The following is a 57671-nucleotide window of genomic DNA, read 5'->3' on the forward strand; positions in this document are numbered from 1 at the left end:
TAAGGCACCCGCACAGAAAAATGTCAAGCTTCTATTAGCTGCCGCCAGAATTTACCCAAGAGAATACGCCTCAATTAGCACCTTCTTACAGAAAAGTTACTTCGGTAAAGAACTCAGGATACTCCCGATAAATGTAAATACACCACTAAGAAGGTACAACATAAGCGCCGTGGCAATACCACCAATTATGGCTTGCAGTAACCAATCAATTCGATCTATATCAGAACGGTAGAAATATACATTGGGAAACAATCTATGCACCCAGGATAAAACTATAGAGTTGACGTAACCCCATGCATTTGAAAACACTAACAGAGCGAAGAAAAACGTTATAATAAATGCATTTTCAATAGCTAAACTTGGTGAAATTTTTAGCGCCGCCCACAAACTAAGTGCAAAACCCGTAATTAAGCCCAATAGCTGAATTATTAAAGTGCTCCAGCCTGAGCGAGCCCATCCATTTTTTGTTTTATTTTTATTAACAACCTCTAATACAGAAGAATAAGATGCTTCAACCCAATCTGAATCATCGGCAGTTACTGATAGATAGCACAGCTTATCGTCCATCCTGTCAAATCTTACCTCTAAGTGCTCGCCAAGCCCCCTTCCACTCTGCAAACTCTCACCAGTTTCAATAGTAATAATAACTCGCTCGACGCTCTTAGCTCTCCTAAAATGGAGCAATAAATCACCCAAGCTGAACACTCGGTAACCTTTCTCATCAAAGCGGATCACAGAAAACACAATAGGTTTTTTGTCTTCCCTTCCTTGCTGGTCAGCAGACTCTATTAATGGCTGGGCTCGATTTACGAACACCTCATACAATTGAGTTAAAACATCCTCTGTAACTTTAACGTTAGAAAGGTGAATATCTCGCAAGAAAAGCGCCATTTCTTACCCCCAAAATTTCAATAAAGGCTACCGAACATCGTCGTTTCAGAGCAGCATCAACTACTAAACTTGATAGCGCCATACACAAAATTAAAAAGTCCAAAGTAGCCGAACAGAACAAATATGTGCTTACACCAAAAAAGCGAAATTGATGGCCAATTCAAGTAAACAGGAACTTTCAATATTTCATCTTCAGGAGTTCCCTGCCTTTCTTTCACTCGATGAAATAATCCCCAAATCGCCGAACCTGCAATATATTGCAGCAAATCACACGCCAAACAAGCTATAAGAAAAAGTGTTGGCCACAAGAGTGGCTCAGGCAGGGTAACATTACTGCCAGATTTATTATTGAATATCCAGACTAAAGCGATACCCGCAAAGGCCACCTGCCGCGTTACCGAACTCGAAATTCCGGAAATATCATAGTAAGTCTGTCTGTAGTCACTCAGCCTCATGATCCATTTCTATCATTCCGCGGCCCTCTGGGACCAGTACTCAAAGTCGTCTCGTTATTGCCTCGGACTTTATCACCCGGACGGCTATCCTTGCCTTTATCAATATTTCTTGAACCACCCTTGCCTATACCTGTGTTAGGTTTATTAGGACCTGATCCACCCTTCATTACACGTGCCATCATTACGCTCCAATGATCGTCCAATTACAAAAAATTGCGCACTAAAAATTCTCTAAATATCTACCGGTGCTATTTCATCCCTCCATGCGCCTACCCTCTCACAAGCGTCTTACCTTTCGGCAGCAGCACTGGCACACTAAATTTTATTCTCGTCACTGACGATAGCGCTTCCTCAGACATTCCTTTAGCACCCAAATTAATACTACCCAAGAGCACTCCTATACCAGCAGTAGTCCCTTCCTTTTCAGAACTTGTCAGAGCAACATCAAAATCTACCACTTCAGCAATCCCATCTTCGAAGCTCCAAGTACGGCCACCAACCTGCTTCTGATCAAAATAGCCTCCCACAGGGTTAACCGTTGCGCCCTTCTGATCTAGCTCACGCTCGGCCTCTATGACGCCATCAACGATTTGAACTAATGTATTTTTTACGAATTCTTTTAATTCCACTTATCAATCCTATCTGGCGATTGCCTAATGCTAAAAACCCGTATTGATGCGTAGCCGGAAAACTATCATGAAGGCCCTGAGATGCTTGCTAATGTTGCTACCTACAGCTACCCGTATCATCATCTTGAGAATCTTTTTGTACATTTACTACAAAATCACTCAAATTATCCGGACGTCGAAAATCAACATAGAAAGCACTGCTGACAAAACCATGGCAACTTCTTGCCTGCCCCCAGCGCCCCCCATTATTATTCCAGTAATGCTCTCCCTCTACCCATCCCGATCGAACAACTTCTAATTCTGGATTGTATCGAATAGAGACTTTCTTAAACTCTTCAAGTAACTCTTTAGCATTTGAATCGGCCACGTCTCGATCCGAGCAAGAGCGTACGCCGTAAAAATGTTTCACAAACCTTTCTCTAACTCGATAAAGAGGCGGAAGGTCATGGTGGGAGTATCCAGCTTCGTACTCCACATATGGGACCAAACGCTTACTGGTTAGAATACCCTTATCCGTTGCTTCCCAAATATCTTCCAAGTCACTCATTGTCTTTAATTCTCCTTTAACTGCCATGTATTTAGTTTTATCAAACGAACTGAATCAGTACACGCAGTTGACCGTCCAATTAAAAAAAATCGATTAATTCTTATGGATAAGCTCCGCGGAAACAAGGGGTTATAAATTACAAGCTATTTCGCTAAGACGGATATAGATATTGGCCCAGTCCGTAGCAATTTACAGTATAGATAACCGAAATCTGAAAGATCTTTATAAATCAACCACTTAGCTATAAGCTTGGCACATTAGCGAGAATGGTCCAACTAAATCCTATGTGTTAGCCAGACAAATAGTGGTTATTAATCAACCAATCAATTCAATTAGAGAAGAGTTAAGGGAATCAGCATCACCTTGGTTCTCACCGATTTCGGACTGTTGATCAGGCGGCGCTCCATTCACAGCGTGGCTATGGCTTTTCAGCGTTCCAGCCAATGACGACACCACGGATATCAGATCCGACAGCACTTGCAGCACGTTTACCGTTTCACTGCCCAGCCACAGGGTGCCTCCATCCTCCACCTCCACCTTCACCTCTTGCCGCGGTTTCGCCAAGGAATCGCGCACATTGCCCACACGCTCTTTCAAATCCCGTCCGGCAGTACTGTTGATATCGGACGCCGTTGTCAGGTTCAAATTATCCAGGGCCGACACGTTCAGAGTGCCACCGCTTAACAAACGCAGCGCGCCCAGGGCTTCGATGATCTTTGCCCCGGCGATTTCTTCCACGGAATGTTCGCGCACCTGTTTATGTTCGGTGCCGTAGGCTTCCAGGTTTTCCGCCGCCGATAGAATGCGGCGCAGAGAATCTTCCTGGATATCGCCGAGGGTTTCGCGTAGCCAATGGCCGCCGGCATCGATTTTTTGCCGCACCGCTTCGCTTTGTTGCCACAACTGTTCATCGCGATCGATCGCGGGCACGCCCACACCGCGACTCAATACAGTGCGGATAAATGGCTGATTAGGCTGGCCAAAAGCAAAGGCCAATTCAACCACTGTGCCAGATTCTGGAAAGGCCAGCGCGTCGCGCTCGGTGCCGGCGTTCGCCAGTGGCAGCGGCACACTGCGAAAAATCTGCAGGCCGGCAATCCTCTACCTAAGGGTAGATTTAGAATTGGCAGTCCGAGTTCCTGAAGTTCTGGCGGCGAGCCGGCCTCAAACAGGAAAAGAGCCGTAGCGACTACTGGCAGTACCTCGGCAAGTTGAAGCGCATTTTCTTAACAGGCAATCTCTCACAAGGTGGCGATGGTGAGCGCATCGAGGCGACGACACTGACCGCGCTATCGCTTACCCACGACCAAATAGCCAAACGAATACCAAACTCTTTGGCCAATAAGCGACAGGTAAGGACCCGCCCCCAGCCCAACAGCCACGGCGCATGGAGGCGGTTCCAGCTACGGGACCTGAAAACTACGGTATTACGGTGATAAGGGAAGCCCTTCTCCCCTTATCTATACCGATAAGCCACCAAAGGAGCAGACCAGCGAAGAGTGGCTAGTTCGCTATGAAAAGCGCGACCGGGAACTTGAGGGGCTGGAAAGTCCCAGCAGGGGCAAAGTCGCCTAAAGCTATACATGGGGCCAATGGCCCCTTTTTTGTACGAAGGCTAATTTCGTCACCAATATGCGCATGAGCGGGTTTTGCGACCAATACGCGCGGAAGGAAAGCAAGGCTTTCTGCCAGTCAGATACCAGGGTTTTGTGACTAGTACGCGCACGAAGGTTTATGCGCAGTCACTACGCGAGGGAAGATTTTCTGGAAGTCAGTAGCGGGCCAGTTTTCGGAAACCAAAAAAGGGGCAACATTACGGCAAGAAGGCAACGGTTTCAGGTCGCACTGTATTTTCATACAGATATAGAAGCAGTAGGTAGGCATGGCCGAAGCGAAGAAACGCGCTCAGAATGAATTACAGGCCGCCTCAGCGCTAACCACGGCCAGCATCCGCCGTTATTGGAGCCCTAAAAGCGATCCACACCCCGTCGACCGCCAAACATCCTCGAACGCCCAACCTTACAAGACCTGACACTGGGCTCAGCATTCCTAGACAGCTCACCGCTATTTTCGGACCAGTACGCGCACGGGTCCTTTCTGGCGTGCCCTCCTTAAAGAACTTGATCGCCTTTCACCTGCCGACTTATCGCGTCTTTTGCCTTAGAGGCGACAAGGAAGTTCTTTCGCATCTCGTCCAAGGTGGCGGATGATCCAGAGAGCGAAAAACGAACAACACTAAAGGCCCCTCCTTCCATAGCCATAGCAAACCCGACCTTATTGGATTTTCGAACTATCTGATCAATCCGGTCAAAATCCGCTAAGTTATAGAAACCACCCAGTGAGGTTGAGTTGTGGCAAACCATGTCGATGGTGAAAGCCGCTGTATCGGAATTGACCAAGGCCGAATAAGAGCTTCCTGTTTCACAGGATGCCGGGAAGTTCACACTGTAGATACATTCCCCAGTATTGAAGTAGCAAACCTGAGTAAGCGCCTTCCCTGAATCACTCGCCGTCAATGCAAAAGTGCCAGAATTGTCATCAAAGTAGGCCCATTTCCAAGAGCCGTAACCGTCAGCTGCGAGGGATAAACCAGAAGCTAGTGTGAGCCCTAAAGTGAGGAGTAGGTAATTTATCGTTTTCAATTCGCGTCTCCCTTTTTCTTTTTTTGCCTTCCGCGTGTCTTCGATTCTCTCCAGTACTGTGAACTACGTCAACCACGCCAATTTACAGCCATTTTCATGAGTAGGAGCCTGCAAGATGCGTGTAACTATGCGCTTTCCTATTGGGCCAAGCCTATTTCTAGCTTAGAGTCTATATGCTTGTCTGTATTCTTTCATTCTGCAGGTTACAACCTACAAAACACTTTTACATATCAATAACTTACATAATGTTCGAGTCCGTTCTCTGGTACCAAATACAAAAAAGCATTAGCTTTTTTGGTTAGTCCGGCCGAGTAAAAGACGCCGCGCCGTCCGCGATTCCCCCCCTTATCTCTGATTCCGCAATAGGCAATAAAGCTACTCGACGCCGCGCCGCTCCCCCGCATATTCCGTTGACGTTGCACGCACTACCGGCCGAACCTGCAATGCGCTGTCCGCGTACTCGATATGGGGATGCAGGTACGGCTCAAACTGCTTCGTATCCTCACCACCCTGCAGCCAGCTTTCAACAAAAACCGTGTCGGCGGGGGCAACCATCGGCAACGATTTTTCGTGGTATTGCTTTGTCGCCGGGTGCGCGTCCAGGGTGATGATGGAACAGCTAAGCACATCGCCCCAAGTCTTGTAGAGGCCGCAGAAAAAAAGCGGCGCACCGTAACTGAACTCGACCGGGTTCTTGCCGTGCTGGCTCTCCACCCAGGCCGTGGCGGGAATCAGGCAACGGGATTTGCGGTATTCGGGGCGCTGCCCCAGTTTTTTCCAGTTGCTGTTGATGGACCAGTATTTACGATGGGGTTTCCAGCCATCGCCGGCGCGCTCCAGGTAGAGGTGCCAGATGGCATTTTCCACCTCCGGCGCGCCATGGCGGGCCGTCACAATGGATACCTGCTGGGTCGGTCGCCGGCGGCGCCCGAAGATCATCCGCTGCGGGTGATGCACGCCGTAAATTTCCAGAAAGCGCTCGATTCCCGCGTGATCATCCACATCGAAAACACTGCACATGGCGCACTCCCGATTGATCCAATATCCGCCTACCGTGCCGCCGCCAGCTGTGCCGGAGCGCGCAGCGTCAGCAGCGACAATCCGAGCGCCAGCAGGGCGCACACGGCGATACTCGCCACCAGCGGCAGGGGCGTGCCATCGAAAACCTGGCTGACGATGACGATGGCAACCGCGCCCTGCAACATCTGCAGTGCGCCGCCCAGTGCGGCGGCGGTGCCGGCAATGGGACCGTGATTGTCGAGGGAGAGCACCATCGTGGTGGGCACTACCAGCCCAAGGAATGCATTGGTGACAATCAGCATCGCCACCAGCAGCGCGAAGCTGTCGATGCCCGCGGCAAACAGGGCGCACATCAACGATGCACTGCCGGCGAAACCCGCAACACCCCAGCGCACGACATTGGCGGAACCAAAGCGCTCGCCCAGATTCGCGGCAAACTGACTGGCGGTAAAAAATCCCAGCGCATTGAGCGCGAAGGCCAGGCTGAACTGGGTCGACGTCAACCCGTAGTGGCCCGTGTAGAGAAACGACGCGGTGGATAGAAACACGAAGAAGCTCGACATGCCCAGGCCACCGATCAGCGTCAGTCCCATATAGGCGGGATCGCGCAGCAGCGTGGCAAAGGCGCTCCGCATGGCGCCGAACTCGAAGGGCACCCGGTCGGCCGGTGCCAGGGATTCCGGCAGCTTAAATCCAGCCAGCAACAAGCTGACCACCGTTGCCGCAGCCACGGCGATAAATACCGAGGGCCAGCCAAAGGGGCCGATCAGTGCGCTGCCGGCCAGGGGCGCGAGCATTGGCGAGATGGAAATCACCAGCATGACCGTCGTCATCAGCCGCGTGGCCTCGGTGCCGGTATAGCGGTCGCGGATAATCGCGCGCGGAATCGACATCACCGCTGCCGCGCCGATGCCCTGTACAAAGCGCAGCGCGATCAGCCACTCGATGGTCGGGGCAAAGGCACAGCCCAGTGATGCCAGCGCGAACAGGATCAGACCGAAATAGAGGGGCGGCTTGCGCCCAAACATGTCGGCGGCTGGACCATAAAACAGCTGGCAAACCCCGAACGCCACAAAAAATGACATCAGGGTGTACTGGGTGGCTTCCACCGGCGCGCCAAAACTGTCGGCAATCACCGGCAGCGCCGGCAGGTACATATCGATGGCAAAGGGACCGACACAGCTCAACAGCCCAAGGATGATCGCCATGCCCCAAAATTCACGCTTCATAGGTTACCCACCGCCACCCGGCTTACTGTCTGATTTCCGCACCGGGACTCCCCCGCATCGCCCTACAGTCTAACAGGGCGCCGCCATCAGGCTAGCCCGCAAGTGACCGCTTGCGCTTGTCTCCACCGGTGGATTGACCTAAGACTAAATAGGCACCTTCAAATCGAGGCCGATTATGTATTCACCCGCAGCTATACGCGGCCCGTTGTGGCTAGTTACCCTGCTGTCGATACTGCTCGTCAGCGCCTGCCAGCAAAAAACCAGCCCGCCGAGTGCCGAGGCAAGCCTGATCACCATCTCCGGCAGCCTGGTCTATCCCCAACGCATCGCCCTGCCCCGCGAGGCTGTGGCCACCATCCGTCTGCAGGATGTTTCCCGCGCCGATGCGCCTGCAAAGATTATCGCGATGGAACTCATCGAGCTGCATGGCCAGCAGGTGCCTATCTCGTTTGCCGTGCGGGCGCCAAAAAGTAGCTTCCAGCCCGGACACCGGTATTCCATCGCCGCGCGTATCGAGAACGGCGACGGCAAACTGCTGTGGATTACCGATAGCCATAATGCCGTAGAGCCGACACAGGAACGCATCGATCTGGGTGAGGTGAACCTGGTTCAGGCGGGAAAGGGAAATAAACCGCAGTAGCGATTGGCGGCACGCGGCAACAGCGACGCGGCTTATCCTCCGGTGTAGCGCCAGTAGCGCTGCATCTTCAGGAACATGAACGACGCGGTCCAGGTGATCATCATCAGTCCCGCCAGCGCTTCCAGACCGGCCGTAAAGCGCAGGTGGCCCAGGGGTTCGATGTCGCCAAAACCCAGCGACGTATAGGTCGTAAAGGAAAAATAGGCGCAGTCGATCAGGCTGCCATCAAAATTGCCTTCCAGCGTCTGGAAGTGATCCGAGTGGACCATATAGAAATAGCCGAGGGCAAACAGCCAGATTTCCACAACGTGCGCCATCAGGGCGCCGAGCACACCGATCAGCACCGCCATATTGCGCCGCACCGACCACTTCTGCCCGACCAAAAACAGGAAGTTCAGCGCCTCGTGGTGAATGACGACAACCGCAGCCACCAATAAGCTGTTCAGTATGAACGCGACGACCATCAGTCGCCGCTCCGGCGGGCGCGAAAAAATTCGCGCACCAGCGCTGCGGCTTCGTCGGCCATCACGCCGCTCTCCACAGCAATCCGGTGATTGAAGAAATCCGCTTCACCCAGTTGCAGGCGGCTTTCCACAACGCCGGCCCGCGGCTCGCTGGCGCCGTACACCAGGCGCGCCACCCGCGCGTGCACCATGGCGCCGAAGCACATGGTGCAGGGTTCGATGGTTACATAGAGCGTAGTATCCGGCAGGCGGTAGTTTTGTTCCTGTTCCGCCGCGCGGCGCAGCGCAACGATTTCCGCGTGGGCACTCGGATCGCAGTTACCGATCGGGCGGTTACTGCCCTCGCCGATCACCTGGCCATTGCGCACCAGTACTGCACCGACCGGCACTTCACCGCGCTCGGCGGCAATTTCCGCGAGTTCCAGCGCGCGCCGCATAAATCCGTAATCCCGGGGCGTTGCCATTGTCCCTTTCCGTTACTTCCTGCAGACCAGACGGCGCACCACGAAGTCCGCCTCCAATTTCAGGGAATCTTTCTGTTCCAGCTCCCGCCGCACATCGCTGTGGCCTTTCCAGGCAAATGGGGTCATGGCGAGAAAGCCCGCAATCGCTTCCTGCCCTTCCAGTTGGAAGGGGAAACAGCAGCGCATTTCCACATCCGGCGCAAATCCTTCCACCGCTTTCGGTGGTGCGTGTTCTCGCGGCTCGCTGTACAGCGCCTGTTTCAGGGACCACAGGTGTTCGGGCCCTGGCGCCACATCCAGCAGCGATCCACCCGGATTTACCACCCGGCACATTTCATCGTCTGCGGCCGGGGCAAAGACACGCAACAGGTGATCGACACTGTCCGTCACCACGGGCAAGCCGTAACTGCCGGCCACAACAAACTGGGCACCCGGCTGGCGCTTGGCCGCCATCCGCACTCCGGCCTTGGCAATATCGACACCCGCAATATCGTGCGCCGGCCAGCCCGCGGCCTCCAGCTGGCGCGTGTAATAACCTTCGCCACAACCGATATCCAACAGCTGCCGGCCGGGCGCATAGGGCAGTAACGCCACAATGGCGTCCACTAATGGACGATAGTGTCCAGCCTCGAGAAAATGCCGACGTGCTTGCAGCATGTCGGCGGAATCTCCAGGTTCCTTGCTGCGCTTACGGCTCACCGGCAGCAGGTTGACATAGCCCTCCCGGGCACAGTCAAAGCTGTGGCGATTGTCACAGTGCCAGTTGCTGTCGCTGAATTTCAGCGGCAGCTGGCAGAGGGGGCATTGCCAGATCATTCTGTTGTTAAGGTCTCCGCTGGAGGGGTCGCTACTGGTGATTTGCGCAGAATCATATCCGCGGCTTTTTCGGCGATGGCGATCGTCGGCGCATTGGTGTTGCCGCTGATCAGGGTCGGCATTATGGAGGCGTCCACCACGCGCAGTCCATCCACCCCGCGTACTTTCAGCTCCGCATCCACCACCGCTAATTCGTCGCTGCCCATTTTACAGGTGCCAACAGGGTGATAAATGCTTTCCGCATGACTGCGGATAAAAGCTTCGATGGCGCGGCGGTTGGTCAATTTCTTTTCCGGGCTCCAATAGCGCTTCCGATAACGCTTGATCGCCTCCTGCTCGAGAATGTCCCGGGCCATTTCAAACCCCTCCCGCAGTACCAGCATATCCTCGCGCTCGCTCAGGTAATTGGGTTGGATCCGGGGCAATGCACGTGGATCCGCACTGGCGAGGGATATTTCGCCACGGCTTTTCGGCCGCAGTGCACAGGCGTGCAGGGAGTAGCCGTACCCTCCCGGCTTTTTCAACCCGTGCTCGAATAGCGGGGCCGCACAAAAGTGGAACTGAATATCCGGGTGTGCACCAGCAATACTGGAGCTTGCGAAACCTCCCGCCTCCGCCACGTTACTTGTGAGCGGACCGGTGCTGGTCAACATGAATTCCGGCAGGCGCAGCGCAGTTTTGAGTTTCGGCCAGAATGCGTCGTTAAAGGTGATCGGCGCTGATGCTTCCGCCACCTGGATGATATCCAGGTGGTCCTGCAGGTTTTTGCCCACGCCTGGCAGGTGCATCTGCGGCAGGATACCCAGTTGTTTCAATTCATTTTCGGCGCCGATGCCCGACAGCATCAGCAGCTGTGGCGACTGCAGCGCACCGGCAGAGAGAATCACCTCCCGGTTGGCGATCACCTGCTTGCCGTTGATCAACTCCACGCCGGTAACACGATCGCCGCGAAACAGCAGCCGCGCAACCGGGCTGTGTGTCAGGACGCTGAGGTTGGGACGGCTCTCAGCCGGTCGCAGGTAAGCCATCGCGGAGGAACAGCGATGGCCGCATCGCTGAGTCACCTGATAGAACCCCACACCACCCTGCTGGCTGCCGTTGAAGTCGTTGTTAAGACGGTGGCCCGCGGATTGCGCAGCGCGCACGAAGGCGCGCCCGGCCGGAGATTTCCAGCGCAGGTCCGATACGGCCAGGGGTCCGTAGCCGCTGTGATGGGCATCGCTGCCGCGTGCATTACCCTCCGCCAGCAAAAAGTATGGCAACAGGTCGCGCCAGCCCCAGCCCGCATTACCGGCCTCTTCCCAGGCGTCGTAGTCGGCGCCATTGCCGCGAATATAGATCATCGCATTGATGGAGCTGCTGCCCCCGAGCGTGCGTCCCCGCGGCCAGAATAATTTGCGCCCTTTCAGGTAAGTCTGCGGCTCGGTGTAGTGGTGCAGGTTATGCCGTTTGCCCGGCACCAGATAAGCGACCCCGGCAGGGATATGAATCAGGGGACTGCGGTCACCGGGGCCGGCCTCCAGCAGTGCCACACGGTGCTGCTCTTCGGCACTCAGCCGGTTGGCGAGCACGCAGCCGGCTGAACCACCACCGACAATAACGTAATCAAAGACCATTTGACGGGGCATATTGTTTTCTCTCTTATCCCTTGCTGCCTGCCGACGGTACACTTCCCGGCAGACATTTCACAGGGGCCGCGACGAGAACCCATGAGCGATTCCGAATTCAGCGACAAAAAGATCCTGCACAGCTGGCGGAAAAATGCCGCACCGTGGATTCGCGCCATCGACGGCACCACCATCGCCAGCCGTAAACTCGTTACCGACGCTGCAATTGTAGCTGCCGTCACGGCGCTGAAACCCGCCTCGGTACTGGATATCGGCTGTGGTGAAGGCTGGCTGGCGCGGAAATTGACATCGCACGAAATCGACGTCTGCGGAATCGATGCCGTCGCGGAACTGGTAGCGGCCGCCCGCCGCCAATCCGGTCCGCGGGAGATTTACCGGCAGCTCAGTTATGCCGAACTATCCGGCGGCGCGCTACCCCTGCGATTCGATGTACTGGTCTGCAATTTTTCCCTGCTGGGCCGGGAATCTGTCAATGCGCTGTTTGCCGCCACCCGCGGATTGCTGAATCCCGGCGGCCACCTGGTCGTGCAGACGCTGCACCCGCTGGAGACCTGCGGCGAAGCCACCTATCGGGACGGATGGCGCGCCGGCAGCTGGGCGGGTTTCAGTGAGGATTTCAGTGATCCGGCCCCGTGGTATTTCCGCACGGTGGGCAGCTGGGTGACGCTGCTTACAGAAAACGGTATGCAGCTGGCGGCTTTGCGCGAACCGCTCCATCCCGAGACCGGACGGCCGGCTTCACTGATTCTGTCCGGAACGGTGGGCGGGTGAGGGAGTGGTCCAGAATGACAAATCGCGGCCGGTGGCCGCGATTTGTTGAGATCTGATAGTGGGTCGGATAACTAGCGCTGCGCCGTTTCCGCCGGCGGCGGGTCCAGCGGCACCGCCCGGCCAGCGCGCGCCCCGTCGGCACTGCGGGCGCGCAAGGCTCGGACAGCTTCCGCCGGCGTGCCTTCCACCAGCGACTGCCAGCCCTTGCCGTCGAAGTACTCGAGCGGCAGGCCCGGATAGGGCAACGCCGCCCGCACCCTATTGTCATTCACCACTGCGCCGGGCACCGGCACGCGGTAACCGACACCGCCGAGATCCAGTTTATGCAGCTCTTTATGGCCGAGCGCCGCGGCAAAACCTGCCCAGTCATTACCCAGCGCCTGCCGATCCACGGCGTTGGTGTCGGCTGAAAACTCCTGCCCTTCTGATAATGGTAGTTCCCAGTCGGCCTTGTGCCATGCGCGTTCGGCCAGGGCCAGTAGGCGCGGATAGACCTTGTATTCCACCTCGGTATCGGTGCGCACGGTTTCACTCCACAACTGCCCCTGCATACCGCGAACATGCTCGGCAAATTCCGCGCGCGGTGTTTTTGCCGACCAGCCGTTGCCGTCGCGGTCGGTGGAGACTTCGGCGAGTTGCGCCGTGTTCAGCGGCGCGTAACTGAAGACCTTGCGGGTATCGGTAGCGCGCGAGGCCCAGTAGTAGCCGTGCTCCTTGGGATCTACTTCGTAAGGCATGTCGAAGTAGAGGAAATCCGAATGGGACTGCACCACATCGAAACCAGTCTCCGCCAGGTGCAGGCTCTCATTCCCGCCCCCCCAGAACAGCGGTGCCCAGGAGTTAACGAAGTTCTGCTCGGTGGCAAGCTCGCTGTCGGCATCGGCGATGCGCTTTACGCCGTCGTTCCAGGCTGCCATGGCGGGAATTCCGGCATCCGCCACCAGTTTGCTCACGCGTGCGGCATAGTACTCACCCACTTCGTCGAGGGATTTCACTTCGCCACTGGCGATCAACTTCTGGCACTGGGGCGAGTGGCTCCAGGGCTTGTCGCGCATATCTGCCGCTATGTCGCCCTTGTCCGGATTCTTGCCGGGTGCCGGTTCGAAGGCACCACCGGCAAGGATGTTAACAGCCTCATCGCCACCGAAATGCCAACTCAGCAAGGGGACGCCGGCCGCATCGTGCATCGCCTTCACCTCGGTCATCACTTTACTGACAAAGCGGTAGGTGGAGTCGCTGCACGGATTGATGTAACTGTCATCGTAATACTGGACCGACAGGTAGCGGGTATCGTCCTCCGGGTCGATCAGGCGGTACTCGGCCGCCTTCTCCGGTGCCGCATCTTTCAGCTTGCGGTAGCGCGCCTCCATGGACACCACGGCCGCGCGGGCGTGGGCGGGCATATCGAATTCGGGAATCACTTCAATATGGCGAGCCGCGGCGTAGCGCAGAATTTCTGCGTAGTCGTCAACAGTGAAGTAACCGCTGCCGTTATTGTCGGTGTTCGGCCCCGAGCCCAGCTGCGGCAGCAGGCAACGCTCTTCCTTCAGGTCGAAGCAGCGGCGGCTGCCCACGTCGGTGAGTTCCGGCAGGCCCGGAATCTGCAGGCGCCAGCCCTCGTCGTCGGAAAGGTGAAAATGGAAGCGATTCAATTTATAGGCCGCCATCTGGTCGAGCAATCTCAACACCACCGCCTTGGTATGAAAGTTGCGTCCTACATCCAGGAACATACCGCGATACTGGAAGCGCGGTGCGTCCTGCACGTCGACCTGTGCCAGGGTGCGGCTGTCGACATCGACCAGAGCCAACAGTGACTGCAGTCCATAGAAAGCACCGGCCTGATCGAAGCCCACAATACTGGCACCCTTCTCCCCCACACTCAGCTTGTAGGCTCCGGAAGTTTTGTCGGCAAAACTCGTGTGGTCGATATCCACGCGCACCGGGTAGGCGCCGGGACCCGAAGGCGCCAGCTGCAGTTGTTCCAGGCGCTGGCGGAAGGCATGCAGGCTGCGGCTATCCAGCGGACCTGCATCGACGGCGATGCCGGTGGGCAGCGCCACGGGCTGGCCGGTCACGGTGCTGTGCAGTGGCTGTGGGATGATACGCGCGCGCCAGTCATCGCTATTGTCTGACGGACGACTGTTGAACCGGGTATAGCGGCTGGAAGCGGTGGCCAGCACATTGTTGTCTACCGCTGTACGCTTCCAGTTATCCGGATTGTTGGTGTTGATGGGTTTGACGAAACCGGTGATGTCATCGCTATCGGTAGACGCAATCACATGCGCCTTGCCACCGGCGTCCACAACGAACAGCCGCGGCATGAAATCAGACTCAAACTGGAACCAGTTCTCCGCCAGCAAATCCAGCTGCAGGGTCTCACCGGCGGCGATGCCCTTGAAGTGCTCATTGGGCGTCAGCCGGTGCAGGTCTCCACTCACATGCTCCAATTCAAAGTCGTCACGATTAAGGAGACTGAAGCTCCGCCGCACGCTGTGGAAGTACAGTGTCCAGTCGCGCTCACCGGCGCCGATAGCCGGGCCATTGTTGACCAGTGAGATCCGGTAGGTAGAGCAGATGGCGCCGCTACCGCCAGCGCGCTTGCAGTCGGCGCGCAGCGCATCGTCGACACCCTGGAAATTGGTGAGGACTTCCTCGGTCACGGCAAAGTTCTGTGCAATCCGCGCGGCGGGAGGGGCAGCTTCGGCACTTTCCGAAGCCCATTTGCCACAGCCGGTAAAACCGGTGGTCAGGAGAGCGCCGAGGGCGACGGCGGCCAGTGGGGAGACACGGGTCATGACTCTTCTCTTATTCTTTGTCAGTGATAGCCACCATAGCGAAAAAGACAGCGCTGTCAACAAAATCAACTTCCGGATCGGGGGAGGATCAACCAACCAAAAGGAATGTTTTTTGAAGCGTGAAGTCGCCTAAGGAATGAGGAGTTGGCGCAGACTTCTTTCACCTAGCGTCCCAGTCCCCCGAGTCACTAGATTAAATAATTATTACCGCGTGATGCACGTCGCAAACTTCGACATAAAAAACTTTGGCGCTGTGCTCCGCACCCACCTGTTCACATCGTCAACAATATCAAAGCCCAGCGCTGATGCGGCCTGCAGGAAATTGACCGCCATTTGGCGCCCTGTCCACAAATTGACGTTGCAATAGGCGACCGAGTTATGAGATACATCAAGGCTATAGAAGGTGAACCATAATAAATTCAACGGTTGTTAAGCACCGTTTGGCAAAGAAATAGACACCTCGGGGTAGATCCAATGGAACTCTGCAGTTTTCGTTTCCGTCCCAGCAAGCACCTGCCTGTTGTGTTTAGCCTGCTCATCTTACCCGCATCCAGCGCCTGCCTCTCCGACGAATTGTTCATCCCCGACTCCAGCAGTGCCCTGAACCTGCAGGCGGACAATGCCTTCTTTATCGACAGCGCCTTTGGCATGGACAACGCTGCCCTCTACGAGGCTGCCGAAAACCTGCGCAACAACTCCATGAGTACAGTCCAGCGCCGGCTGAACTACCAGTGGTTGCAGGTGTACACAAACCCGGAAGAACACAAAGCCACCACCGGTGGCAAAGCGCTGAACGAAATCCTGAAAATGGGCTGGGATACTTATCGGGAACAGCACAGGCGCAAAAACAGCAGTGGTATCTGGCGCTATACAAGCGGCCACGGCAAGTTCGGCCAGTCACTGGACTACGACCTGCGGCTGTCCGACGACAAGTTCAACTTCTCGTTCGAATACGAGTTCTGAATCTCCGCTCTCCTGCCAGCCCCACCCTTTGTTAGAATCTCCGCCAATTGACCTTTGGCGGAGATTACCGTGAGTGGATCCACCCCCACACTGACCTTTTCCGAGTTACCCCCGGCGGGTGTCGGCCGACGCATCGCTGCGCTGCTCTACGACACGCTGATTATCATGGGCCTGCTGATGGTTTATGGCTTTATCGCCATGATGGTCGCGTCAGCCGTAGTGGGGCTGAACTGCCACCCGGAGACCCACGACTACAATCCCTGCGTCAGTGGACCTGTGTTCCAACTGGGGATGGTTGCGGTTATCGCTGCATATTTCATCTGGTCCTGGCGTGCTGCCGGCCAGACCATCGGCATGCGCGCCTGGCGGCTGCTACTGGCCAGTCCCGACGGGGTCCAGCTAAGCTGGCGCCAGTGCTTCTTGCGCGCCCTGGTTGCGCCGATCTCGCTGGCCTGCTTCGGTGCCGGATTTTTCTGGGCCTGGACCCGCGCCGATCGCGCTACCTGGCAGGACATCTATTCCAACTCCCAGGTTCGGGTACTGCCGAAGAAGAAAAAGTAGAGGGCGCCGCCCGAACGGGCGGCAGTGATAACAAGATTCTTAGCGGGCGCGCTTCAGCAGCAACCAGCCCAGTGCGAAGCACAGCAGTATTGGCATCAGCACCGCGACAAATGGCGGGAAGCCGAATACCACGGAGGACGGCCCGAGCATGTCCTGTAGCGTCTGGAAGACAATGCCAACGATGACCCCGGTAAATACGCGCAGGCCGGTGGTCACCTCGCGCAAGGGGCCGAATATGAAGGAAATTGCCACCAGGACCAGGCTGGCAATAGTCAGCGGTTGCAGGACCTTTTTCCAGAACTGCAGCCAGTAGCGACTGGAATCCTGCCCCTTGCGGTCGAGGAACTTCGCGTAGGACCACAGACTCCGCGGCGCCAGATCCGATGGCATCGGCACAATCAGCTCAAACAGGTCCGGAGAGAGATCGGTTTTCCATTTACTGGAGGTCTCCACCTCACTGTTGGCGCGGTCCGCGGTAAACGTCGTGGCGCGGCTGTTTTCCAGTACCCAGTGATCCCCGGTAAAGTGGCCGCGCTCGGAAAATTCAACGCGTCTCAGCGCACGCTGGTCGTCAAAGCGGTAGCGGGTTATACCGAACAACTCCCCACTCGGCAGTGCGGCATTGAAGTGCAAAAATTCACCGCCATCCTTCAGCCACAACCCCTGATCCAGCCCGCGCCCCTTCAGTTCGCCGAGGGCCACAGCTTTGCTGCTTTCCGCGTGCTGATTGGTCATCGGGATCACGAATTCCGCCAGCGCCAGGCCGATCACAATCAATAGCAGCACCGGTTTCATCACCGCCCAGGCGATACGGCCAATGGATATACCCGCCGCGCGCATCACAGTCAGCTCGCTCGTACCCGCCAGCGTGCCGAGCCCCACCATGCACCCCACCAGCGCCGAAAAGCCGAGCTGATCGTAAACCCGCGACGGCATGGTCCAGAGCACATACTGGACCACCTGGGCAAACTGGTAGCCATCCTTGCGCTCCTCGAGCTGATCGATAAACGCAAAAATCACATCCAGTCCCAGCAGGACCAGCAACACCGCACCCACCGAAACAGCGACGGTGCGGCCGACATAGACATCCAGCTTACGCATGAGCCACCTCCTCCTGGGGTTCCTGTGGCGGCCGCTTCGGGCGCTTGCCCAGCTTGCCACCGCGCAACAGCAACAACCCGAGAATCAGGAACGGCGGATGCACCAGCCAGATAGCGGCGGGATTCGCGATTTTGCCGTCCTCGACGGCACCGCGCACCCGCAGCAAAACAATCAGGTAAACGAGATACAGCAGCACCGCCGGGATCATCTTCGCGTAGCGCCCCTGGCGGGGATTGGTGCGGCTCAATGGCACTGCCAGTACCGCCACTACGAGAACCAGCACCGGCAGGCTAAAGCGCCAGTGCAGGTAGGCGCGCTCCGGCGCGCTGTCGCTCCGCCACAGCTGCAGTGTCGACGCGGACTCCACCTGATCTTCCCAGCGATTGCGCAGCTGTGGGATATCGAGCAGCTGCTCATAGCTGGAAAATTTCATCAGCCGGTAGTCCTTCTGCCCCGGCACCCCCTCGTAGCGATATCCATCCCGCAGCACCAGATAGCGCAGCCCGGTGTCCGGGTCTACCTGCTGCACCCCTTCCCGCGCGATCGTCACGATCTGATGGTCCGTCTCTGTTTCCGCCCGCGAAGAACCCAGTTCGGCGAGGAAAACATCGTGCATCGTGGACTTGTCTTTGCTCAGGGAGTCCGCGTAATACACCGAGCGATTGCCTTTCGTGGAAATAAATTTCCTCGGCACCAGGTTATCGAATTCGTTGCGCGACTTGTCTGCGGTGAGCAGGCCGGAGGTACGCTCCCAGCCGGTGGGTGTCAGGTACAGGCTCATTGCCCCAACCAGCATCGCCACCAGTAACGCCGGCACCATGGTGTAGGCCAGCAGCCGACGCTCGCTGAAACCGCAGGCGTGCAGCACGGTCATTTCACTTTCTATATAGAGGCGGCCATAAGCGAGCAGGATGCCGACGAAAAAACCGAGAGGCAGCACCAGTTCGAGAAATCCGGGCAGGCGGTAGCCCATCACGGAAAAGAGGATATTGGCGGACATGTCACCAGCGGCCGCCTCCGCCAGGTATTTTACGAAGCGGCCGCTCATCACCATCAGCAACAAAACAGCGCTGACTGCCAGCGTGGCGTAAAGCAGCTCGCGGCAGAGATAGCGGAAAATAATCACAGGACGAACGGATTCCTTGGCGACAGCAGTGGCGGTGATAATGAAGTCTGGCTCAAAAAATGAGCAAATTCCGAACAATTGCCCGGCCCCGAAAGCAATCCGGTAGCTTGCGGGTTAAACTTGTGCGGCGCATTATCACCAAAATTGTCGGCGATGTCTCGGTCGCGGGGCATCGAATTAGTGTTAACCGAAAGGGAAAAGAGTTATGCAGTTTACTGCCAAGGTCTCCGATATCAGCAAACAGCGCAGCGCCTGCGCCATTATTGCCGTCGACGCCAAGAATCGCCTCACCAGCTGTGGCGAAGCGCTGGACAAGGCCAGTGGTGGCGCGATTGCCAAGATCCTGAAGCGCGGCGACCTCGGCGCCAAACTCGCCTCTACCCTGTTGCTCAGCCTGCTGGAAGGCCCGGCAGATCGCGTGTTGCTCGTGCGCAGTAACGACGGCGTGCTGAGCCAGGCGAACTTCCGCAAGATGGCCAAGGCCAGCGCCACTGCCGTGACAAGCCTGAAAGATGCCTGCAGCTACCTGACGGAGTTGGAAGTCACCGACGCCGACAGCGCCTGGCAAGCACAGCAGCTCGCTCTCGCCGCGGGGCTAGCCACCTACAAGTTCACTCGCTGCCTGAGCAGTGTTGAAGGCTACCCGCTGAAAAAATTTACCGTGCATGTACCCGACCGCAAACAGCTGAAGGCCATGGATGCCGCTGTAGAGATCGGTACCGCCCAGGCCATCGGTAGCAATGTAGCGCGGGAGCTCGGCAACCTGCCCGGCAATATCTGCACCCCCAGCTACCTGGCCACCCAGGCTCGCGACCTGGCGAAAAAACATACAAAACTTACCACCAGCGTACTCGATACCAAAAAAATGCAGTCGCTCGGCATGGGCGCATTCCTCAGTGTCGCCAAGGGCAGCGAAGAACCCCCGGCACTGATCGCCATGCAATATAAAGGCGGCAAGGCCAGCGACAAGCCGGTGGTGCTGGTCGGCAAAGGCATCACCTTTGACAGCGGCGGCATCAGTATCAAGCCCGGTATGGCCATGGACGAAATGAAATTCGACATGTGCGGCGCCGCCAGCGTCTTCGGCGTGATGAATGCACTGCTGGAACTGCAACCGGCGATCAACGTGGTGGGCCTGGTGGCCGCGGCGGAAAACATGCCCAGCGGTTGCGCCAGCAAGCCCGGCGATGTTGTGACCTCTATGTCCGGCAAGACCATCGAGATCCTCAACACAGACGCCGAGGGCCGCCTGGTGCTGTGCGACACCCTCACTTACGCTGCCAAGTACAAGCCCAAGGCCGTTATCGACATCGCCACCCTGACCGGCGCCTGCGTCATCGCCCTCGGCAACCACGCCACCGGTCTCTACGCCAATCAGCAGGATCTGGCCGACAAGCTGCTTGCCGCCGGCGAGCGCACCGGCGACCGCGCCTGGCAGATGCCCCTGTGGGACGAGTACCAGTCTTCACTGGATTCCAACTTCGCCGACATGCAGAATATCGGTGGTCGCGAGGCAGGCTCCGTAACCGCGGCCTGCTTCCTGTCGCGCTTTGCCGAGGACTACACCTGGGCGCACCTGGATATTGCCGGCAGCGCCTGGAACTCCGGCGCCAACAAGGGTGCCACCGGCCGCCCGGTGCCCCTGCTGATGGAATACCTGCTGGGTAAATAAGCGGATTTCGGTCTCATTCAGGGTGCGCCACGCGCCCCCTGGCAACCCGACTTCGCAAGAAAATCGAAGCCCAAAGCGAAGGCGCTGCTGCCGGGGACGTTTGTGAAACGATTGCCGATTAGGCTGTTGAACAAAAGACTCCCCGTAGCAGCGCCGCCCCGAAACCCGCTAACAGACATCCACTGAGTTAATGACCAGAATCGATTTCTACGTACTCTCCTCCAACCAGCTCGCGGAGGGCGATCTCTTTGCCTGCCGCTTGGCGGAAAAGGCGCACCGCGCCGGCATGCGCGTACTGGTCGCCGTGGACGATCGCGAGCGGGCGGAACAGCTGGACGAGCTGCTGTGGACGTTTCGCGAGGACAGTTTCCTGCCCCACGCGCCGCAGGGCGCGGAACAGCAGGCGGCCGTAGAAATCAACTGCGGTGAAGAACCCGGTGTGCACCACGGGCTGCTGATCAACCTGTGTAGTGAGGTACCCGGCTGGTTCAGCCGTTTCGAGCGCCTGGCCGAGGTCGTGATCCAGCAATCCGAAGCGCTGGCGCGCTCACGATCGCGCTTTGGCCACTTTCGCGATCGCGGATATCCGTTACAATCCCATCAAATAGGCAAATAACCTCAGGCGCAACACGCTTCATGTCCGGTCGAAAGAACAAGAACAAGCATCGCGGCCCCCAGCGCGCGCCCTCGACCGATCTGCTCGACGAGCTGAATTCCATTCGCGACCTGCTCGGCAGTGACGAACTCGGCGATATTCCCCTGCTCGATCAGGTCGCCGCACCGGCGACATCGGAGCCTCCCAAGATGACTGCGCCGGCACCGCAGCGCCAGCCGGTTCAGGAGCCGCTCGACGAAAGCGAGCTGCCAATCCTGTTCTCCCCCGTGGACGAGGAGCTTCCGGAAGATTACCGGGCCGAATTGAATGAATCCGAACTCGCCCTGTTGCGCCCGCTACAGAACCTGCCCGCAAAACAGGCAACAGCCGCACCGAGCAAACCCAAGCCCGAGGAGCAGCAACAGGAACTGTTCGGCGAGTCCGCTGCGTCCGAGGAAAACCCTTTCCTGCCGGCCCACATCCGCGCGCGCCTGACCGGCGGTCGCGTCCCCCGGGACGAACCCGAAGTCGCCGCCGCCCCGGCCGAACCGCCCGCGCAACGCGATACCGCGCCCCCCGCCGGGGATCCCGAGCCCGCAACTGAAGCCCCAGCGGAGCTTGAGACAGAGACGGAGATTCTGGCCGAGCCCCCTCCCGAAGAGAATGCGGAACTGCCCCAGGACACGCCCCATCGCCGACGCGAAAGCCAGCGTCAGCAGCTGGTCGACCGCCTGGTGGCCAAGCAACTGCCGGAGCTGGAGCGGCAGCTGCGCGCGCGCATTGAGCGGATGATCGACGAACTGGAGGCCAACCGCTAACCACCAACCCGTCGATCCGACACATTCCCAGCCGCTTGCAGCCGGCAATCCCCTCACTGATCCCTTTTGCCGCCCCCTGCGGCAGCGGTATAATTCCCGCCTTTTTGGCGCGGCCCGAGCGCCGGGCGCACTATTCTGTGCCCACTGTGCTCGCGAGACCGGCGCCCGAAGTCAGTCAACACAAGGTTTCCCCACCCGCATGGACAAGACATACCAGCCCAACGCCATCGAACAGCAGTGGTACAAGACCTGGGAAGAGCGCGGCTACTTCAAGCCGTCCGGCGACACCGCCGCCGATCCCTACTGCATCATGATCCCGCCGCCGAACGTCACCGGCAGCCTGCATATGGGCCACGGTTTCCAGGAATCCATCATGGATGCGCTGATCCGCTATCACCGCATGCAGGGGGACAACACCCTGTGGCAGGTGGGCACGGACCACGCCGGCATCGCCACCCAGATGGTGGTCGAGCGACTGCTGGCCGCCGAAGGCAAGAATCGCCACGAGCTGGGCCGCGACAAGTTCATCGAGAAGGTGTGGGAGTGGAAGGAACAGTCCGGCGGCAATATCACCCGCCAGCTGCGCCGCCTGGGTGCCAGCCCGGACTGGTCCCGCGAGCGCTTCACCATGGACGACGGCTTCTACAAGGCAGTGCAGGAAGTCTTCATTCGCCTGTATGAGGATGACCTGATCTACCGCGGCAAGCGCCTGGTGAACTGGGACCCGAAACTGCACACCGCCATTTCCGACCTGGAAGTACTGAACGAGGAAGAACAGGGACACCTGTGGCACTTCCGCTATCCGCTGGCGGATGGCTCTGGTCACCTCGTCGTCGCCACCACCCGCCCGGAAACCATGCTCGGCGATACCGCTGTGGCGGTACACCCGGAAGACGAGCGCTACCAGCACCTGATCGGCAAAACCATCAAGCTGCCACTCACGGATCGCGAAATCCCGATCATCGGTGACGACTATGTCGACCGCGAATTCGGCACCGGCTGCGTGAAGATCACCCCGGCGCACGATTTCAACGACTACGAGATGGGCCAGCGCCACAATCTCGAGATGATCAACATTCTCGACGCGGACGCCAACCTGAACGACAACGTGCCGGAAAAATACCGCGGCATGGAGCGCTTCGCTGCGCGTCAGCAGATCGTCGACGACCTCGATGCCCTGGGCCTGCTGGAAAAAGTCGAACCGCACACATTGAAAGTCCCACGCGGCGATCGTTCCGGTGTCGTGATCGAGCCCTGGCTCACTGACCAGTGGTATGTAAGAACCCAGCCGCTGGCCGAAGAGGCGATCAAAGTGGTCGAGGACGGCCGCGTTGAATTCGTGCCGAAAAACTACGAGAACATGTATTTCTCCTGGATGCGCGATATCCAGGATTGGTGCATTTCCCGCCAGCTGTGGTGGGGCCACCGCATTCCTGCGTGGTATGACGCGGAAGGGAAGGTCTACGTCGGTCGCTCCGAACAGGAAGTGCGCGAAAAGCACGGCCTCGGCGGCGACGTCAGCCTGCAACAGGACGACGATGTGCTCGACACCTGGTTCTCTTCCGGGCTGTGGACTTTCGGCACCCTCGGCTGGCCGGAAGAAACTCCGGAGCTGGCCACCTTCCACCCCACCTCTGTGCTGGTCACCGGCTTCGACATCATCTTCTTCTGGGTCGCCCGCATGATGATGCTGACCCTGTATTTCAAGAAGGAAGTGCCCTTCCACACCGTGTATGTACACGGCCTGGTGCGCGACAGCCACGGGCAGAAAATGTCCAAGTCCAAGGGCAACGTGCTCGACCCCATCGACCTGATCGACGGTATCGACCTGGAAACCCTGGTACAGAAGCGCACCACCGGCATGATGCAGCCGCACCTGCGCGAAAAAATCGAAAAGCAGACGCGCAAGGAATTCCCCGAGGGCATCGCCGCTTACGGCACCGATGCGCTGCGCTACACCTATTACTCGCTCGCCTCCACCGGCCGCGATATCAAGTTCGATGTCGGCCGTATCGAGGGCTTCCGCAATTTCTGCAACAAAATCTGGAACGCGTCCCGCTACGTGTTGCAGAACTGCGACGGCCACGATTGCGGCCAGGACGGCAGCGGCGATTTCGAACTCTCCCTCGCCGATCGCTGGATCATCTCCCAGCTGCAGCGCACTGAAATCACCATTCGCGAAGCGATGGACAGCTACCGCTTCGACCTGGCTTCCCAGGCCCTGTACGATTTCACCTGGGGTGAATACTGCAGCTGGTACCTCGAGCTTTCGAAACCGGTGCTGTGGGACGAAAACGCTTCCGACGCGGTGAAAAAAGGCACCCGCCGCACCCTGATCCGCGTGCTGGAAACCGTATTGCGTCTGGCACATCCGATGATGCCGTACATCACCGAAGAGATCTGGCAGCGGGTCAAGACACTGGCTGGTGCCAGCGGCGACACCATCATGTTGCAGCCCTATCCGGAGGCCAACGAGAACCGGATCGACAGCGAAGCAGAAGCTGCCATCGCCTGGCTGAAGCAGGTCATTGAAGGCGTGCGCAATATTCGCGGTGAAATGAATATCTCACCGGCGAAGAAAATTCCGCTGCTGCTGCGCGGCGGCTCCGCGCGTGACAAGGAACTGCTGGAAGTCTCTCGCAGCTTGCTGGTCAAGCTGGCCAGTCTCGAGACCATTACCTGGCTCGAGAGCGGAGAGAGTGCACCGGCGTCCGCGACCGCACTGGCGGGCGATCAGGAACTGCTGGTGCCCATGGCCGGCCTGATCGATGTACAGGCAGAAAGTGCACGCCTGCAGAAGGAAATCGACAAACTTGCCAAAGAGCTCAGCCGTATCGAAGGCAAGCTCAACAACCCCAAGTTTGTCGACAAGGCGCCGGAAGCCGTCGTTGCAAAAGAGCGGGACAAGCTTACGGAAATGCAAAGTGCCCACCAGCGCCTGCAGCAGCAGCTGCAGGAGATTAGTCAGCTCAGCTAACACCCCGCAAACAGCGAGTACCGGATCGGGGGAACCACCCTCGATCCGGTCCATGGACGCGCCAGCCCTCTCAAAGCCCCGCCCTCTCAATCACTCCTCTGCCAACTCGCTGCCCAATACTCCCCGCCCCGCGGGCATTCAGATCCACTAGCGTCGCGACAGCCCATAAAGTCCATGGTCTATCCTGAAGTCAATTCCGGACAATGGACGCCCCGCATGCACAAGCCGAAAGCCTCGGAAGAGACCTCCAAAGCCAGTCCCGATGAGGCTCAACTGAAAAAGGCGGTATTTTACAGCTCGGTAATCGGAATCGTCCTTTTCTCCCTCTGGGCCATGGTTTTTACCGAGCAGGCGAACAACGTGATTTTCGCCGTTCTCGCATGGATCTCCGGTAGCTTTGGCTGGTTTTATTTTCTCGCCGTGGTCGCCTATCTGGCGTTCGTCGTCATCATTGCCATGTCCAAATACGGCGACATCAAGCTGGGACCGGATCACGCGGAGCCGGAATTCAACGTGATTACCTGGGCCGCCATGCTGTTTGCTGCCGGCATCGGTATCGACCTGATTTTCTACTGCATCGTGGAACCCATCACCCAGTTTGTCGCTCCCCCGCAAGGCGACGGCGGCACAGTGGAAGCGGCCCGAAAGGCGATGGCGTTCACTCTCCTGCACTGGGGTCTATCAGGCTGGGGTGTCTATACATTAGTTGGCATGGCGCTGGCGTTTTTCAGCTACCGCCACGGGCTGCCACTGACAATCCGCTCGTCACTCTATCCCCTGTTCGGCAAACGCATCTACGGTCCATTCGGCACCGCCGTTGATATCGCCGCGGTGCTGGGGACTGTCTTCGGCGTCGCTACCAGCCTCGGCATCGGGATTATCCAGCTGAACTTCGGCCTCAAATATATGTTCGGCGTCCCCGAAGGGACGCTTACTCAATCGATATTGGCGGTCATGATCGTGGTGTTCGCAGCCATCTCGGCAGCTACCGGTGTGGAGCGCGGTATCCGCAGGCTGTCAGAGTTCAATATGCTGCTCGCGATTGTGCTGATGCTGTTCGTGCTTTTCAGCCACAAGACCCGGTTCCTGCTGGACGCCTTCGTCACCAATCTCGGGGACTATGTCCAGCACTTCGTCGAACTCTCGTTCAACACCTTTGCGTTCGACCCGCCACAGGACTGGCTCAATGCCTGGACGATCTTCTTCTGGGCCTGGTGGATCGCCTGGGGGCCCTTTGTCGGCTTGTTCCTGGCCCGTATCTCCCGAGGCCGCACTATCCGGCAGTTTGTCTCCGGCACGCTGATACTGCCATTTCTATTCATGGCTGCATGGATGGCGATCATGGGCAACTCTGCCATCGAAATGGTGATGAGCGGCGCGACCGAATTCGGCAAGCAGGCGAGCGAGAATCCGGGATCGGCCATCTATCTATTCCTCGAACAACTGCCGTGGACCACAGTTACGACGATTTCGGTCACCGTGCTCGCCATCGTGTTCTTCGTCACTTCCGGCGACTCGGGCTCGCTGGTGCTATCCAACCTCACCTGTCGGCTGACCGATCCCAATCACGATGCGCCCCCCTGGCTGCGTATCCTGTGGGCAGCCATTATCGGCATTGTCACCGTAGCGCTGTTGATGACCGGAGGCCTCGCCGCACTGCAGAGCGCGGTGGTCATCATGGGGCTGCCTTTCGCCTTCGTTCTGATCCTGATGATGCTGGGGCTGTCAAAGGCGCTGCGATTCGAGGGCATGAAATCCGCCAGCATGCAGGAGGCGCTGTCAGGGCATTTGTCCGGCAGAACCATTTCCCGCGAAGGTCACAGCAACTGGGCACAAAGGCTTTCCCGCGCCATCAACTTTCCGAGCCTCAGACAGGTTGAGCAATTCATTGATCGCACTGTGCAGCCCGCCTTCGAAGCGGTGAAGGAAGAACTGACCGAAAAAGGCTACCCGGTGAAGATACAGAAAGGTACCGGTGATGACCTGCACCTCGCGCTGGATGTAAACCTGGGCGAAGAAGTGGACTTCACCTACCAGGTATGGCCGCGGAAATGTTCTATGCCCGCATTTACCATGCGGGCGGAAAGACCCAGTTCCAGCTACTACCGGCTGGAACCACACCTGCGGGAAGGCGGGCAAACCTATGACCTGATGGGTTACACACGGGAACAGGTGATCGGCGATATCGTGGACCATTTCGAGGCCCACCTGCAGTACCTGCACATGCGGCGTGAACTCAAAGCACGTACCCCCGGAGAGGAAGACGAGCCCGGCCCCACCTGAGCATCGAATATGACAGAGCAGACTTTCGACCAGACCTTCGATTACATCGTTGTCGGCGCCGGTTCGGCCGGCGCTGTCGTCGCCAGCCGGCTGACCGAAGATCGCGACTGTAACGTGTTGCTGCTGGAATACGGCGGCAAGGACAATTCCATTTTTATCCGCATGCCGACTGCCCTGTCGATCCCGCTCAATATGCCCAAATACGACTGGGAATTTTACACCGAGCCGGAACCGGGCCTTAAGGGCCGCCGCATACACCAGGCCCGTGGCAAAGTGATCGGCGGCTCGTCTTCCATCAACGGCATGGCGTTTGTGCGCGGCTGCAAAGGCGATTTCGAGGAATGGGCGAAGCTGGGTGCAACCGGCTGGGCCTACGCTGATGTGCTGCCCTATTTCCGGCGCTCGGAAACCTGCGTTTACGGCGAGGATGCCTACCGCGGCGGTAAAGGTCCGATTACCGCCTGCAACGGCAACAATATGCAAAACCCGCTCTATCGGGCTTTTATTGAGGCCGGGAAACAGGCGGGGTACGGATACACGGAGGACTATAACGGCTATCGCCAGGAAGGCTTCGGGCGCATGGACATGTCCGTGCGCGATGGTGTCCGCTGTTCCACAGCGCTCGCCTATCTCAAACCGACACTGACGCGCAGCAATCTGGAACTGAAAATGCACGCCCTCACCACACGGGTGATAATGGACGGCAAGAAAGCGGTCGGCGTGGAATACGAGCAACACGGCAAAATGTTCCGCGCCCAGGCCAGGCGTGAAGTGATTCTCTCGGCCAGCGCCTTTAATTCTCCCAAGCTGCTGATGTTATCCGGGATTGGTCCCGCCGATCATCTCAAGGAACACGGTATCGACGTGGTCCACGACCTGCCGGGAGTCGGGCAGAACCTGCACGATCACCTCGAAGTGTGGGTGCAACAGGAATGCACACAGAAGATCACCCTCAACGGTTCGCTGGGACCACTATCGAAGGCCTGGATTGGCCTGCAGTGGCTGCTGTTCAAGCGCGGCCTCGGTACCAGTAACCAATTTGAGTCCAACGGCTATATCCGCAGTCGCGAAGGTCTCGAGTGGCCGGACATACAGTATCACTTTCTCGCCGGCGCCATCGCCTACGACGGCTCCAGCGCGGTCAAGGGGCACGGGTTCCAGGCACACCTGGGTTGCAACAAGCCACTCAGTCGCGGCTGGGTGAAACTGAAATCCAAGGACCCGCGACTGCAGCCGACCATGTTCTTCAATTACCTGGAGCGCGAAGAAGACAAACAGGCGTTCCGCGCCGGCCTGCACTTCACCCGTGAGATTTTCTCCCAGCAGGCCATGGATCCCTACCGCGGCCGCGAGATATCTCCCGGCAAGGGAGTACAGACAGACGACGAGATCGATGACTGGCTGGCGGAGACCGCAGAGACTGCCTATCATCCGGCGGGCAGCTGTCGTATGGGTACCGATGACATGGCGGTGGTGGATCCCGAATGCCGGGTGCGGGGTGTAGACAACCTGCGCGTGGTGGACTCCTCCATCATGCCCGTTGTCACCAACGGCAATCTCAACGCCCCCACCATTATGATCGGGGAAAAAGGTGCAGACCATATTCGCGGCAAAGGCATGCTCAAACCCTCGGACGCCGACAGCTACACCGCCGAGAACTGGCAGCAGAGCCAGCGTGTGGGAATTCCGGAGAGAAAACAGGAGCGCTAGCGCATCTCAATGTGCAGCGGACGCGACAGTTTCACCCGGGCGCACCGGCAATGGTCAGTTCCGATCAGTAGGGCGCGTCCACATCACCTTCCGCGACATAAACTGTCTTGAGACGGGTGTAGTGCTCAAAGGCACGACGGCTGTTTTCCTTGCCGATACCGGACTGCTTGAAGCCGCCAAACGGCATTTCCACCGGTGTCAGGTTGTAGTGGTTGATCCAGACGATACCCGCTTCGAGTTGGGCGGCTACGCGGTGGGCTCGCTGGATATCCCTGGTGAAAACGCCTCCAGCGAGGCCGAATTCGGTCCGGTTCGCACGCTCGACAACCTCCTCCTCACTGGTAAAACCAAGCAGGGATAGTACCGGCCCGAAAATTTCTTCACGCACAATGGTCATATCGTCACTGAGACCGTCAAAAATTGTCGGTTCAATAAAATTACCCTGTTCAAAACCCGGCACCTTGGCGCGTTCGCCTCCGAGCAGAAGTTTTCCACCTTCCTGCTTGCCTTTTTCGATGTAGCCCAATACACCGCGCATGTGGTCCGCACTCACCATGGGGCCAACATCGGTCCCCGGATCGAGCGGATCACCCACCTTGAGTTTTCTTGCGCGGGCCACGAGTTTTTCTATAAACGCCGCTCTGATCGTATCGTGGACAAACACCCGGGTGCTGTTGGTACAGATTTGTCCCTGGGTATAGAAGTTGCCGAGCATGGCCGCGCCTACCGCGTTATCCAGATCTGCATCATCAAACACAATCAGCGGCGACTTGCCACCCAGCTCCAGTGTCACGCTCTTCAGAGAATCGGCGGCGGCCCGCATGACGGCCTTGCCGGTGCCCACCTCCCCGGTCAGGGAAACCTTCGCTATACCGGGATGGGTGGTGAGCATCTTGCCCGTGTCCGCCATGCCCTGGATCACATTGAACACCCCGTCCGGCAGACCGGCCTGCTTATACAACTCAGCAAGTTTCAGTGCCGTCAGAGGCGTCAACTCTGCCGGCTTGAAAATCATGGCATTGCCCGCCGCCAGTGCCGGGGCGGATTTCCAGGCGGCGATCTGGATCGGGTAGTTCCATGCGCCGATGCCCGCACAGATCCCTACAGGCTCCGGGCGGGTATAGAAAAAGCCGCCGGGTACTGTCTGGTATTCACCGTGCAGGGAGGCCGCCTGTCCACCGAAGAATTCGAGGCAGTCGGCCGCAGAGCCCACATCCGCCTCGGGGGTTTCCGCAATCGGCTTGCCGCCATCCACAGACTCCAAACGTGCCAGCTCTTCGCAGTGTTCCCGCAAGAGCTGTGCGGTCCGGACCAGAACCCTGCCCCTTTCGGCACCACTCATTGCACTCCATACCGCTTGCCCGCGGCGGGCCGACGCCACAGCAATGTCGACGTCAGATTGGCCCGCCTCAGCGACCCGGCAGATAACTTCTCCAGTGGCGGGATTATTGGTTTCGAAAAAGCTGCCCTTCTCCGGGTGCTTGTATTGCCCATGTATCCAAAGCAACTGATCTTCCATATCAAGGATCCTTTCCTATCCCGGGGGTTCACCCTCAACGATCCTGGCAACGCCCTGGCAATTCCCCAAGCTAGCTATAAAGCGTGGACAAACCTATACGCAGGGATATCACGCAAGCGAAGTACCGGTTCAGGGTTGTCTAGAAACTCCGTGTCACGCCGAAAACGACTTCACCATCGGCCAGCTTTGGATTGGCGAGAAAGGGGTCGACGCCATCGGTATCGTACCAGCGAAGTCCCACTGTCCACTCGTCATGTGCATAGTCCATTCCGATATCCCAGTACATAAAGTCCAGGTTGTCGTAGCCAGAACCAAAAGTCTGCTGTCCCACACGAAATGATGGCGTAAACCCCTGCCCCAGTTCGTAGCCAATCGTGACTTCATAGGCTGTCGCCGAGACACTGCCCAGAAAATCGTCACCAAAATAATTATCGGTCCACCAGATACTGGGACTGATGGAAAGCTTGTCATTGGCGTAGTTGAGATAGCCATATGCCTCTGCATAATTCAGGCTCAGCGGGGATCCCGGATAGTTGTAACTCCAATACCCGATATCGAAGCTGAAATTACTGTCGCCAATATCCCTTGTAAATCCAATATAGGGATCTATCTCCATACTGTTGCCAGTACCGCCAAAATCCGTGTTTGACGCCCATACCCCCATATAAATGCCAAAATCATGAGACCAATTGAAATCGACCTGTACTTGTGGACGGAGGTTGGAGTTAGAAATACTGCGAAACATGTAATCGCTGGCGATAAGCGCACTTCCAGCAAAAGTGCCAAAACTCTCCTCTTCCTCTTCCTCTTCTTCAGGCCCTGCCGCTATCAGGAGAGGCGAAACACACAGAAAAATTGCAGCGACAAGAATTCTCGGGAAAATCCCGGCTTTACGGTTTAATATATACATGCCTACATCCGGATTCCTTTCCCATGACAACCAATACTGTAGGAGAGGTTACAAACACTTCAAGCAGTGCCTACCAGGCGAATTCCGCTATCCGTCCAAATCTTCCGCAATGACATCCTCTCGGCAGAAACCCAAGAGAATCTGGCATCAACATATTCAGAGCTCTGCGGTACTCCCCCAGACACTGTCAGCGCAATCCGCTCTACCCCTGCCTGCGAAATGGCCTGCCGTGTGTCTCTACAAACTGGACGCTCCTGTATCTTTGCACCCAAACAACCAATCAGATTTGCCCGCCTCATCGACCATCACCGTCATCAATCGTCTATTCTGCCGGTCACTCCAACATCCATATTTTCTAGCCACATTTCTTCTTGAGACTTTTACCGCCATATCGAAAGGAAAAATCTCCCAAGTCTTTGCAAAGCAAAACATCCATTAGTCTTAAAAATCATGAAAGGCAGGCTAACCTTCTCCCACTGTGAGAAAATCTGCCAAATCCCCCAGGGCAATCAGTCACGCAAAGAAAAGTTAAAAATCAAATTTTTTTGGAAAAGGAATTCATGGAAATTGCGAGAAGATAAGAAGGTTCTCTTAAGGAATCACAGGATTTTCAGGCACGGATCAAGCGGCTACTGCAGACTCTAAAAGACTTTTAATCCTATTCGCTACCGCCATGCAAAATTGCAAAGAGCATCCGCTTTAAATCACAAGATATCCCTATCACAGGATCAACCAATCAACATAAATTGCCCGGGAAAGGGTAAAACACGTCAAATAACGTAGACTCTTCCAAGTCTTTTCTTTTTAGCCTTTCGCACAACTGCCAGCTGACCGGACAAACAGGTTTACAAATTTTCCACAATACATTTAGCTTCGCTCTGTGCATGCGGTCCGGTGCATGCGGATAGTCTATTCTGCTTCCGCTCACAAATGTCTTGAAAAATAACACTAAGGACAAATACCCATGTCTTCATGTCTGACTAAATGCAAACTAGCATTCGGCCTTTCCATTACCCTTCTCAGTGCCGGCGCTGCCGCCAACCATAGCTGGGGCGACTATCACTGGGCGAGAACTGCGAATCCCATCAACCTTCAGGTAGTCGACAGCGTCACCCCCGACTGGCAGCAAGAACTCAACGATACTCTGTCAGAGTGGTCCTCCTCCAACGTGCTTAACCTGTCAATTACCTCCGCCGACGACAGCAGCAAAACCCGCAAGCGCTGCCCAGCCGTCACCGGCCAGATTCGTGTTTGCAACGCGGCTTATGGCAACAATGGATGGTTGGGCCTGGCAACCATTGGCCTCGACAGCAACGGTCACATAGACCAGGGCACCTCCAAGATGAATGACAGCTATTCATCCTACTGGCAGGACCAGACCGAGAAGAACCACGTCATGTGCCAGGAGGTTGGGCATGTCTTCGGCCTGGGACACACCAGTGAAGACGGTAGCAGCCAGGGAACCTGCATGGATTACTCCAGCGACCCGAACAGTCAGTGGCCCAACCAACATGACTACCAACTGCTTTCGGACATCTACAGTCATTTGGATAGCTACAACAGCTACGACGACGGTTCCTCCAGCGGCGGCGGCACCTGCCACGGCAAAAAGTGCAACATGGGAGGCGGCAGGATCCCGATGGGTGTACGCGTGCACAGCGATGGCCGCCATGAGACCTGGGTAGCATCCCGGCCCGATGGCGGCCTGTGGATCCACCACGTGCTGCTGGTGCCGGAAGACGACGGCCACCAGCACTGATAGGCTGTCCGCACGCTTTCCCCGGTCGTTCTCTCGAGTCGACCAGGGATTATACGCGCCAAAATTCCGGGGCCATTTGGCCCCGGAATTGCTTTACAGGCTTATCCAAGCGCAGCCGCCACTACGCATCAATCTACCGCTGTCACAAAAAGCATCAGAAATTATTCATATAAAAAAATGACAATTAAGAATCAATCGATCCTAGTGCACACTAGCCTTCGCGACAGCAAACCTTTATAAAATTTGCAGCCATATTGAAAAACGAGAAATTCCTACTATTTTTCGCCTATAGCCTCTTACATAAAAATACTGGATCCCGGCCTTTCAAGCTCAGTCGGCAAGAACCGGAAGCACCCCAAGCGGGAATCCATAACAGGGTCAACCCAGCAGGAATTAAGATTTAAAGCGTTAACAAATGTGGCAAAGCGATGAGTCACCGACGCGCCCGTGCATGCCAGTGAATCCAGGAGAGAAGATTTGAACCCAGTCACCTTATCCGACCAGCCCATCTGGCCGCTTGTAGCCTACGGCCTCGCCGTCATTGCGTTGATTGGCCTTATGCTCGGCCTGTCGTATTTTCTCGGCCAGCGCCGCCGCGATCCGGCTACCGATGAGCCCTACGAATCCGGCATTGTCTCCCAGGGCAGTGCCCGTCTGCGTCTCTCCGTTTCCTATTACCTTGTCGCCATTCTTTTTATCGTATTCGATCTGGAAGCCATCTACCTTTTCAGCTGGTCCATAGCCTTCCGTGAAACTGGACTGCACGGATTTATCGAAGCCACCATTTTTATCGCCATCCTCTTCGTCGGCCTTTTGTATCTATGGCGCCTGGGCGCGCTGGACTGGGGTGGCAAACAGTTCAGCCTGGAACACAAGGAAAATAGCTGAAAGACCATAGGGCTTTAATGACAGACGATTAGCCGGCCCAGGATTTCAGGGATGGATTGCGGAAACGCGCCGCAAATAAGGGTTGAAAAGATCCACGAGAAGATATCTTCAAAAACCCGCAGAACAATAAATGGGTTCAACGACAAGGAAGCAGCATGCGCTGGCAGTTAACCGACGCCCAACAGAGCGGCAACCTGATTGCCGCCAGCTCTGATCGATCCAATGGGGAAATTTTCTCCGAGGAAGTCAAAAAGAATATTTTACTGACCAAACTCGAGGACCTGGTGGCGTGGGGACGCGCCAATTCCCTGTGGCCGTTCAACTTCGGCCTGTCCTGCTGCTATGTCGAAATGGCCACGGCCTTTACCAGCCGCCACGATATCTCGCGCTTCGGCTCTGAAGTCATCCGCGCCACGCCGCGCCAGGCGGATCTCATTGTTATCTCCGGCACCGTTTTTCTCAAAATGGCGCCGGTGCTCGAACGCCTGTACGAGCAGATGATGGAACCGCGCTGGGTCATTTCCATGGGTTCCTGCGCCAATTCCGGCGGTATGTACGATATCTACAGCGTTGTACAGGGAGTGGACCGCTTTCTGCCGGTCGACGTCTATGTGCCCGGCTGTCCACCGCGACCCGAGGCGTTGATGCAGGGTCTGACGCTATTACAGAAATCCGTGGCCTCGGATCGCCGTGCACTCAGCTGGGTAGTGGATGAAGAGGGCGCGCGACAGGTTCCCAAGCCCAGCCAGCGTGATCTGCACCGCGACGAACGTATGCGTGCAGAAAAGCTGCGCGCACCGGACTCCGTCTAGACCGCCCGCAGCGACGCTCTCCCGGCCAAGGGAAAGCTACTGACAATAATGAACGGATAACCTATGAGCAGTGCAATCGCCACCAGTGTGTATCGCCCGACGGCCTACCGCGCCGCAGCCGAGGCATTCATCGGCGACTTGCGCCGTGAATACGCGCACGAGCACTACTGGCTGCAACCGGATTGCCTGGATATGCCAACGCTGTGGACCGGCCAGCGCGAACTGCTGCCGCTGTTGCGCTTCCTCAAGAGTTCACTGTCGCAACCCTTTGCGATGCTCTACGACCTGACGGCCATTGACGAGCGCCTGCGCACCAATCGCGGCGAGCGGGAAGCCAGCCAGCCGGAAAGCGATTTCACCCTTGTTTACCAGTTATTGTCCGTTGAAAGAGACCTGTTTATCCGCATCAAGGTAGCGCTGCCGGAATCGCGACTGTCCGCTCCCAGTGCCACGCCGATCTGGGCCTGCGCAAACTGGTATGAACGGGAGATATGGGACCTGTTCGGTATCGAATTCTGCGGCCATCCGCACCTGCGCCGCATCATGATGCCGGAAACCTGGGCCGGCCATCCGCTGCGCAAGGAACATCACGCCCGCGCCACCGAGGTGGATCCGTTCAGCCTGTCCGCAGACAAACAGCGCAAGGAGCAGGAGGCGCTGTTGTTCAAGCCCGAGGAGTGGGGCATGGCGCGCGCCAGCGACAGCGCCGAATTCATGTTTCTGAACCTTGGCCCAAACCACCCCAGCGTGCACGGTGTCTTCCGCGTCGCCCTGCAGCTCGACGGCGAGCAGATTATCGACGCGGTACCGGATATCGGCTACCACCACCGCGGCGCGGAGAAGATGGCCGAGCGCCAGGCCTGGCACAGTTATATCCCCTACACCGACCGCATCGACTATCTCGGCGGCGTGATGAACAACCTGCCCTATGTATTGGCGCTGGAACAGCTGGCCGGCATCGAAGTACCAGCCCGGGCACAGACGATTCGCGTAATGATGTGCGAGCTGTTCCGCATCTCCAGCCACCTGGTGTTTTACGGCACTTTTGCCCAGGACGTCGGGCAGATGTCCCCCGTGTTCTATATGTTCGTCGACCGGGAAAAGCTTTTCGGCATAGTTGAGGCCATTACTGGCGGGCGCATGCACCCCGCCTGGTTCCGTATCGGCGGCGTGGCCCAGGACCTGCCCCGGGGCTGGGACACCATGATTCGCGAATTCCTCGACTACATGCCCGCGCGCCTGCGCGAATACGAAGGCATGGTGTTGAAGAACAAACTGCTGCAGCGCCGTACCCGCGGGATCGGTGTCTACGACACGGCTGAAGCCCTGGATTGGGGGATCACCGGGCCGGGATTGCGCGCCACCGGACTCGAGTGGGACCTGCGCAAGCGCCGCCCCTACAGCGGTTACGATCAGTTCGACTTTGATATTCCCGTCTATGATGGAGGTGACTGTTTCGATCGCTGCCGCGTGCGCGTCGAGGAAATTCATCAGAGCCTGCGCATTATTCGACAGTGCGTCGACAACATGCCCGGGGGCCCCTACAAGTCCGATCATCCACTGACAACTCCGCCGCGCAAAGAGCGGACGATGCAGGATATCGAGACTTTGATTCAGCATTTCGTCAACAACAGCTGGGGCCCGGTCATGCCGGCGGGGGAAACCTGTTTCCCGGTGGAGGCCACCAAGGGCCTGAACAGCTACCAGATCATCAGCGATGGTGGCACCACCGCTTACCGCACGCGCATCCGCACACCGTCGTTCGCGCATTTGCAGATGATCCCGCTGATGTCACGCGGCCTGCTGGTAGCAGACCTGATTGCCATTCTCGCCAGCATCGACTTCGTGATGGCTGACGTGGACCGCTAGCATGATTTCCAGGGCGCTTTCTCAGGCACATGCCGGTTGCCGTCCGACACGAAAGACACAGGAATCTGTGGCACCCGGAATGGATTTTACGGAGGAAATGCGGCGGTCTGCCGAAAATGCGCGCCGCCAACGGGGAACGCCCGCGCAGGTGATCGACAGGAGGGGACAAAGTGACCAGCATGATTGAACCGGAAGTCGTTGAATTGATGGAGCGAAGTAACAAGCACCCCAGCACAGCCGAAGCACAACTCACCGAAGCGGAAATCGAGGAGATAGAGCGCGAATTCTCCCGCTACGAAGACAAGGCGTCGGTCGGCTTGGAAGCACTGCGTATCGTCCAGAAGCATCGCGGCTGGATTTCTGATGAAACGCTGCGCGCCGTTTCCAATTTCCTGCAAATCCCCGTGGCCCAGCTGGAGAGTGTTGCCACTTACTTTCAACTCATTTTCCGGCAGCCGGTGGGCAAAGAGGTCATCCTCCTGTGTAAGAGCGCCAGCTGCTGGATTATGGGCTGTAGCCGCTTGCAACAGAAACTGCAGAACAAGCTGCAGATTGCACCCGGCCAGACAACTGCAGACGGTATTTTCACATTGTTGGAAACCCCCTGCCTGGGCGACTGCGACAAGGCTCCGGTCATGATGGTCGGGGAGGAAATGCATCGCAACCTCACCGACGAATCCATCGACAAAATCATCGAGAATAAGAAAGCCCACCATGCTGACCAATCCCCTGACTAAAAATATCGGTCCAGAGAATATCGCAGCCGATATCGAGCGCTACCGCGAAAGTGGTGGCTATCGCGGCTGGAGCAAGGCTTTGGAAATGGCGCCCGGCGATATTGTCAAAATGGTGCAGGATGGCGGCCTGCGCGGTCGCGGCGGCGCTGGTTTTAATACCGGCCTCAAGTGGAGTTTCGTGCCCCGCGGGGCCGACAGCCCATCGATCAAGTACCTGGTCTGCAATGCGGATGAGATGGAACCCGGCACCTTCAAGGATCGGCTGCTGATGGAACGCGATCCCCACCTGCTGATCGAGGGCATGGCCATCGCCGCCTACGCCATAGGCGCCCACACTGCCTACATTTTTATTCGCGGTGAATACCACTTGGCCGCCGAGCGCCTCGAGCAGGCAATCGACGAAGCGCGACAGGAGGGCCTGCTGGGTAACAGCATCCGCGGAACGGAATTCAGCCTGGAGATCTTCGTACACCGCAGTGCCGGCAACTATATCTGCGGGGAGGAGACCGCCCTCCTCAATGCCCTCGAGGGCAAGCGTGCGGTGCCCCGAGCGAAACCGCCGTTCCCCCAGGTCAGCGGCCTGTGGGGAAAGCCCACCGTCGTCAACAACGTCGAAACCCTGTGCAACATCCCCAACCTGATCGAGCACGGCATAGACTGGTATCGCAGCCTGGGCCGCGGCGAGGACGCGGGCAGCAAGCTGTTTGGCGTCAGCGGTCGCGTGAAGAACCCGGGCACCTGGGAACTGCCGATGGGCACACCGATTCGCGAAATCATCGAGCAGCACGCCGGCGGTATGTGCGACGGCTACCAGCTCAAGGGTTTTCTGCCTGGTGGTGGTTCCACCGATTTTCTCGGTCCGGATCATCTCGATCTGCCGATGGATTACGACGTCATCGGCAAGGCCGGTAGCCGCATGGGTACCGGCACCATCATCGTGCTCGACGACCACACCTGTCCGGTGGGACTGGTGCTCAACCTCACGCGCTTTTTTGCCCGCGAATCCTGCGGTTGGTGCACGCCGTGTCGGGACGGCCTGCCCTGGGCGGTGCAGATTCTCGAGCGCCTCGAAAATGGCGAGGGCGTGCCCGAAGACCTTGACTTGTTGCGCGAGCAGGCGCGCCGCATGGGTCCGGGCAATACCTTCTGCGCGCTGGCCCCCGGCGCCGCTGAACCGATCCAGAGTGCACTGAAACTATTTGAACAGGACTTTATCGACCACGTCATGCACGGCTGCTGCCCCTTTGAAAAGGTGGCAGAAGCCAGCGCGGCGGTGTGAATAACAGGAAGATGTAACCGGCACGAAAAAGCATAAACAGGAACGCGCGACCATGCCGAACATAACAATAGACGGCGAGCAATATGAAATAGAGGACGGGCAGAACCTGCTCAATGCCTGCCTATCCCTCGGCATCAACCTGCCCTATTTCTGCTGGCATCCGGCCATGGGGTCCGTGGGTGCCTGCCGTCAGTGCGCGGTAATCGAATACAAGGACTTTGAGGATCAACGCGGCAAACTCGTGATGGGTTGCATGACGCCGATCAAGGACGGCGGCATTTACAGTGTCAGCGCCGACAGCGCGCGGGAATTTCGCGGCGGTGTCATCGAGGACCTGATGACCAACCACCCCCATGATTGCCCGGTCTGCGAAGAAGGTGGCGAGTGCCACCTGCAGGATATGACCGAGATGTCCGGCCATACCCTGCGGCGCTATCGCGGTACCAAGCGCACCCATCGCAACCAGTATCTCGGCCCGTTTATCAATCACGAAATGAATCGCTGTATTGCCTGCTATCGCTGCACGCGCTTCTATCGCGAGTACGCCGGCGGTAGCGACCTGGCCGCACTGGGGCGCAATAACCAGGTCTACTTCGGGCGCGAGCAGGACGGCATGCTGGAGAGTGGCTTCAGCGGCAACCTGGTGGAGGTTTGCCCCACCGGCGTATTTACCGATAAGACTTTCAGTGAGCACTTCGTACGCAAGTGGGACCTGCAGACGGCACCGTCAATTTGCGAGCACTGCGCCGTGGGCTGCAACACCGCACCCGGCGCGCGGGAACCCGGCGATGGCGAAGACGCGATATTGCGACGGGTGACCAACCTGTTTAACCACGATATCAATGGCTATTTCCTCTGCGATCGCGGCCGCTTCGGTTACGACTACGTCAACAGCGAAGCGCGCATCAAAAATGTACTCGCCACCCGCACCCTGGAACTGATCGAAACCACCGCCGGCGAAAATGAGAAGATACACGGCGACATGGCGCCACGGGATGCCCTGCAGCAGTTTGCCGACACCATCACTGCCGCCCGCCGTGGGCGGCGCCGCCTGATTGGTATCGGTTCGCCGCGCAGTTCGCTGGAAAACAATTTCGCCCTGCGCCAGCTGGTGGGCGCTGAGCACTATTACGCCGGCCTCAATGCCCGGGACCTGCAACTGTTGCACCTGGTGGACCGCATCCAGCGGGATCCGCGACTATACAGCCCCACCACACCCCAGATCGAGAATGCCGATGCCGTGCTGGTTCTCGGTGAGGAAATCGAGCAGACGGCACCGCGTATCGCACTGGCTGTGCGGCAAGCCGCGCGCAACCGGCAAAAGCAACACGCCCAGCAGCTGAAGATCCCGCTGTGGCAGGACGCCTCGGTACGGCAGCTGGACGGCAGCCCCAGCCCCATACTGCTGGTCGGCGTCGATACTGCAGGACTCTGTGACATCGCCAGTGAGCACCTCCCCTGCACGGCAGAACAGACTGCAATGTTTGCTGCGGCAATCGCGTGCCGCCTGAGCGGTGACGACTCCGGCTCGCCCGACTTGCCCGAAGGACTGCTGGAACTCGCGGACAATGCCGCGCAGATACTCGCAGGCGCCGAACGGCCATTGATCATTTCCGGCTGCGGCAATCGCGACAAAGCGACACTGCACGGCGCTGCCGCCATCGCCACGGCGCTGGGCGAGCGGACCGAATCCCCCTGTGCGCTTTACCTCGCCTGCCCCGAAGTAAACAGCCTCGGCATAGCGCAACTGTTTGAACCGGGCACCGGCGATCTGGAACAGTTGGCGCAATCCCTGGAATCGGGCGAAGACACCGGGATGCCCGTGAGCGTGGTCATTCTGGAAAACGACCTCTATCGCCGCGCAGATGCGGAAACCGTCGAGCAGATACTCGCCGCGGACGAGGTCATACTCCTCGACAGCCTGCTGAACCAGACTGCGCGCCGCGCAGATCTGATTTTTCCCGCCGCGGCCACGGCGGAATCCCAGGGAAGCTACATCAACAGCAATGGCACGGCGCAGCGCTTTTACGCCGTGTACGAGGGCACCGGCTTTATTCAGGAAAGCTGGCGCTGGCTGAGCGATGCCGCCGGACTGTGCGGCGCGAAAGCGCCATCACTGACCGCACTGGCGAGCTGGCGCCACAGCACCGACCTGAGTGCGGCCATTGCCTGTGAATTCAGCCAGATGGCCAGTCTCGCCGATCTGGGTCCCGATGAGGATTACCGCATCGACGGCCTGAAAGTCGCGCGGCAGACGCACCGCTACAGCGGCCGCACCGCCATCCACGCCAAAGCGCATGTGGCCGAGCAGCCACCACACGCGGATCCCGACGCCCCCATGGCATTCAGCATGGAGGGTATTCAGAACGCCGGCGAAACCCCACTGGTGGCCAATATCTGGTCCCCGGGGTGGAATTCGAACCAGTCGATTCACAAATTCCAGCAGGAGGTCGGCGGGCCGCGCCGCCACGCTGACGGCACGGCCCGGCTGTTGCGCGAGCCGCAGGCAATGCCGAGCTGGCGCGCCCCCACCGGTTCCGCACCTCGGTCTCCGGCCGAACTCGAACTGGTGCCCCTCTACTGCCTGTATGGCTCAGACGAACTGAGCGCGCGGGCGAAGGCGATTGCCAGCGTGATCGACGAACCCTATGCGGTGCTGAGCGAACACGACGCATCTGAACGCGCCATTGCCGCCGGCGACAGCGTGGAAATTGAATTGCCGGAAGCGCATTTCCTCGTGCGCGCCCGCATTTCCACCGACCAGCCCCGCGGAACCCTGGGTGTGCCCTACGGCCTGCCGGGCCTCGAGGAGCTGGCAGCGTATCTGCCCGGTCGCGCAACGCTGAGCCGTCTCGCCCGGATATCGTCTACTGAAAGTGGAGGAACTGCGCAATGAGTGCCGTCTGGATTCCACTGGCCAATATTTTCGGCATCCTGATCGCAGCGGTACTGCTTGCGGCACTGTTGACCTGGGGTGAGCGGCGCCTGCTGGGCTTCTGGCAGGACAGGCCGGGCCCCAACCGCGTCGGCCCATTCGGCCTGCTGCAGGTGGTCGCAGACATGATCAAGCTGTTTTTCAAAGAGGACTTCGTGCCGCGATTTGCGGACATCCCGGTATTCGTCCTCGCCCCCACCGTGGTGATGGCCACCATGCTGCTCGGATTTGCCGTTATTCCGGTCGCACCGCAAATCGGCGTCATTGACCTGAATGTGGGCCTGCTGTTTTTCCTCGCCATGTCCTCCATCGCGGTCTACAGCGTGATGCTGGGCGGTTATGCCTCCAACAACAAATACGCTTTGCTGGGTGGCCTGCGCGCCGGAGCGCAAACGGTTTCTTACGAAGTGTTCATGGGGCTCAGCCTGATGGGCGTGGTAATGATGTCTGGCAGCTTCAACCTGCGCGAAATCGTCCAGGCCCAGACAGAGGGTTGGTTCATCATTCCCCAATTCGTCGGGTTCCTGGTGTTTTTCATTGCCGGTATCGCCGAAAGTCATCGCCTCCCGTTCGACTTGCCGGAAGCCGAACATGAGCTGACCGCTGGTTTCCATACCGAATATTCAGGCATGAAATTCGGCATGTTTTTTGTCGGTGAATACCTTTCCGTCATCCTGATCTCGTCGCTGATCACAACCCTGTTTCTCGGGGGCTGGCTCGGCCCGTGGCTGCCACCGGTGGTCTGGTTCTGCCTGAAAACCAGCTTTCTGGTCATGCTGTTCATTCTGATGCGCGCCGCACTGCCGCGGCCGCGTTACGACCAGCTGATGCAGTTCGGCTGGAAAGTGATGTTGCCGCTCGCACTCGCCAACCTGCTGCTGACCGGAGGGATATTACTGTGGAATCAATAGCGATGGAGGTTTGCCATGCTGGCTAGCCAACTGCGCAGTATGTGGCTGGTGTTCCGGCACCTGTTTACCCGCAACGCCACCGTACAGTACCCGGACGAGAAACCCTATCTGGCGCCGCGCTACCGCGGGCGTATCGTCCTGACCCGTGACCCTGACGGCGACGAGCGCTGCGTGGCCTGCAACCTGTGCGCCGTGGCCTGTCCGCCCGACTGTATTTCGCTACAGAAAACCGAGGACGAAGACGGACGCTGGCGCCCAGCGTATTTCCGCATCAATTTTTCCCGCTGCATCATGTGTGGCCTGTGTGAAGACGCCTGCCCGACTTATGCCATCCAGCTGACACCGGATTTCGAGATGTGCGAATACGACCGGCAGAACATGGTGTATGAAAAGGAAGACCTGCTGATCAGCGGGCCGGGAAAATATCACGACTACAGCTTTTACCGTGTGGCGGGCAAAGCCATCGACGGTAAGGACAAGGGGCAGGCTCAGAAGGAAGCACCGCCGATCGATGTAAAAAGCCTGAATCTCTGAATGCGGGCAATCCGCCACTGGCGGACGCCCATACAGAGTCATCGGACAATAACGGAAAAAATACTCGCGATGAACACCGTCTTCTACCTCACCGCCACCATCGCCGTACTCGCCACGGCTATGGTTATCTTCAGCCGCAATGCGGTCCATGCATTGCTGTACCTGATTATTTCCCTGCTGGCGACGGCCATTATTTTTTACCTGCTCGGTGCACCTTTCGCGGCCGCCCTGGAAGTGATTGTCTACGCCGGTGCCATCATGGTGCTGATGGTGTTCGTCATCATGATGCTCAACCAGGGCGATGCTGCAGTACAGCAGGAGAGCCAGTGGCTGCAGCCAAAAAGCTGGTTCGGCCCCGCCGTTCTCGCTGCCGTTCTACTGCTGCAATTAATCCTGCTGCTCGATAGCGAAGCCGCTGCGAATACTCAGGGCGCCCATGCGGTTGGAGCGCGGGAAGTGGGTATCGCCCTGTTCAGCCGTTACGTACTCGCGGTGGAGCTGGCTTCCATGTTGCTCATGGCCGGCCTGGTCGGTGCATTCCACCTGGCCCGCGGCAAACACACCAAATCAGCGGAGCGCGACCATGCCATTTGATTCCCTGTCCGGCAATATTCTGCAACCGGGGCTGACGCTGGCAGCGGCGCTGTTCTGCCTCGGCCTCGCCGGCCTGCTGGTCCGCCGCAATATCATTTTCATGCTGATGTGCCTGGAAATCTGCACCAATGCCGCGGCTATCGCCTTCGTGGTAGCGGGCGCGCACTGGGGCAGCGCAGATGGGCAAGTCATGTTCGTCTTCGTGATCACCCTGGCCGCGGCCGAAGTCGCCATTGCCCTGGCCCTGGTACTGCAGCTCTATCGCCGCCAACACACGGTGGACATCGATCAACTGAACGGATTGCGAGGTTGATATGGTCGTTTCCCCAGGCTGGGTTCCCCTACTACCGCTGCTCGGCTTCCTGACGCTGATCGCGATACCGCTGTTCAGTCGCCGGGAACCGCCGGAGAAAGTCACGGCACTGATCGGCGTCGGCAGCGTCGGACTCGCGGCACTCGCCGCTGCAGTCATCGCCGCAACACAGTTCGCCGGTGCGCCCGGTGCCGCCGTGAATATTTCGTTCTGGTCGTGGATGCAGGTGAACGGACTGTCACTGGACTTCGGTTTCCATCTCGACTGGCTGACCGTGGTCATGCTGCTGATCATCACCGGCGTCGGCTTCCTGATTCACTGGTATTCCGCGGGCTATATGCGCGGCGATGACGGATACCGCCGCTATTTTGCCTACCTCAACCTGTTTGTCTGTGCGATGTTGTTGCTGGTGCTGGCCGACAACCTGGTGCTGCTCTACCTCGGCTGGGAGGGTGTCGGCCTTTGCAGTTACCTGCTGATTGGCTTCTGGTACCGGAATCCGCAGAACGGCGCCGCCGCACGCAAGGCATTTATCGTTACGCGCGTCGGCGATACCGCCATGGCCATCGGCCTGTTCCTGTTGTTCAGGGAATACGCCACACTCAATATCCGTGAACTGCTGGATCAAACCCAGGCCGCTGCCGCCAATGATCCGACCATCACCCTGGCCGCGCTCCTGCTACTGGGCGGTGCCGTGGGCAAGTCGGCACAACTGCCGCTGCAGACCTGGTTGCCGGATGCCATGGCCGGCCCCACGCCGGTCAGCGCGTTGATTCATGCTGCCACCATGGTGACCGCCGGTGTCTATCTGATCGCGCGGCTGCACCCGCTGTTCGCGCTGTCGAACACCGCGATGAGCGCCGTCGCCTGTGTCGGTGCGCTAACGCTGCTGATCGCCGGTTGCAGCGCGCTGGTACAGTCGGATATCAAACGTGTGCTGGCCTATTCCACCATCAGCCAGATCGGCTATATGTTTCTGGCGCTGGGAGTCGGCGCCTGGTCCGGTGCCATCTTTCACCTGATGACCCACGCCTTTTTCAAGGCGCTTCTGTTCCTCTCGGCGGGCTCCGTGATCTTGAGCCTGCATCACGAGCAGAATATTTTTGCCATGGGCGGGTTGCGCAGGAAAATTCCACTGACGTTTATCTGCTTCACCATCGGCTGTGCCTGCCTTGCAGCGCTACCGTTGACCTCTGGATTTTTCAGCAAGGATGAGATCCTGCTGCACGCCTGGCAGGCCTATGCCGGGTTCAACGGCTTCTGGCTGGCGGGCATTATCGGTGCGTTGATCACCGGGCTGTACAGTTTTCGGCTCCTGTTCCTGGTGTTTTTTGGGTCCGAGGGGTCCGCCAGCGCACACTGCAAGGACGCCAATACCCGCGGAATGACCTTCCCACTACTGTTTCTGTCTGCGCTCGCGCTACTGGGGGGCATGCTGGCACCGCCTTTACAGGCCGTTTTCGCAGAAAGTGGGGAAGCGACACATCCACCATTCTGGGTGGAGGCCATCGCCGTCGCCATGCCGCTGGCAGGTCTCGCTATAGCAGCTTGGCTGTACCTCTTGCGCGAACACCCCCACGACGCGGGGCAGCCGTCAACGCTGGCGCGATTCTGGTACGCCGGCTGGGGATTTGACTGGCTTTACGATCACGCACTGGTGCGCCCCTTCCTGGCGTTGTCGCGTGTCAATCGCAATGACGTCATCGACAAAATTTATCGCGGTGCTGCGGTGGCCAGCCGCGAACTGCACCTGCTGGTTTCCACAACGCAGAACGGGCAGGTGCGCTGGTATATGGCCACGCTCGCGGCCGGCACCATTCTGTTCCTCGCGCTACTGGTGGCTCTATGACGTTACTCGCGATTATTGCGGTACTGTTTCTGGGCGGTATTCTCGCCTGGCTGGCAGAACACTTTTACGGGCGCGGAAGCCGGTGGATTTCCCTGCTGACCTTGCTGTTGGCTGCGGTATGCCTCAATAGCTACACGCCGGAAATGCACGACGGCGTCACGTTTACCGGAGCGCCAAAATGGTGGGACAGCCTCACCCTCGCGTGGATACCGCGCTTCGGTATCCACTTCAGCCTGGCCATCGACGGACTCAGCTTCCTGCTACTGACGCTAACCCTCGCCATGGGCCTTTTTGGACTCGCAATTACCTGGCGGGACATTAAATTTCGCCGCGGCTTTTTCTATTTCAATTATCTGTGGACGCTTGCCGGTGTCGTGGGCGTCTTCACCGCTACCGACCTGTTCCTGTTTTTCTTTTTCTGGGAAGTGATGCTGATCCCCATGCTGTTTCTGATTGCAGTCTGGGGTTACGAGGGCAGGCTCTACGCCGCTATCAAGTTTTTTATTTTCACCCAGGCCAGCAGCCTGCTGATGCTGATGGCGATAGTGGCACTGGTCTACCTGCACTATAACAACACCGGCCAGGTCACCTTCGATTACGAGGCCCTGCTCGGTGCAGAGCTGCCCGCAGGGATCGCCTACTGGTTGATGCTCGGTTTTTTCATTGCTTTCGCCGTGAAGTTGCCATCGCTGCCCTTCCATCCCTGGCTCCCCGACGCGCACACCCAGGCACCGACTGCGGGCAGTATCCTGCTCGCCGCGATCCTGCTGAAAACCGGTGCCTACGGCCTGCTGCGCTTTACTCTGCCGCTATTCCCCGATGCTTCGATCGCGTTTGCCCCTGTGGCCATGGCGCTGGGCGCGGCCAGTATCATTTATGGTGCCGTGCTCGCCTTCGGCCAACGGGACATGAAACGGCTGGTGGCCTACTCCAGCGTCAGCCATATGGGCTTTGTCCTGCTGGGACTCTACGCCCTGAACACTGTCGCCATACAGGGCGCGGTCATGCAGATGATCGCCCACGGACTGAGTACCGCGGCGCTGTTCGCTATCGTCGGCGCCCTGCAGCACCGACTGCATACCCGCGACATGACGCAGATGGGCGGGCTGTGGAGCGAGCTGCCCAGACTGTCCGCGGTCGCCCTCTTCTTTGCCGTTGCCACGCTGGGATTGCCCGGCCTGGGTAACTTTATTGCGGAATTCCTGGTGCTGCTCGGCAGCTTTGGCAGTGATCGCTGGATCACCGCAATCGCCGCGATTGGAATTATCGGCGCTGCACTCTACGCGCTGTTGATGATGCAACGGGTATTTTTCGGGCTTCGCCGACAGGTGGAGGAAACGCCCAAGTCATCGGCCGGTGCACTGGACCTGAACCTACGCGAAACACTAGCACTACTCTCGCTCGCCGTGGCACTGGTTGTGCTCGGCCTGCGTCCCCAGGGAGTTTTCAACACTGCGCAGCCGGCCATCGCCGACGTCGTCAAGCGCATCGAATCCGCGAGTGTTGCCCGCAGTAAGACATCCGCCGGCGCTGCCGCGACTGACATCGCTGCGGGCTGGCCGCAAGCCGAGCAGAGACAGGGAGACAAGCCATGAGCGCACGGGAACTATACGCCATACTGCCCCTGCTGGTGCTGACTGCGGGTATCGCGCTGCTGATGCTGCAGGTGTCCTATCTGCGCAGCCACCGCGCGGCGCTGGTCACGACGCTGGCAATTATCGCGGCGACAATTTACGGCTGCTTCCGTGTGGTGGCGATGTTGTCACAAGACGTGAGTTCCATCGCGGTGACCTCGCTGTTACTGGTGGATCGCGCTGGCCTGTTTATCTGCCTGTTGCTGCTATTGGCTGCCGTGGCTGTCGCCGTACTCGGTTTCAACTATCTTCGCCAGCGCTGCCTGAAGGTCGAGGGCGCCGCCAGTTATCCGGAGGAATTCTATATCCTGCTGTTGCTGGTCATGCTCGGTGCCTGCACCCTGACATTCGCCAGCCATTTCGCCAGCTTTTTTCTCGCCCTGGAATTGATCAGCCTGGCACTCTACCCAATGCTCGGTTTCGCCGTGATTGGCGAACGCTCACCGCGACGCGACCAGATGCAATCACTGGAATCCGGTATCAAGTACCTGCTGCTGTCCGGACTCTCGACTGTGCTGGGGCTGTTCGGTATCGCCGTCATCTATGCCGCCTGCGGGGCACTGGACTTCGACGGGGTCGCCGCGGCTCTCGCCAGTGGCATGCCGTCACTGATGCTGGTGGGGCTTACGCTGCTGATGACTGGCCTCGCCTTCAAGCTCTCACTGGTGCCATTCCATATCTGGACGCCCGACGTTTACCAGGGCGCACCCACACCGGTGACAGCACTGATCGCCACCATCGGCAAGGGCGCAGTTGTCGCCCTGTTACTGCGCCTCTTTGCACAACTAAATCTGTTTCAGATCCCGTTGCTCAATACGCTGCTGGCGATAATGGCAGTGGCCAGCATGCTCATCGGCAACCTGCTGGCGCTGATGCAGAACAACATCAAGCGGCTGCTGGCCTATTCATCTATTGCCCATATTGGCTACTTGATTGTCGCCTTCCTGATCGGCAGCAGCGCTTTCGGCAGTGAGGCAGTAATCTATTACCTGGTTGCCTATGTAGTGACGACGCTCGGAGCCTTCGCAGTTATCAGCCTGATCGCTGACGACGCCCTGGCGGCGACACCGGGTGGCACGCAGCCGATCGGCGACAGCGCCAGCGATCCCTTCCAGCGCGATTACTATCGCGGGCTTTTCTGGCGCTCCCCATGGCTCGCTTGCTGCCTGGCAGCGATGCTGTTGTCTCTGGCGGGCATTCCACTCACCATCGGCTTTATCGGCAAGTTTTATATTTTCGCTGCCGGCGTTCAGGGCCAGCTGTGGCTGCTGCTGGCAGCGGTGGTCATCGGCAGCGCGCTGGGCCTTTACTACTATCTGGGATTGCTGTTGACCCTGGTGCAACGGGAGACCACAGAGGTATCAGAGGCGCCGGGTGGCGGGATACAGATTGCCGCTTCTGGTCACGCCGTGCTGATTATTCTGACTATCGCACTGCTGGGCTTTGGGGTTTTCCCACAGGTCTTGATCAATTGGATAAATACACTATAAACATAAAGAGGGCGAAGATTGACGAGACGACACACATGTTTTCCCGCGCCGACATAAAGCTACAAAAATTTCCAAAGGCAAGCCTATGAAAACCTTCAAACAAGCCTATGAAGTGCTGAAGGACGCCGAAAAATTCCACCTGGAAATGGCGAATCTATATGAGGAGTTGCTGGCAAAATCCACCGACAACCGCACCCAGCTGCTCCTCAAACACATGCTTGAACATGAACAGCGCATGGCGAGAAACCTGGCCAATTACAACGAAGTAGCCAAGCACAAGGTGATGCAGACATGGCTGCAATATACCCACGAGGAGTCCGCCAGCGACTTTATCCGTAACCTCAATCTCAGTGACCCGCCCACGATCAAAGAGATCAATAATATGGGGCGCGAAGTGGATCGCTATTTTTCCGACCTGTACCAGGCCGTCTATGGCGCCATTGAATCCGCGGAAGTCAAAGAGGTATTTGAAGACCTGAAGCAGATTCAGGACAAAGAGCGCATTACGCTATCGATGGCCACCAATTCTCTCTGGGATATGTAATCTCCCTTTGCCACTAAAACGAAACCCCGCTGTTTCCAGCGGGGTTTCTTTTGGGGAATCCTATCCCCTCAACCTATCTAAAAGTCAGTCAGCAATCAGAAGGTATAGTTGGCCCGCAGGTAGTAGAGCGCGCCGTTGAATCCCATCGGCGAGGTCACCGGGTATTCCGCACCCGCAATGCCCGCCCACGGGTTCTCGTCCGGATAGTTGTCCAGCAGGTTCTGTGCCCCCGCAATCAGCGACAGAGATTCACTGATGTTGTAGGCGCCCTCGACATCCAGGGTCCACTCTGCGCCGCCGTCAATCGGCAGGGTGCCGTCATCCAGGTGCGCCTCCCAGTAGCTGCCGTAGTAGTTCACCCGCAGCAGGCTGCGCCAGTTATCACCATAGTGTTTCAGGGTCGCATTGGCGCGGGTGTGCGGCAGGCTGTCTTCCAGCTGTCGGATGCGCAGGTCGTCCATGGTTGCCGGGTTGTACTCGGTCACTTCGGTATCGGTCCAGTTCATCGCGAAGCTCAGGTCGGTGCTATCCGCCAGCGGATAGGTCGCCACCAGGTCGACACCCTGGGTCTCGGTGTCGAAGTCGTTGGTATAGAAACGGAAGGAAACCAAAGAGTCCGCCCCGCTGATGCCATCGGCAACCAGTTGCGCGCGCTCGGCATCAGACAGCGACTGGTCCGCGGACTGGGTAATGCGATCGGAAACCGCGATCTGGAAGTAATCGAGGGTCACCTCCCAACCGCCGGCATTGACGATGGTGCCGAGGGTGAAACTTTCCGACTCCTCCGGTTGCAGCTGTTCGCCACCTTTGAGTTCAGCGATCGGGTTTGTCGGCGGAATGGTGCCGCGATTGATCAACTCACCGTCGGTAAACACGGTCGATACGTTGGTGATATTCGACTGCCCCGGTGTCGGCGCGCGGAATCCAGTGCTGACCGTTGAGCGGAAGGCCAGCATATCGTTGACGGTGTAGTGGCCCGACAATTTGAAATTGGAAGTGCTGCCGAAATCGGAGAAGTCCTCCCAGCGCAGTGCTGCCCCCAGTCGCAGTTTCTCGGTGACCTCCAACTCCAGATCGGTATAGAGCGCGATATTATCGCGGTCGAAAGTGCCCGCCACCTGCGGGCCGAATCCGGGGAAGCCATTGGAGCCGATCGAGAAGCCCTGCTCCACCAGCGGACCAACTTCCCAGGAAGCCCGATCACCCATCTGCGCTTCGAATTCTTCCTGGCGCCATTCAAAACCGCCGGCCAGGTACAGCGGCTTGCCCGCCAGCTCGGATGTCTTGGTCAGGTCGATATTGAAATTGGTTTCGTTCTGGATGTAGGTACCGGGATTGAATTTCGTCGGCGTATCCGGTCCCAGTGTCGCATTAACGGTGTTGTAGATGAAGAAATCCACCTGGTTGTGACCGGTGCTGGCACTGACATCGTAGCCAATGCCACCGGGCATTTCACCGCGCACGCCAAAGACTGCGGAATAGTCCTCCACGTCACCGCCGAAGCGCGGGGTGAAGCCACCGGGAAAAATTTCCTGGAAGGAGAAACACTCAGCACTGTCCAGGGCGTCCGCATGGGTAAAGCCCGCGCAGTTGTCGAGGCCGTTACTGGGATCCAGGTCGGCAATCAGCGGGTTACCGTCGCCATCGGCGTAGACCGCTGCGCGGGTTTCCGGGTTGCGGAAATAGAAACCGCCATCCACGGTGCGGCTGGCGTAGTTACCGAAGGCATAGAGCTCTGCGACAGAGGACAATTCGAGGGCACTGTTGATAAACAGTTTGGTATCGTCATTCACCTCTGGCTGCCCCCAGATCTGGGCCGGGTCGGCTACCGCCGTATTACCGGCCGCGATAAGGCCAGCGGCGTCGTCGCGTTGCACGCTGCGACTGGTGGGATCCTGCTGACGGAACTCCAGACTGATATTGGCAAAGCCGGAATCGGTCAACGGCAGGCCGATATTCGCCGCAACCTGGCTCTGGTCGCCGTCGCCCGCTGCCGTACTCGCGTACTTCACTTCTGCCGAGCCGCCCTCATCGGCGTCTTTCAACTGGAAGTTCATGACGCCGGCAATAGCATCCGAGCCGTACTGGGCGGCAGCGCCGTCCCGCAGTACTTCTACTTTTTTCAGGGCGATGGCGGGAATTACGGAGATATCCGGGCCCTGGGAGCCATCGGAAATGCCACCGCCGAGAAAGGAGATCACCGCGGCGCGATGACGACGCTTGCCGTTCACCAGCACCAGCGTGTGGTCGGGGGCCAGGCCACGCAGGTTGGCCGGGCGCACGATGGTCGCGGCGTCGCTGATGGGCTGGGTGTTGACGTTGTAGGACGGCACCACGTTGCGCAGCAGGTTGCTCACATCGCCATCGCCCTGATTGACGAACTCGTCGCCGCTGACAATATCCACTGGTGCGGCGGAATCCGTGGCGGTGCGCCCTTCGACCCGCGTGCCGATGGTCACCACCTCCTCGATTGTCTTATCTTGGCTGGTCTCATCTTGGCTGAAGGCCGGGCTGGCAGCCCCGGCAATTGCAATGGCCAGCAGTGACGGCACTGCTGTGGCATTGACCCAACGCTTGTTGCTATCAGACATAAAATACCCTTGTGCTTTTTGTAATTCGATAGTCGACGCCCCGGTAAACCGTTCTCGCTACTTCCTGGGCGAAGCAATGACATCTATTGCAAAAAGCGTGACAGAATTTAAATGCGGAGAACAAAGCTGAGAACAAGTGCGCACACCTGCAGCCAAAACCATCCAAAGTAAGCAAAAATCCTCGATCAACCAGTCATAAATAACAAATTCCCGGCCGCGTGACTGGCAGGAATTTCACCCTTGATTGCCGCTTTATGACAAAAGCGCATTGCCTCCAACGCGGGCGACTGTTATTTTGACAGCGATGTCATTTTGCCGGTGCCGAAGTCTGTGCGCCTTCGATGTATAAAAATAACGACCGCAAGGTGAAAGAAGATGAACAAGCAACTCGCGCTCGGCGCCCTCGCCGCAGCCCTGCTCGGTGCGGGCCACGCCTACGCCGTGGACTGCACCAGCCTCGAAACCTGGAATGCCTCAACCGCCTACAGCGGGGGCGCCCAGGTGCAGTACAACGGCAATGCCTACGAGGCCAACTGGTGGACCCAGAACCAGAATCCCGAACAGTATTCCGGCCAATATCAGGAATGGACCCTTTATGGTGCATGTGAAGATCAGGACGCACCGCCGCAGGGCTCGATTACCAACCCCACCGCCGGATCTGTTTTTAGCGAAAATGACAACGTTGTCATCTCGGCAAGTGCGAGCGATGACAGCGCCGTGGCCGAGGTCGAGTTCTATGTCGACGGCACTTCCATCGGCACGGATACCGGCGCTCCCTGGCAGATAGATTGGATCGCGGTGGCCGGCAGCAGCACCATTTTCGCGCACATCAGAGACGACGCTGGCCAGGAAACCACAACGGCTGAAGTCCCGATTAGCGTCAATGCCTCCGGTCCGGTGGCTCCACAGGTCACACTGACCTCCCCGGCAGATGGAGCCCAGTTCACAACCGGTGATGCGATCGCCCTGAGTGCCGACGCGAGTGATGCGGACGGGGCAATCGCCAGCGTTGAATTCTTCGTCGACGGCAACAGTGTCGGTACCGACGCCACTGCCCCCTACAGCGTCAACTGGAACACAACCGTCGGCGCCCACACGGTGTACAGTATCGCCACCGACAGCGACACACAGACGGCGCAATCCGCCGGCGCCACTATCTCCGTATCCGACCCCAACGATCCACCGACCGTCACCCTCGACAGTCCGGCCGACGGCAGCACCTACGATGAGGGTGTCAGTGTCGAGCTGACCGCCAGTGCCGCAGATGCAGACGGGTCTGTGGATCACGTGGAATTCTATGTGGGTGGAATCAAGGTGGGTGAAGACAGCAGCGCGCCCTTTAGCGTGAACTGGACCACCGAGGCCGGCACCCAGGCAGTGTTTGCCCGCGCTTTCGACAATGCCGGCGCGTCTGCAGATTCGGTTAGCGTATCCATTACCGTCAACGGCCAGCCGGTAACCGGCGACTTCCCCTGCCGTCCCGACGGTCTCTTTACCACCCCGGGCACCCATCCGAACTACTGCGATATCTACACCGCCGATGGCCATGAGAAAATGGGCGCGGATCACCCGCGGCGCATCATCGGCTACTTCACCAGCTGGCGTAATGGCGCCAATGGCCAACCCAGCTACCTGGTGAAAGATATCCCCTGGGGCAAGGTCACCCATATCAATTATGCCTTCGCTCATGTCGACAGCGATTACACCGTGTCCGTCGGCAACACCAGCGATCCGGCCAATGCCGCCACCGGGATGGAGTGGCCCGGTGTGACCGGTGCCGAAATCGATCCGGACTTCGCCTACAAGGGTCACTTCAACCAGCTGTCCAAGTTCAAGAAGCAGTACCCGAACGTGAAGACCCTGGTCTCCATCGGCGGCTGGGCGGAAACCGGCGGCCACTTTGACGACTACGGCAACCGCGTCGCCGATGGTGGCTTCTACACCATGACCACCAACAGCGATGGCAGTATCAATGAAACCGGAATAGAAACCTTCGCCGACTCCGCGGTGGCGTTTATCCGCCAGTATGGTTTCGACGGTGTGGATATCGATTACGAATACCCCACCTCGATGAACGATGCCGGCAACCCGCTGGACTTCGGCACATCCAATGCCCGCCGCGCCTACCTGATGGATTCCTACGTGGAACTGATGCGGGTGCTGCGCGAGAAACTGGACGCAGCCAGTGAGCAGGACAACACCCAGTACATGCTCACCATCGCCTCGCCCTCCTCCGGCTACCTGTTGCGCGGCATGGAGACGATGCAGGTCACCCAGTACCTGGATTACGTCAACATCATGACCTACGACCTGCACGGCGCCTGGAACGAATACGTGGGCCACAACTCCGCGCTGTTCGACAACGGTGAGGATCCGGAGCTGGCCGCAGCCAACGTCTACGGCACTTCCCAGTACGGTGGCATCGGCTACCTGAATATCGACTGGGCGGTTAAGTACTTCCGCGGCTCCATGTCCCCCGGCCGCATCAATGTGGGTATCCCCTATTACACCCGCGGCTGGCAGGGCGTGAGCGGCGGCACCTACGGTCTCGGCGGCAGCGCCCCGCTGCCGACACAGTCCGATTGTCCCGAGGGCACCGGCGGCGCGTCGGACTGCGGCAATGGCGCCGTGGGCATCGACAACCTCTGGCACGACCTGGATACCAGCGGCAACGAGATGGGCGCGGGCTCCAACCCCATGTGGCATGCCAAGAACCTGGAAAACGGCATCCTCGGCAGCTACCTGGCCGACTACGGCCTGGATCCGGATAACACACCACAGGATCAACTGGTGGGCACATACACACGCCACTACGACAGTGTTTCCGAGGCACCCTGGCTGTGGAACGACAGCAAGAAGGTCTTCATCTCCACTGAGGACGAAGAGTCCATGGCTGCCAAGGTGCAGTATGTCGCGGACCAGGGTATCGGCGGCGTCATGTTCTGGGAATTGGCCGGCGACTACACCTGGGACGCGAGCCGCGGCGACAGCGGCGAGTACTACATGGGTGCCACGCTGACCAGCATCGCCTACGACACCTTCAAGGCCGCCAGCGACTATCGCGAATTGCGCAGCGACAGGCCGGTACCCAGTGAAGCGGTGGACATCCAGATGACGGTGGACGGGTTCAAACTGGGTGACCAGAATTACCCGCTCAACCCGAAATTGACCATCACCAACAACTCCGGCACCGATATTCCCGGCGGCACCGTATTTGAGTTCGATATGCCGACCTCTACCTCCGACACCATCACCGACCAGAGCGGCGCGGGACTGGAAGTCATTGAAAGCGGAGCCAACGTCGGCGGCGGCAACGTGGGGGGCGCACAACACGAATTCCATCGCGTGCGCTTCACGCTGCCCGAGTGGCAGAGCCTCGCCGACGGAGCCAGCTGGGACCTGACCCTGAATTACTACCTGCCGGTCTCCGGCCCCCAGGCCTACAGCGCCACCATTAACGGCACTACTTATTCCCTGGCTTTTGAACACCCTGAATTGCCCCTGGCAGATCTGTCCAGTGGTGGCGGTAGCACCGGAGGAGGCTCCAGTTGCTCCGCCGCCGGTGTGGATACCAGTGGCCTGGTGACCTATCCACAGTGGCCCGCCGGCGACCACGCCGACGGCGGCCAGCAGATTATTTACGACGGCAGTGTGTACCAAGCCAACTGGTGGACTAACTCGGTACCGGGCACCGCCGATGGCAGCTGGGACTTTGTCTGCACCGTGGATTGATCGTTGGCAGCCCTGCAGGAGCGGCCGCAGAGAGTGCGGCTCCCCCAACACAGGCTGCGTCTGTGGCCGCTCCTGCTCCGGGTGTCATTGCAATGAAGTTATTCTCACAGGAAGTTCTCTCTCGTTGGTCTATAGGAATTGCTCCTATCTTTGCCCCGGGCTACCGGGGCTTTTTTTGTTCTTGGAAGTCTTTTATTTGAAGAAGTAGCGAAATTGCCCATGAAAAAAATACTGATCGCGCTCATATGCATTCCCCTGGCGGGCAGCCTGCTGTCCGGCTGCGGTGAAAAACAGTCACAGGAGGGCACAGAAAATAAAGCGCAGTCCGCGATATTTTTTGATGATTTTTCCTATCGGGATCTCGATGCCATGCGCGAAAACGGCTGGCGTGTGCGCACCGAAACGGGACACCCCGGAATCGTGGGTGCTCACTGGTCCGCCGACGGCATCAGCTTTCTCGACGACACCGGGCAACCGGGCAATACGTTGCTGCGCATGACATCCGCTACCGACGGCAGCGGTGAAAATACCAACCATACGCAGGTCTGCCACCAGCGCAAATACCTCGCCGGCACCTATGCAGCGCGCGTATTTTTCCGTGATGCACCCACATCGGGGCCCGATGGCGATCAGGTTATTGAAACCTTCTATACCATCAGCCCGCTTAAAGCGCCGATGGATCCGGATTACAGCGAAATGGATTTCGAATATCTGCCCAATGGTGGCTGGGGCGAAAAGGATCACGGTATCTTCGCGACCAGCTGGGAAACCTTTAAACTGAACCCGTTTACCAAAGACAACGAATATGACGTAAATCAAGGCAGTTTTGCCGGCTGGCACACCCTGGTGCTGCAAGTGGGAGACAACCGGATCCGCTATTTCGTCGACGGCAAACAGTTTGCCGAACACGGCGAACACGTCTATCCCGAAGCGCCCATGTCGATCAATTTCAATCTCTGGTTTACCCAGGAAGGGCTGAACGGTTCCACCGAAAGACGTGTTTACCAGGAAGATGTGGACTGGGTTTTCCACAGGCAGGACAAGATTCTGAGTCCGGCGCAGGTAGAGCATGCAGTCGAGCGACTGCGTACCGATGGCGTCGTCCACGCCGATACGGTACCCGACTGGACGCCCAGGCTGGACTCACCCTGCGGCCTTTGATTCGGCGCGCAGACAATCGCGAGAGCGGCCATCTCGGGGGGCGCCCGCGATAGAGTAAAGCGCAGGGATATTGAAGCGCGGACAAAGACGCAAAGGAGTGCGCTTGGCCATTAAATGAAAATAGATGTAACAAGACCATGACCACCAAAAAACAACGCCTCGCATCGGTCGACGCACTGCGCGGCTTCGATATGTTCTGGATCATTGGCGGCGAAGCACTGTTCCTGCCGCTACTCACGCTTACCGGCTGGTCAATATTCGCCTTCGGCGATCAGCAGATGCACCACTCAGCCTGGCACGGTTTCCGCTTTTACGACCTGATTTTCCCGCTGTTTATTTTCCTGTCCGGCGTCACTCTCGGACTCGCCAACAAGTCCCTGCGCGGCCTGCCGATGAGTGAGCGCAGGCCGGTTTACCGCAAGGCGGCAAAACGGCTGCTGATCCTGATCGGGCTGGGTATCGTCTACAACCACGGCTGGGGTACGGGCATTCCCGCCGACCTCGGTGAAATCCGTTACGCCAGTGTACTCGCCCGTATCGGCTTCGCCTGGTTTTTTGCCGCCATGATTGCCTGGCACTGCACCGTACGCGTGCAATACATTATCGCTACCGCAATTCTGCTCGGTTACTGGCTGCTACAAACGCTATTCGGGGATCTGACACCCGCCGGCTCAGTCAATGCCTGGGTAGACCAGCACCTGTTGCCGGGAATTCACTACCAGAACCGACCCTACGATCCGGAAGGACTGCTTTCGACCATTCCCGCAATTGCCAACGCACTGGCGGGAGTTTTTGCCGGACGCTGGCTGCGCA

General features: G+C 58.1%; 46 protein-coding genes (1 of these 46 only partly in view). 28 read left to right on the forward strand and 18 right to left on the reverse strand.

What is annotated here, in order from left to right:
• Window positions 1-96: 96 nt before the first annotated feature.
• From IG168_RS19350 to IG168_RS19385, 8 genes are all read right to left on the reverse strand, one after another.
• A complete protein-coding gene (locus IG168_RS19350) occupies window positions 97-891 on the reverse strand; it encodes a hypothetical protein (RefSeq protein ID WP_193166253.1) in 795 nt (264 codons plus the stop codon).
• Window positions 892-947: 56 nt separating this feature from the next.
• Window positions 948-1346 (reverse strand): hypothetical protein, encoded by a 399-nt coding sequence (locus IG168_RS19355; RefSeq protein WP_193166254.1) that lies wholly within the window; start codon window positions 1344-1346, stop codon window positions 948-950.
• Window positions 1347-1615: 269 nt separating this feature from the next.
• Complete coding sequence (locus IG168_RS19360; RefSeq protein ID WP_193166255.1) at window positions 1616-1975, reverse strand: hypothetical protein; 360 nt, start codon at window positions 1973-1975, stop codon at window positions 1616-1618.
• Between the two features lie 97 nt (window positions 1976-2072).
• Window positions 2073-2522, reverse strand: a complete 450-nt coding sequence (locus IG168_RS19365) for a hypothetical protein (protein WP_193166256.1) — start codon at window positions 2520-2522, stop codon at window positions 2073-2075.
• A 315-nt stretch (window positions 2523-2837) separates the two neighbouring features.
• Complete coding sequence (locus tag IG168_RS19370) at window positions 2838-3593, reverse strand: hypothetical protein (RefSeq protein ID WP_193166257.1); 756 nt, start codon at window positions 3591-3593, stop codon at window positions 2838-2840.
• Between the two features lie 1040 nt (window positions 3594-4633).
• Window positions 4634-5164: a hypothetical protein gene (locus IG168_RS19375; RefSeq protein ID WP_193166258.1), complete on the reverse strand. Its 531-nt coding sequence runs from the start codon at window positions 5162-5164 to the stop codon at window positions 4634-4636.
• Window positions 5165-5539: 375 nt separating this feature from the next.
• Window positions 5540-6184 carry an SOS response-associated peptidase family protein gene (locus IG168_RS19380; protein ID WP_193166259.1) on the reverse strand — a complete coding sequence of 215 codons (645 nt, stop codon included), beginning with the start codon at window positions 6182-6184 and terminating at the stop codon, window positions 5540-5542.
• Window positions 6185-6213: 29 nt separating this feature from the next.
• On the reverse strand, window positions 6214-7413 hold the full coding sequence (locus IG168_RS19385) for a multidrug effflux MFS transporter (RefSeq protein WP_193166260.1): 1200 nt from the start codon (window positions 7411-7413) through the stop codon (window positions 6214-6216).
• 175 nt (window positions 7414-7588) lie between these two features.
• Between IG168_RS19385 and IG168_RS19390 the strand changes: the two genes are divergently transcribed.
• A complete protein-coding gene (locus IG168_RS19390) occupies window positions 7589-8053 on the forward strand; it encodes a YbaY family lipoprotein (RefSeq protein WP_193166261.1) in 465 nt (154 codons plus the stop codon).
• A 32-nt stretch (window positions 8054-8085) separates the two neighbouring features.
• On the opposite strand, the gene IG168_RS19395 is transcribed toward IG168_RS19390, so the two are convergent.
• Genes IG168_RS19395 through IG168_RS19410 form a run of 4 tightly spaced genes read right to left on the reverse strand, consistent with a single transcriptional unit; the run spans window position 8086 to window position 11425 of the window.
• Window positions 8086-8517: a potassium channel family protein gene (locus IG168_RS19395; protein WP_193166262.1), complete on the reverse strand. Its 432-nt coding sequence runs from the start codon at window positions 8515-8517 to the stop codon at window positions 8086-8088.
• On the reverse strand, window positions 8517-8981 hold the full coding sequence (gene tadA / locus IG168_RS19400) for a tRNA adenosine(34) deaminase TadA (protein WP_193166263.1): 465 nt from the start codon (window positions 8979-8981) through the stop codon (window positions 8517-8519). Before tadA ends, IG168_RS19395 begins: the two co-directional genes overlap by 1 nt.
• Window positions 8982-8993: 12 nt before the next feature.
• Window positions 8994-9797: a 23S rRNA (guanine(745)-N(1))-methyltransferase gene (rlmA, locus tag IG168_RS19405; protein WP_193166264.1), complete on the reverse strand. Its 804-nt coding sequence runs from the start codon at window positions 9795-9797 to the stop codon at window positions 8994-8996.
• Window positions 9794-11425: a GMC family oxidoreductase gene (locus IG168_RS19410; protein WP_193166265.1), complete on the reverse strand. Its 1632-nt coding sequence runs from the start codon at window positions 11423-11425 to the stop codon at window positions 9794-9796. The genes rlmA and IG168_RS19410 overlap by 4 nt, the downstream gene beginning before the upstream one ends.
• An 81-nt stretch (window positions 11426-11506) precedes the next feature.
• Here IG168_RS19410 and IG168_RS19415 point away from each other — a divergent pair, with 81 nt between their 5' ends.
• Complete coding sequence (locus IG168_RS19415) at window positions 11507-12196, forward strand: class I SAM-dependent methyltransferase (protein WP_193166266.1); 690 nt, start codon at window positions 11507-11509, stop codon at window positions 12194-12196.
• A 71-nt stretch (window positions 12197-12267) separates the two neighbouring features.
• On the opposite strand, the gene IG168_RS19420 is transcribed toward IG168_RS19415, so the two are convergent.
• Window positions 12268-14991 (reverse strand): family 20 glycosylhydrolase, encoded by a 2724-nt coding sequence (locus IG168_RS19420; protein WP_193166267.1) that lies wholly within the window; start codon window positions 14989-14991, stop codon window positions 12268-12270.
• Window positions 14992-15465: 474 nt separating this feature from the next.
• On the opposite strand from IG168_RS19420, the gene IG168_RS19425 reads away from it, so the two are divergent.
• A complete protein-coding gene (locus tag IG168_RS19425; protein ID WP_193166268.1) occupies window positions 15466-15954 on the forward strand; it encodes a hypothetical protein in 489 nt (162 codons plus the stop codon).
• A gap of 69 nt (window positions 15955-16023) precedes the next feature.
• Window positions 16024-16515, forward strand: a complete 492-nt coding sequence (locus IG168_RS19430; protein WP_193166269.1) for an RDD family protein — start codon at window positions 16024-16026, stop codon at window positions 16513-16515.
• A 39-nt stretch (window positions 16516-16554) separates the two neighbouring features.
• Here IG168_RS19430 and lptG read toward each other — a convergent pair whose 3' ends face one another.
• Both lptG and lptF read right to left on the reverse strand, forming a co-directional pair.
• Window positions 16555-17616, reverse strand: a complete 1062-nt coding sequence (gene lptG, locus IG168_RS19435) for an LPS export ABC transporter permease LptG (protein WP_193166270.1) — start codon at window positions 17614-17616, stop codon at window positions 16555-16557.
• Window positions 17609-18742, reverse strand: coding sequence for an LPS export ABC transporter permease LptF (gene lptF, locus IG168_RS19440; RefSeq protein WP_193166271.1), 1134 nt, complete (start codon window positions 18740-18742; stop codon window positions 17609-17611). Before lptF ends, lptG begins: the two co-directional genes overlap by 8 nt.
• Before the next feature lie 205 nt (window positions 18743-18947).
• Between lptF and IG168_RS19445 the strand changes: the two genes are divergently transcribed.
• The 6 genes from IG168_RS19445 to betA all read left to right on the forward strand — a co-directional run bounded on the left by IG168_RS19445 (window position 18948) and on the right by betA (window position 28797).
• The gene (locus IG168_RS19445) at window positions 18948-20414 is read left to right on the forward strand and encodes a leucyl aminopeptidase (protein WP_193166272.1); all 1467 of its coding nucleotides are present in this window, start codon (window positions 18948-18950) and stop codon (window positions 20412-20414) included.
• 190 nt (window positions 20415-20604) lie between these two features.
• Window positions 20605-21030, forward strand: coding sequence for a DNA polymerase III subunit chi (locus IG168_RS19450; protein ID WP_193166273.1), 426 nt, complete (start codon window positions 20605-20607; stop codon window positions 21028-21030).
• A gap of 20 nt (window positions 21031-21050) precedes the next feature.
• The gene (locus tag IG168_RS19455; protein WP_193166274.1) at window positions 21051-21827 is read left to right on the forward strand and encodes a hypothetical protein; all 777 of its coding nucleotides are present in this window, start codon (window positions 21051-21053) and stop codon (window positions 21825-21827) included.
• Between the two features lie 199 nt (window positions 21828-22026).
• Window positions 22027-24804: a valine--tRNA ligase gene (locus IG168_RS19460; protein WP_193166275.1), complete on the forward strand. Its 2778-nt coding sequence runs from the start codon at window positions 22027-22029 to the stop codon at window positions 24802-24804.
• A 216-nt stretch (window positions 24805-25020) separates the two neighbouring features.
• Window positions 25021-27087, forward strand: a complete 2067-nt coding sequence (betT, locus tag IG168_RS19465) for a choline BCCT transporter BetT (protein ID WP_193166276.1) — start codon at window positions 25021-25023, stop codon at window positions 27085-27087.
• Between the two features lie 9 nt (window positions 27088-27096).
• Entirely contained in the window at window positions 27097-28797 is a 1701-nt protein-coding gene (betA, locus tag IG168_RS19470; protein ID WP_193166277.1) for a choline dehydrogenase, read from the forward strand.
• 64 nt (window positions 28798-28861) lie between these two features.
• On the opposite strand, the gene betB is transcribed toward betA, so the two are convergent.
• Both betB and IG168_RS19480 read right to left on the reverse strand, forming a co-directional pair.
• The gene (betB, locus tag IG168_RS19475) at window positions 28862-30316 is read right to left on the reverse strand and encodes a betaine-aldehyde dehydrogenase (protein WP_193166278.1); all 1455 of its coding nucleotides are present in this window, start codon (window positions 30314-30316) and stop codon (window positions 28862-28864) included.
• A gap of 139 nt (window positions 30317-30455) precedes the next feature.
• On the reverse strand, window positions 30456-31226 hold the full coding sequence (locus IG168_RS19480; RefSeq protein WP_193166279.1) for a TorF family putative porin: 771 nt from the start codon (window positions 31224-31226) through the stop codon (window positions 30456-30458).
• A gap of 964 nt (window positions 31227-32190) precedes the next feature.
• Here IG168_RS19480 and IG168_RS19485 point away from each other — a divergent pair.
• The 15 genes from IG168_RS19485 (at window position 32191) to IG168_RS19555 (ending at window position 49374) form a co-directional block, all read left to right on the forward strand.
• Window positions 32191-32985: a zinc metalloprotease gene (locus IG168_RS19485; protein WP_193166280.1), complete on the forward strand. Its 795-nt coding sequence runs from the start codon at window positions 32191-32193 to the stop codon at window positions 32983-32985.
• A gap of 477 nt (window positions 32986-33462) precedes the next feature.
• Entirely contained in the window at window positions 33463-33873 is a 411-nt protein-coding gene (ndhC, locus tag IG168_RS19490; protein WP_226877161.1) for an NADH-quinone oxidoreductase subunit A, read from the forward strand.
• A 155-nt stretch (window positions 33874-34028) separates the two neighbouring features.
• Window positions 34029-34685, forward strand: a complete 657-nt coding sequence (locus IG168_RS19495) for an NADH-quinone oxidoreductase subunit B (RefSeq protein ID WP_193166281.1) — start codon at window positions 34029-34031, stop codon at window positions 34683-34685.
• 63 nt (window positions 34686-34748) lie between these two features.
• The gene (gene nuoC, locus IG168_RS19500; protein WP_193166282.1) at window positions 34749-36554 is read left to right on the forward strand and encodes an NADH-quinone oxidoreductase subunit C/D; all 1806 of its coding nucleotides are present in this window, start codon (window positions 34749-34751) and stop codon (window positions 36552-36554) included.
• Between the two features lie 179 nt (window positions 36555-36733).
• Window positions 36734-37291, forward strand: a complete 558-nt coding sequence (gene nuoE, locus IG168_RS19505; RefSeq protein ID WP_319024764.1) for an NADH-quinone oxidoreductase subunit NuoE — start codon at window positions 36734-36736, stop codon at window positions 37289-37291.
• Window positions 37269-38570 (forward strand): NADH-quinone oxidoreductase subunit NuoF, encoded by a 1302-nt coding sequence (gene nuoF / locus IG168_RS19510; RefSeq protein WP_193166283.1) that lies wholly within the window; start codon window positions 37269-37271, stop codon window positions 38568-38570. The genes nuoE and nuoF overlap by 23 nt, the downstream gene beginning before the upstream one ends.
• A 52-nt stretch (window positions 38571-38622) precedes the next feature.
• On the forward strand, window positions 38623-41466 hold the full coding sequence (nuoG, locus tag IG168_RS19515) for an NADH-quinone oxidoreductase subunit NuoG (RefSeq protein ID WP_193166284.1): 2844 nt from the start codon (window positions 38623-38625) through the stop codon (window positions 41464-41466).
• Entirely contained in the window at window positions 41463-42416 is a 954-nt protein-coding gene (nuoH, locus tag IG168_RS19520; protein ID WP_193166285.1) for an NADH-quinone oxidoreductase subunit NuoH, read from the forward strand. The genes nuoG and nuoH overlap by 4 nt, the downstream gene beginning before the upstream one ends.
• Before the next feature lie 15 nt (window positions 42417-42431).
• Window positions 42432-42950, forward strand: coding sequence for an NADH-quinone oxidoreductase subunit NuoI (gene nuoI / locus IG168_RS19525; RefSeq protein WP_226877162.1), 519 nt, complete (start codon window positions 42432-42434; stop codon window positions 42948-42950).
• 69 nt (window positions 42951-43019) lie between these two features.
• Window positions 43020-43544, forward strand: coding sequence for an NADH-quinone oxidoreductase subunit J (nuoJ, locus tag IG168_RS19530; protein WP_193166286.1), 525 nt, complete (start codon window positions 43020-43022; stop codon window positions 43542-43544).
• Window positions 43534-43857, forward strand: coding sequence for an NADH-quinone oxidoreductase subunit NuoK (gene nuoK, locus IG168_RS19535; RefSeq protein WP_226877163.1), 324 nt, complete (start codon window positions 43534-43536; stop codon window positions 43855-43857). The genes nuoJ and nuoK overlap by 11 nt, the downstream gene beginning before the upstream one ends.
• Before the next feature lies 1 nt (window position 43858).
• Window positions 43859-45706, forward strand: coding sequence for an NADH-quinone oxidoreductase subunit L (gene nuoL, locus IG168_RS19540; protein ID WP_193166287.1), 1848 nt, complete (start codon window positions 43859-43861; stop codon window positions 45704-45706).
• Window positions 45703-47301, forward strand: a complete 1599-nt coding sequence (gene nuoM, locus IG168_RS19545; protein WP_193166288.1) for an NADH-quinone oxidoreductase subunit M — start codon at window positions 45703-45705, stop codon at window positions 47299-47301. The genes nuoL and nuoM overlap by 4 nt, the downstream gene beginning before the upstream one ends.
• The gene (locus IG168_RS19550) at window positions 47298-48830 is read left to right on the forward strand and encodes an NADH-quinone oxidoreductase subunit N (protein WP_193166289.1); all 1533 of its coding nucleotides are present in this window, start codon (window positions 47298-47300) and stop codon (window positions 48828-48830) included. Before nuoM ends, IG168_RS19550 begins: the two co-directional genes overlap by 4 nt.
• Window positions 48831-48915: 85 nt before the next feature.
• Window positions 48916-49374, forward strand: coding sequence for a hypothetical protein (locus IG168_RS19555; protein WP_193166290.1), 459 nt, complete (start codon window positions 48916-48918; stop codon window positions 49372-49374).
• A 95-nt stretch (window positions 49375-49469) separates the two neighbouring features.
• On the opposite strand, the gene IG168_RS19560 is transcribed toward IG168_RS19555, so the two are convergent.
• Window positions 49470-51965, reverse strand: coding sequence for a TonB-dependent receptor plug domain-containing protein (locus IG168_RS19560; RefSeq protein ID WP_193166291.1), 2496 nt, complete (start codon window positions 51963-51965; stop codon window positions 49470-49472).
• 375 nt (window positions 51966-52340) lie between these two features.
• Here IG168_RS19560 and IG168_RS19565 point away from each other — a divergent pair, with 375 nt between their 5' ends.
• The 3 genes from IG168_RS19565 to nagX form a co-directional block, all read left to right on the forward strand.
• Window positions 52341-55697 carry a glycosyl hydrolase family 18 protein gene (locus IG168_RS19565; RefSeq protein WP_193166292.1) on the forward strand — a complete coding sequence of 1119 codons (3357 nt, stop codon included), beginning with the start codon at window positions 52341-52343 and terminating at the stop codon, window positions 55695-55697.
• Window positions 55698-55916: 219 nt separating this feature from the next.
• Complete coding sequence (locus IG168_RS19570; protein WP_193166293.1) at window positions 55917-56858, forward strand: glycoside hydrolase family 16 protein; 942 nt, start codon at window positions 55917-55919, stop codon at window positions 56856-56858.
• A 137-nt stretch (window positions 56859-56995) separates the two neighbouring features.
• Window positions 56996-57671, forward strand: partial view of a transmembrane glucosamine N-acetyltransferase NagX gene (nagX, locus tag IG168_RS19575; RefSeq protein WP_193166294.1) — the 5' portion only. The gene runs 422 nt beyond the window's last position; the window shows 676 of its 1098 coding nt (coding positions 1-676); its start codon is at window positions 56996-56998; its stop codon lies beyond the right edge, outside the window.

The organism is Microbulbifer hainanensis (assembly GCF_014904735.1).
GTDB classification, from domain to species: Bacteria; Pseudomonadota; Gammaproteobacteria; order Pseudomonadales; family Cellvibrionaceae; genus Microbulbifer; species Microbulbifer hainanensis.

Coding starts and splice junctions, on each gene's coding strand:
- IG168_RS19350 (WP_193166253.1), bottom strand. CDS start 891: ATGGCGCTTTTCTTGCGAGATATTCACCTTTCTAACGTTAAAGTTACA.
- IG168_RS19355 (WP_193166254.1), bottom strand. CDS start 1,346: ATGAGGCTGAGTGACTACAGACAGACTTACTATGATATTTCCGGAATT.
- IG168_RS19365 (WP_193166256.1), bottom strand. CDS start 2,522: ATGAGTGACTTGGAAGATATTTGGGAAGCAACGGATAAGGGTATTCTA.
- IG168_RS19380 (WP_193166259.1), bottom strand. CDS start 6,184: ATGTGCAGTGTTTTCGATGTGGATGATCACGCGGGAATCGAGCGCTTT.
- IG168_RS19385 (WP_193166260.1), bottom strand. CDS start 7,413: ATGAAGCGTGAATTTTGGGGCATGGCGATCATCCTTGGGCTGTTGAGC.
- IG168_RS19390 (WP_193166261.1), top strand. CDS start 7,589: ATGTATTCACCCGCAGCTATACGCGGCCCGTTGTGGCTAGTTACCCTG.
- IG168_RS19395 (WP_193166262.1), bottom strand. CDS start 8,517: ATGGTCGTCGCGTTCATACTGAACAGCTTATTGGTGGCTGCGGTTGTC.
- tadA (WP_193166263.1), bottom strand. CDS start 8,981: ATGGCAACGCCCCGGGATTACGGATTTATGCGGCGCGCGCTGGAACTC.
- rlmA (WP_193166264.1), bottom strand. CDS start 9,797: ATGATCTGGCAATGCCCCCTCTGCCAGCTGCCGCTGAAATTCAGCGAC.
- IG168_RS19410 (WP_193166265.1), bottom strand. CDS start 11,425: ATGCCCCGTCAAATGGTCTTTGATTACGTTATTGTCGGTGGTGGTTCA.
- IG168_RS19415 (WP_193166266.1), top strand. CDS start 11,507: ATGAGCGATTCCGAATTCAGCGACAAAAAGATCCTGCACAGCTGGCGG.
- IG168_RS19420 (WP_193166267.1), bottom strand. CDS start 14,991: ATGACCCGTGTCTCCCCACTGGCCGCCGTCGCCCTCGGCGCTCTCCTG.
- IG168_RS19425 (WP_193166268.1), top strand. CDS start 15,466: ATGGAACTCTGCAGTTTTCGTTTCCGTCCCAGCAAGCACCTGCCTGTT.
- lptG (WP_193166270.1), bottom strand. CDS start 17,616: ATGCGTAAGCTGGATGTCTATGTCGGCCGCACCGTCGCTGTTTCGGTG.
- IG168_RS19445 (WP_193166272.1), top strand. CDS start 18,948: ATGCAGTTTACTGCCAAGGTCTCCGATATCAGCAAACAGCGCAGCGCC.
- IG168_RS19450 (WP_193166273.1), top strand. CDS start 20,605: ATGACCAGAATCGATTTCTACGTACTCTCCTCCAACCAGCTCGCGGAG.
- IG168_RS19455 (WP_193166274.1), top strand. CDS start 21,051: ATGTCCGGTCGAAAGAACAAGAACAAGCATCGCGGCCCCCAGCGCGCG.
- IG168_RS19460 (WP_193166275.1), top strand. CDS start 22,027: ATGGACAAGACATACCAGCCCAACGCCATCGAACAGCAGTGGTACAAG.
- betT (WP_193166276.1), top strand. CDS start 25,021: ATGCACAAGCCGAAAGCCTCGGAAGAGACCTCCAAAGCCAGTCCCGAT.
- betA (WP_193166277.1), top strand. CDS start 27,097: ATGACAGAGCAGACTTTCGACCAGACCTTCGATTACATCGTTGTCGGC.
- betB (WP_193166278.1), bottom strand. CDS start 30,316: ATGGAAGATCAGTTGCTTTGGATACATGGGCAATACAAGCACCCGGAG.
- IG168_RS19480 (WP_193166279.1), bottom strand. CDS start 31,226: ATGTATATATTAAACCGTAAAGCCGGGATTTTCCCGAGAATTCTTGTC.
- IG168_RS19485 (WP_193166280.1), top strand. CDS start 32,191: ATGTCTTCATGTCTGACTAAATGCAAACTAGCATTCGGCCTTTCCATT.
- IG168_RS19495 (WP_193166281.1), top strand. CDS start 34,029: ATGCGCTGGCAGTTAACCGACGCCCAACAGAGCGGCAACCTGATTGCC.
- nuoC (WP_193166282.1), top strand. CDS start 34,749: ATGAGCAGTGCAATCGCCACCAGTGTGTATCGCCCGACGGCCTACCGC.
- nuoE (WP_319024764.1), top strand. CDS start 36,734: ATGATTGAACCGGAAGTCGTTGAATTGATGGAGCGAAGTAACAAGCAC.
- nuoF (WP_193166283.1), top strand. CDS start 37,269: ATGCTGACCAATCCCCTGACTAAAAATATCGGTCCAGAGAATATCGCA.
- nuoG (WP_193166284.1), top strand. CDS start 38,623: ATGCCGAACATAACAATAGACGGCGAGCAATATGAAATAGAGGACGGG.
- nuoH (WP_193166285.1), top strand. CDS start 41,463: ATGAGTGCCGTCTGGATTCCACTGGCCAATATTTTCGGCATCCTGATC.
- nuoI (WP_226877162.1), top strand. CDS start 42,432: ATGCTGGCTAGCCAACTGCGCAGTATGTGGCTGGTGTTCCGGCACCTG.
- nuoJ (WP_193166286.1), top strand. CDS start 43,020: ATGAACACCGTCTTCTACCTCACCGCCACCATCGCCGTACTCGCCACG.
- nuoK (WP_226877163.1), top strand. CDS start 43,534: ATGCCATTTGATTCCCTGTCCGGCAATATTCTGCAACCGGGGCTGACG.
- nuoL (WP_193166287.1), top strand. CDS start 43,859: ATGGTCGTTTCCCCAGGCTGGGTTCCCCTACTACCGCTGCTCGGCTTC.
- nuoM (WP_193166288.1), top strand. CDS start 45,703: ATGACGTTACTCGCGATTATTGCGGTACTGTTTCTGGGCGGTATTCTC.
- IG168_RS19550 (WP_193166289.1), top strand. CDS start 47,298: ATGAGCGCACGGGAACTATACGCCATACTGCCCCTGCTGGTGCTGACT.
- IG168_RS19555 (WP_193166290.1), top strand. CDS start 48,916: ATGAAAACCTTCAAACAAGCCTATGAAGTGCTGAAGGACGCCGAAAAA.
- IG168_RS19560 (WP_193166291.1), bottom strand. CDS start 51,965: ATGTCTGATAGCAACAAGCGTTGGGTCAATGCCACAGCAGTGCCGTCA.
- IG168_RS19565 (WP_193166292.1), top strand. CDS start 52,341: ATGAACAAGCAACTCGCGCTCGGCGCCCTCGCCGCAGCCCTGCTCGGT.
- IG168_RS19570 (WP_193166293.1), top strand. CDS start 55,917: ATGAAAAAAATACTGATCGCGCTCATATGCATTCCCCTGGCGGGCAGC.